General features: G+C 33.6%; 38 protein-coding genes (1 of these 38 running past the window's edge). 25 read left to right on the forward strand and 13 right to left on the reverse strand.

Annotation, left to right across the window (positions count from 1 at the left end; genetic code table 11):
- The 3 genes from QWY92_RS00005 to QWY92_RS00015 all read left to right on the forward strand — a co-directional run.
- Positions 1-713 (forward strand): DUF2911 domain-containing protein (locus tag QWY92_RS00005; protein ID WP_290267557.1); only part of this gene is annotated, 713 nt, incomplete at its 5' end.
- Between the two features lie 251 nt (positions 714-964).
- The gene (locus QWY92_RS00010) at positions 965-1,348 is read left to right on the forward strand and encodes a hypothetical protein (protein WP_290267559.1); all 384 of its coding nucleotides are present in this window, start codon (positions 965-967) and stop codon (positions 1,346-1,348) included.
- Between the two features lie 74 nt (positions 1,349-1,422).
- Complete coding sequence (locus QWY92_RS00015; RefSeq protein ID WP_290267561.1) at positions 1,423-2,304, forward strand: diacylglycerol/lipid kinase family protein; 882 nt, start codon at positions 1,423-1,425, stop codon at positions 2,302-2,304.
- A 78-nt stretch (positions 2,305-2,382) separates the two neighbouring features.
- Here the strand turns inward: QWY92_RS00015 and QWY92_RS00020 are convergent, their stop codons facing one another.
- Positions 2,383-3,477 (reverse strand): sulfatase/phosphatase domain-containing protein, encoded by a 1,095-nt coding sequence (locus QWY92_RS00020; RefSeq protein WP_290267563.1) that lies wholly within the window; start codon positions 3,475-3,477, stop codon positions 2,383-2,385.
- A 1,003-nt stretch (positions 3,478-4,480) separates the two neighbouring features.
- Here QWY92_RS00020 and QWY92_RS00025 point away from each other — a divergent pair.
- Both QWY92_RS00025 and QWY92_RS00030 read left to right on the forward strand, forming a co-directional pair.
- Positions 4,481-7,537 (forward strand): SusC/RagA family TonB-linked outer membrane protein, encoded by a 3,057-nt coding sequence (locus tag QWY92_RS00025; RefSeq protein WP_290267565.1) that lies wholly within the window; start codon positions 4,481-4,483, stop codon positions 7,535-7,537.
- 14 nt (positions 7,538-7,551) lie between these two features.
- On the forward strand, positions 7,552-9,120 hold the full coding sequence (locus QWY92_RS00030) for a RagB/SusD family nutrient uptake outer membrane protein (protein WP_290267567.1): 1,569 nt from the start codon (positions 7,552-7,554) through the stop codon (positions 9,118-9,120).
- 149 nt (positions 9,121-9,269) lie between these two features.
- Here the strand turns inward: QWY92_RS00030 and QWY92_RS00035 are convergent, their stop codons facing one another.
- The 9 genes from QWY92_RS00035 to QWY92_RS00075 all read right to left on the reverse strand — a co-directional run bounded on the left by QWY92_RS00035 (position 9,270) and on the right by QWY92_RS00075 (position 22,048).
- Entirely contained in the window at positions 9,270-9,680 is a 411-nt protein-coding gene (locus QWY92_RS00035; RefSeq protein ID WP_290267569.1) for a heavy-metal-associated domain-containing protein, read from the reverse strand.
- A gap of 32 nt (positions 9,681-9,712) precedes the next feature.
- Positions 9,713-11,464 carry an efflux RND transporter periplasmic adaptor subunit gene (locus QWY92_RS00040; protein WP_290267571.1) on the reverse strand — a complete coding sequence of 584 codons (1,752 nt, stop codon included), beginning with the start codon at positions 11,462-11,464 and terminating at the stop codon, positions 9,713-9,715.
- 3 nt (positions 11,465-11,467) lie between these two features.
- Positions 11,468-13,966 (reverse strand): heavy metal translocating P-type ATPase, encoded by a 2,499-nt coding sequence (locus tag QWY92_RS00045; protein WP_290267573.1) that lies wholly within the window; start codon positions 13,964-13,966, stop codon positions 11,468-11,470.
- A gap of 76 nt (positions 13,967-14,042) precedes the next feature.
- Positions 14,043-14,600 (reverse strand): helix-turn-helix transcriptional regulator, encoded by a 558-nt coding sequence (locus tag QWY92_RS00050; protein ID WP_290267575.1) that lies wholly within the window; start codon positions 14,598-14,600, stop codon positions 14,043-14,045.
- A gap of 1 nt (position 14,601) precedes the next feature.
- Positions 14,602-15,843, reverse strand: coding sequence for a TolC family protein (locus tag QWY92_RS00055; RefSeq protein ID WP_290267577.1), 1,242 nt, complete (start codon positions 15,841-15,843; stop codon positions 14,602-14,604).
- A gap of 12 nt (positions 15,844-15,855) precedes the next feature.
- Positions 15,856-19,599, reverse strand: coding sequence for an efflux RND transporter permease subunit (locus tag QWY92_RS00060; protein ID WP_290267579.1), 3,744 nt, complete (start codon positions 19,597-19,599; stop codon positions 15,856-15,858).
- 106 nt (positions 19,600-19,705) lie between these two features.
- Complete coding sequence (locus QWY92_RS00065; protein ID WP_290267581.1) at positions 19,706-20,119, reverse strand: HYC_CC_PP family protein; 414 nt, start codon at positions 20,117-20,119, stop codon at positions 19,706-19,708.
- A 122-nt stretch (positions 20,120-20,241) separates the two neighbouring features.
- A complete protein-coding gene (locus QWY92_RS00070; protein ID WP_290267582.1) occupies positions 20,242-21,306 on the reverse strand; it encodes a ligand-gated ion channel in 1,065 nt (354 codons plus the stop codon).
- Positions 21,307-21,439: 133 nt separating this feature from the next.
- On the reverse strand, positions 21,440-22,048 hold the full coding sequence (locus tag QWY92_RS00075) for an eCIS core domain-containing protein (RefSeq protein WP_290267584.1): 609 nt from the start codon (positions 22,046-22,048) through the stop codon (positions 21,440-21,442).
- A gap of 300 nt (positions 22,049-22,348) precedes the next feature.
- On the opposite strand from QWY92_RS00075, the gene QWY92_RS00080 reads away from it, so the two are divergent.
- From QWY92_RS00080 to QWY92_RS00160, 17 genes are all read left to right on the forward strand, one after another.
- Positions 22,349-23,698, forward strand: a complete 1,350-nt coding sequence (locus QWY92_RS00080) for an ATP-binding protein (RefSeq protein WP_290267587.1) — start codon at positions 22,349-22,351, stop codon at positions 23,696-23,698.
- A 268-nt stretch (positions 23,699-23,966) separates the two neighbouring features.
- On the forward strand, positions 23,967-24,536 hold the full coding sequence (locus tag QWY92_RS00085; RefSeq protein WP_290267589.1) for a Pvc16 family protein: 570 nt from the start codon (positions 23,967-23,969) through the stop codon (positions 24,534-24,536).
- 8 nt (positions 24,537-24,544) lie between these two features.
- Positions 24,545-25,576 (forward strand): hypothetical protein, encoded by a 1,032-nt coding sequence (locus QWY92_RS00090; RefSeq protein WP_290267590.1) that lies wholly within the window; start codon positions 24,545-24,547, stop codon positions 25,574-25,576.
- A gap of 30 nt (positions 25,577-25,606) precedes the next feature.
- Complete coding sequence (locus QWY92_RS00095; RefSeq protein WP_290267592.1) at positions 25,607-27,175, forward strand: phage tail sheath family protein; 1,569 nt, start codon at positions 25,607-25,609, stop codon at positions 27,173-27,175.
- Positions 27,176-27,207: 32 nt separating this feature from the next.
- The gene (locus tag QWY92_RS00100; RefSeq protein WP_290267594.1) at positions 27,208-27,660 is read left to right on the forward strand and encodes a phage tail protein; all 453 of its coding nucleotides are present in this window, start codon (positions 27,208-27,210) and stop codon (positions 27,658-27,660) included.
- A gap of 5 nt (positions 27,661-27,665) precedes the next feature.
- Entirely contained in the window at positions 27,666-28,127 is a 462-nt protein-coding gene (locus QWY92_RS00105; RefSeq protein WP_290267596.1) for a phage tail protein, read from the forward strand.
- On the forward strand, positions 28,127-28,309 hold the full coding sequence (locus QWY92_RS00110; RefSeq protein ID WP_290267598.1) for a DUF5908 family protein: 183 nt from the start codon (positions 28,127-28,129) through the stop codon (positions 28,307-28,309). The genes QWY92_RS00105 and QWY92_RS00110 overlap by 1 nt, the downstream gene beginning before the upstream one ends.
- Positions 28,310-28,342: 33 nt before the next feature.
- Positions 28,343-28,981, forward strand: coding sequence for a CIS tube protein (locus QWY92_RS00115; RefSeq protein ID WP_290267600.1), 639 nt, complete (start codon positions 28,343-28,345; stop codon positions 28,979-28,981).
- 7 nt (positions 28,982-28,988) lie between these two features.
- Positions 28,989-30,782 carry a type VI secretion system tip protein VgrG gene (vgrG, locus tag QWY92_RS00120; RefSeq protein ID WP_290267602.1) on the forward strand — a complete coding sequence of 598 codons (1,794 nt, stop codon included), beginning with the start codon at positions 28,989-28,991 and terminating at the stop codon, positions 30,780-30,782.
- A gap of 20 nt (positions 30,783-30,802) precedes the next feature.
- Entirely contained in the window at positions 30,803-31,102 is a 300-nt protein-coding gene (locus QWY92_RS00125; protein WP_290267604.1) for a PAAR domain-containing protein, read from the forward strand.
- On the forward strand, positions 31,102-31,512 hold the full coding sequence (locus tag QWY92_RS00130; RefSeq protein ID WP_290267607.1) for a GPW/gp25 family protein: 411 nt from the start codon (positions 31,102-31,104) through the stop codon (positions 31,510-31,512). The genes QWY92_RS00125 and QWY92_RS00130 overlap by 1 nt, the downstream gene beginning before the upstream one ends.
- Before the next feature lie 23 nt (positions 31,513-31,535).
- Positions 31,536-35,285, forward strand: coding sequence for a baseplate J/gp47 family protein (locus tag QWY92_RS00135; protein WP_290267609.1), 3,750 nt, complete (start codon positions 31,536-31,538; stop codon positions 35,283-35,285).
- 1 nt (position 35,286) lies between these two features.
- Positions 35,287-36,177, forward strand: a complete 891-nt coding sequence (locus QWY92_RS00140; RefSeq protein WP_290267611.1) for a hypothetical protein — start codon at positions 35,287-35,289, stop codon at positions 36,175-36,177.
- Positions 36,178-36,270: 93 nt separating this feature from the next.
- Positions 36,271-39,285 carry a hypothetical protein gene (locus tag QWY92_RS00145; RefSeq protein WP_290267612.1) on the forward strand — a complete coding sequence of 1,005 codons (3,015 nt, stop codon included), beginning with the start codon at positions 36,271-36,273 and terminating at the stop codon, positions 39,283-39,285.
- Positions 39,275-43,432 carry a contractile injection system tape measure protein gene (locus QWY92_RS00150; RefSeq protein ID WP_290267615.1) on the forward strand — a complete coding sequence of 1,386 codons (4,158 nt, stop codon included), beginning with the start codon at positions 39,275-39,277 and terminating at the stop codon, positions 43,430-43,432. Before QWY92_RS00145 ends, QWY92_RS00150 begins: the two co-directional genes overlap by 11 nt.
- A gap of 23 nt (positions 43,433-43,455) precedes the next feature.
- Positions 43,456-45,933: a glycosyl hydrolase family 18 protein gene (locus QWY92_RS00155; protein WP_290267617.1), complete on the forward strand. Its 2,478-nt coding sequence runs from the start codon at positions 43,456-43,458 to the stop codon at positions 45,931-45,933.
- Between the two features lie 169 nt (positions 45,934-46,102).
- Positions 46,103-47,410, forward strand: a complete 1,308-nt coding sequence (locus QWY92_RS00160) for a family 43 glycosylhydrolase (RefSeq protein WP_290267619.1) — start codon at positions 46,103-46,105, stop codon at positions 47,408-47,410.
- A gap of 13 nt (positions 47,411-47,423) precedes the next feature.
- Here QWY92_RS00160 and QWY92_RS00165 read toward each other — a convergent pair whose 3' ends face one another.
- The 3 genes from QWY92_RS00165 to QWY92_RS00175 form a co-directional block, all read right to left on the reverse strand.
- A complete protein-coding gene (locus QWY92_RS00165) occupies positions 47,424-49,154 on the reverse strand; it encodes a glycoside hydrolase family 26 protein (protein ID WP_290267621.1) in 1,731 nt (576 codons plus the stop codon).
- A 15-nt stretch (positions 49,155-49,169) separates the two neighbouring features.
- Positions 49,170-51,674 carry an LTA synthase family protein gene (locus QWY92_RS00170; RefSeq protein WP_290267624.1) on the reverse strand — a complete coding sequence of 835 codons (2,505 nt, stop codon included), beginning with the start codon at positions 51,672-51,674 and terminating at the stop codon, positions 49,170-49,172.
- Positions 51,675-51,753: 79 nt separating this feature from the next.
- The gene (locus QWY92_RS00175) at positions 51,754-52,794 is read right to left on the reverse strand and encodes a GntR family transcriptional regulator (RefSeq protein WP_290267626.1); all 1,041 of its coding nucleotides are present in this window, start codon (positions 52,792-52,794) and stop codon (positions 51,754-51,756) included.
- Between the two features lie 309 nt (positions 52,795-53,103).
- Between QWY92_RS00175 and QWY92_RS00180 the strand changes: the two genes are divergently transcribed.
- The 3 genes from QWY92_RS00180 to QWY92_RS00190 all read left to right on the forward strand — a co-directional run.
- Entirely contained in the window at positions 53,104-55,209 is a 2,106-nt protein-coding gene (locus QWY92_RS00180; protein ID WP_290267628.1) for a bifunctional aldolase/short-chain dehydrogenase, read from the forward strand.
- Between the two features lie 102 nt (positions 55,210-55,311).
- Positions 55,312-56,592 (forward strand): sugar isomerase, encoded by a 1,281-nt coding sequence (locus QWY92_RS00185; RefSeq protein WP_290267630.1) that lies wholly within the window; start codon positions 55,312-55,314, stop codon positions 56,590-56,592.
- Positions 56,593-56,602: 10 nt separating this feature from the next.
- A protein-coding gene (locus QWY92_RS00190) for an FGGY-family carbohydrate kinase (RefSeq protein ID WP_290267632.1) crosses the window boundary here: on the forward strand, positions 56,603-57,671 show its 5' portion. The gene runs 308 nt beyond the window's last position; 1,069 of the gene's 1,377 nt are visible here — the first part of the coding sequence; it begins with the start codon at positions 56,603-56,605; its stop codon lies beyond the right edge, outside the window.

Genomic DNA, 57,671 nt, shown 5'->3' on the forward strand with positions numbered 1-57,671 from the left:
GACCAAGCGTTAGAGGACGTGAAATTTTTGGCGGATTAGAAAGTTACGGAACCACTTGGAGAACTGGTGCTAATGAAAATACAATTATTACATTTAGTGATAATGTAGAAGTTGCAGGACAAGCCCTTAAAGCAGGATCGTATGCGTTATTCACAAAGTTAATTTCTGCAACCGAGTGGGAATTTATTTTTTATAGCGATACTTCAAACTGGGGAACACCAAAGCAATGGGACGATTCAAAAGTGGTTGCAACGGCAAAATTAGCTGTTGAAGAAATTCCTTTTAATGTAGAAACACTAACTATTGATATTAATAATATAACTAATAATGGCGCTACGTTAGAGTTAATTTGGGAAAACTCTTATGTAGCAGTACCTTTTACTGTACCTACAGAAACAGCGGTTTTGAAGGCTATTGATAAAGTCATGAATGGACCTGGTGAAGCCGATTATTATGCAGCAGCAGCGTATTATCTTGCAGAAGGTAAAGACATGAAAAAAGCAACAGAATGGATTGATAAAGCGGTTGAAATGACTAAAGATAATCCTCGTTTTTATTACTTACGTCGTCAAGCATTAATTCATGCTGCAAATGGTGATAAAGCCGGAGCTATTAAAGCAGCGAAAGAATCTTTAAAACTTTCTAAAGCAGCAGGAAATGATGGTTATATTAAAATGAATACAGCATCTCTAAAAGAATGGGGCGCTCTATAATTATTTAAACAGCGTAACATACATTTACTTTTTAAAAAGTAAAAATAATTTATAAACAGCTCAACAATAAATATATTGTTGAGCTGTTTTGTTTTAAAGAATTTAGTAATTTTTATTTCGGCTTACGCTATTAAAGATACACGAGGTTATTTATATGAAACTATTCTACATAACTTTTTAAATTATTTTTTACGCCAAGTTGTATTTATAAGTATATTAGCTCGGTTATTGTGTCATCTTTCACGATTATTATGAGAAAATTAGAGTTTTTAAAAACAATAATTAATTTTCACCTCATAGGGGTATTAATTACAACACTTAGTCGGTTTATTTTATTTCTAGCCTTTTTACCTCGAATAACAGACACCGAAAGTTATGGCTTATTATTCCCAATTGGACTGCGTATTGATATTGTTTTATTATCCTACATGGCTGCTTTATCTGCCGTATTAATTCTATTACAAGCGGGAAAAGAAGCCGTACAATTTAATGTTGTAGAGAAAGATACTTTAACAGCTGAAACCAACGTTAATCAAGAACTTGTAAAAGATGCTATTAGCCATATTTTAACAGCTTCAAAAGCGTATAATGGAATAGAATATAGGTTGCCAGAGGTAAACTTGGAAAGTGAATAATGAAAGGCAAATGAATTTCAAGTTGGGATAATTATTGCTTCCAAAGGAAGATTTTTAAAAATTAAGAAAAGACATTGACACAGATACATTTTATTGTTAATCCCATTTCGGGCAACGGAAAACACAGACTTTCCGAAGCATTCCTTGAAGATTTTTTTGATGTAAACCATTACACATTAAAGGTGAAGTTTTCTAATCATCGTGGGCATGCCATCACGTTAACAAAAGCATCTATTGCAGATGGAGCAAATATTATTGTGGCCTGTGGTGGCGATGGTACCATAAATGAAGTGGCTTCAACCTTGGTAGGTAAAAATATTCCGTTAGGCATTATTCCTGTAGGTTCTGGTAATGGTTTAGCGTCTAATCTTAATATTCCTCAAGATATCAATAAAGCCATTAATATTATTTTAAAAAATGCGCAAACATGGATTGATGTGGGCTGTTTAAATAATCAGTATTTTTTCAGTAATATGGGGTTTGGTTTTGATGGTAATGTGATTAAAAATTATGAAGCTTCGGAACACAGAACGCTTTATTGCTATTTAAAAGCATCCATCAAATCGTTTCGTAATTATAACAAAAAGGAAACAATATCTGTTAAAATTAATGATAAAGACGTTTTAATAAATCCATTTTTAATTTTTATTTCAAACTCTAACGAAATGGGGTATAACGTGAGTTTAACCCCAAAAGCGTCATTGCAAGATGGCTTGCTAGATGTTGTTATTGTACCACAAATAAGCAAAGCAAAAATGTTGCTTTTTTGCTTATCTATGCTGTTTAGAAAGCCTGATTTTTTTAAGGAATCCTCATGTTTTCAAACTAAATCGTTTAAAATAAAAAGAATAGAAGGCGATTGTTTTGAAACTCAGATAGATGGTGAATTTTTAAAAATAGAAACGGTTTCTGTTGCTATTTCAGTAAAATCTAAAGCCCTTGTTGTTATCGCTTAACGGTTCAAAAATGAAGTAAAATTTATACTTCTAGTAGTACTATATTTTTTATATGGAGAGTAAAATCATGATTTTTGATTATTTCCACAAATCATCATAAGTTAAATAACCCGTATTTATTAATGTTGATTTCAAATAAAACTGATTTAATTTTTTGTTTTTTGTCAATTGAATAATATCCTTTTCAATAGGTTTAGTAAGATTTCCTAGATTTTGAAGTGTGGCATAGGCAATGAAATAATCATTTGTTACTTCATCTAAAATATATTTTAATGCTTCTGGGTTTGAATTTTGTTTTATAAGAATTTCGGCACTCATTAAACGTACTTCGGTATTCTCGTTTTGGTTTCTGAAGTTTTTGGTAACCGCCTCAGGAACTTTGGATATTAAATGTCTTTCTAATAATTGAAGCACGCCAATACTGCCCCAATAACGAATAGCTGGATTGTCTGAATTTAAAAAAGTAACAAGTTTGTTTAAGTCCGATGGTTGTGCCGTACTAGCATAAGCTGCGGCATCGATAATAGCATCAATAGGTTGTTTCGTGTTTCTAACGTAGTTGTAAAAAGGCGTTTTTTCATCTTTTCTACGCATAGACCACGGGTATAATCCAAGGTCTTTATTGGTTTTCATAAAATCTAATAACTTATGTTTTAGCTCTGCAATTTTTTCTTGATGTTGAGAGGAGTTAATTAAATTATTGACCTCATACGGATCGGTTTCTGTATCGAAAAACTCTAAAGCATCGGCTGGTTTCCAAAATAGTTGTTGAAGTGTATTCACTTCACCTTTAATATTTGCAACATCCCAAGCTTGGTATGATGGCATTTGCCATTGGTATGATTGACGAGTGCCATTAGGGTAAGCCGAGTTAAAATTCCAAATTAATTTATAACGACCATCGGTAAGCGCACGCGCCGGAATGTAATTTTGTTCTTGGTTGGCTTTATATAAAAACAATTCAGATTTTGGTTCGGGTAGGTTCTGTCCTAAAAATGGTTTTCCCATCATAAAATCTGGAGTTTCAATGTCTAGTAAATTGAAAACGGTAGGTGCAAAATCTACAAAACCTACAAGCTTGGTGTTTATAGATGGAATTTCAGCACCAGCTAAATGTTTATATTTTTCAGGAAAATGTACTATTAACGGTACACGCGTTCCTGTATCGTACAAAAAAGCTTTTCTAATAGAGCAAGTGCTGCAAAGAAGATTAAAGTATTGGTTTTAGAAAAGACGATTCCATTTAAAAATGATGTGGCGTTTCTTTTTAATAGTTAAGCACTTTTTTTAAAAAGTCTAAATAACGCTCATAAAAATCGACAATGCAATATCTTCTTTTTTTTTGGTATGAAGTTGTTTTTAGCTGTAATGGATGTCTTAAATAACATGTGTTAATGTTGCGGATGTTCTAAACAGAAGTCTATAGGTTGGTTTCCAACATTTTTTGCGCAGTAAAAGAGATTTTTTGTACATGGCATTGGTTAACTCTAAAAGAGGTGCAGACAATGTTTGTAGAGTACGATCCAATTAATAAAAGGATATAGCTAGGAGTCTTGTTTTTTGTAAATGACCGATTAAAATTATTAAACCAGAATTTATTATGATGTTTCAACACGATTATAAATGATGCATTTTGTCCGTTTAATATACCAGAAGTTTTAGTGGGTGAAAACAAATAAAATAGGAGTAAGGTTTTAAAAATGGGGTTTTCTCAAATTATACACAATAATATGTTAACTGTAATTTGATATTAAAACCGCTATATTATTATCATTAACGTAAAATCTGAATACGATTATTGCTGTTTTATTAAAAAAAGGTTTTGTTTAACAAATAAATAACATATATTTGGAAAACCAATCTGGAAAACCAATTTGGTTTACCAGGAATTAAAACAAAACTAAAACGAAACATTAACTTAAAAAGCATGATGAAAAAAGACTTGAAAACTAAATAAAAACGAAAGATACACACGCTACTCTTTTAATTAATTATTCCCTTTTAAAAAGAGTGTATGACTAAAATCAACAAAAATTATAATCCATTCAGCCGAAAAAATAGAAATTCTGTTGTTTTAGCTGAAATTTTTTTTGTTAATCAGGGATAAAGCACTTGTAGCTTTTGAATAAATATAAAAGCCAACCTAAAAAACATTATTAACATAACACAAACACAAATGAATTTAAAAACTAAACTAATTTTAGCAGGTATATTGATATTCAATATGTCGTTGTTTGCTCAAGATGGTTACGTCTTGTCAGGTACCGTACTAAATGAATCAAAGGTGCCAATTCCTGGAGTAAACGTAATTGTAGCCAATACGTCTAGAGGAAGTGCTACCGATTTTGATGGAAATTTCCAACTTGAAGTTTCTAAAGGAGATAAACTTAATTTTTCTTTCGTTGGGTATGTTACTCAAACAGTAAGTATTAATGGACAGAAAACGCTAAGTATTGTAATGGCTGAAGATGCTAGTAAGCTAGACGAAGTTGTAGTTGTAGGTTATGGTGCTCGTAAAAAGAGTGACATTACAGGCGCTGTATCTTCCGTTAAGGCTGATGAGTTAACTGCGTTTCCCGTATTAGATGCAGCTCAAGCACTTCAAGGTCGTGCAGCAGGTGTTGTTGTTCAATCTAATAATGGTGGAGAGCCAGGCGCACCTATCAGTATAAAAATTAGAGGAAATACGTCTATTAGTGCTAATAGTTCTCCACTTATTGTTGTCGATGGTTTTGTTGGAGCATCAATGCCTCAACCTAATGATATTAAGTCTTTAGAAGTATTGAAAGATGCCTCAGCAACGGCAATATATGGTTCTAGAGGATCTAATGGTGTAGTTTTAGTCACCACTAAAAAAGGTAGAAGTGGAAAATTAACTGTTGAGTTGAATTCAACTTATGCTGTTCAAAACATTGCAAATCAATTAGACTTGCTTAATGCCGATGAATTTGCAGATTATCAACAACAAGTAAATAATAATACAGCTATAACAACTGGACAAGCTCCTGCTACTTATTCTCAAGGAACTGGAGATACAGATTGGCAAGATTTAATTTATAGATCTGGTAGTACTGCTAACCATCAACTTGCTTTTTCAGGAGGAACAGATAAAATAAATTTTTATGCTTCTGGAAACTACTTTAAACAAGAAGGTATTATTGTTAATTCGGATTTTGAAAGAGCAACATTTTTATCAAATATAGATGCTCAGGTAACCGATAAACTTAAATTTGGGATGAACCTTTTTGGTTCTAGAGGTATTAAAAATGGTGTTGCTACGCAATCTACAGGTTCAAACGGAGTAGGTGCCGGTGGAGATGATGTTATTTCTTTAGCGATGCGTTATGCACCAGACCAACCATTAAGAAATGCAGATCTTAGCTATAATTCAGGTAATACTGTAGGTGATTTAGTTGATAATCCATATGCTGTTGCTACAGAACGAGTTGATGAAACAACATCAGATAATTTTAGAGCTAACTTTTATGGAAATTATGATATTTTAGAAAATCTTACTTTTAAAACAACGTTTGGTTTAAGTTCTGAGAGTGAAACACAAGGTACATATAACCCCTCAACATTGGCTGTTACAGCTGGTGCAGAAGGCGGTAGAGCTAGTGTTACCAACGCTAAAAGAACAAATATATTAAGTGAAAACTATTTAACATATACAAAAGAAATAGGTAAAGGAGATTTAACTTTACTAGCAGGTGTATCTTACCAAAAAACTAAAACGGAAGCATTTTCAGCAGCAGGAACAGGTTTTATTTCAGATGCGTTCTCTTTTTATGCACTAGACAAAGCAACAGGATTATTACAACCTGATTCATCTTTATCTGAAACAGAAATTCAATCTCAGTTCGGAAGGGTAAATTATGATTATGATGATAAGTACTTATTAACAGCTACAGTGCGTCGCGATGGAGCTTCAAACTTTGCAGCAAATCAAAAATATGCGATTTTCCCGTCAGGAGCTTTAGGTTGGAAAATATCGAATGAAGACTTTTTAAAAGATAGCGAAACCATTTCTAACTTAAAATTAAGAGTAAGTTACGGTGTTACAGGTAACCCATCAATTAGCCCTTACCAATCTTTAGCTAGGTTTGCAAGTATTTATGCAGCTTCTAATGGACAAACGGTAAATGCCATTACTCCAGAACAACCTGCTAACCCAGATTTAAAATGGGAATCGTCGTACCAAACAAATATTGGTGTAGATTTAGGTTTATTCAATAGTAAAGTAACACTTTCGTTAGATTACTATAATATTGATACTAAAGACTTAATTCTTGGAAATAATGGAATTCCTGAGTATTTCGGTTTTGCCAACGATGAAATTTTAACTAACCTTGGTGAGATTAACAATAAAGGATTCGAAATTTCTTTAAACACAAGAAACATTACAAACGATAATTTTAGTTGGACTACGGATTTTAACTTATCTGTTAATAAAAATGAAGTAGTAGCTTTAATTAATGATGCTGATTTATTTGGTGATGCTACACCAAGTTATTTTAGTCATGATAGAAGTTATGTGTTAAGAGTAGGAGAATCAGTAGGTCAATTTTGGGGCTATGAATATGCAGGTGTATACCAAGGTGGAGCAGTGCCAGAAGGTACTCAAACACAACCAGGCGGTGTTGCTGGAGACCCATTATTTAGAGATATAGATAATAGTGGAGATATCACTGAAGATGATAGAACAACTATAGGTGATCCTAATGCAGATTATACTTTCGGTTTTACTAATAGCTTTTCTTATAAAGATTTTGATTTAAATATCTTTTTTCAAGGGTCTCAAGGTGGTGATATTTTTAACTTAACAAATGTACAGTTGAATAATGGTGATGCTAATACTACTAGAGATTATTATAACAACGCGTGGACACCAACAAACACTAATACTAACGAACCTCGTGTAGGAAACAATAGTAATAGAGAAATTTCTTCTCGTTTTGTTGAAGATGGTAGCTTTATCAGATTAAAAAACATCGCTCTTGGGTATAACTTACCAGGTGATATTACTGAAAGATTAGGTTTAGAGCGTGTTAGATTTTCTGTAAGTGCTCAAAATTTATTAACGTTCACTAACTATTCTGGATTAGATCCTGAAGTAAGCTACTTTGGTGGTAGTGGTGTTGATAACGTAAAGAGTAATACGGTACAAGGGTTTGACTTTGGAAATTATCCAACAGTAAGATCGGTTAACTTTAGTCTTAATGTGAAATTTTAATAAAAGAAAAAAATATGAAAACATATAAATATTTATCCCTACTAATGGTAAGTTTATCCATTGTTGGATGCTCAGATTTAGAAGAAGAACCTATAGGATTGTTAGCGCCAGAAGGCTTCTTTCAAACTACAAAAGATATACAAACATCAGTTAATGGCGCATTAACGCATGCTATTAATGAACAGTTTTGGGGACGTAAATTATCTATTGGATTAATGTTACGTTCTGATATGGTAGATCTTGCATCAGACGAAACAAGAAGAGTTGAAATGAATGAATTTACTACTTTAGGTAGTAACGGTATGATTACCGAATTTTGGCCAAGAACATATCAAGGTATTGCGGCAGCTAATCAAGCTATCGAGGGCGCTGAAAATGTAGATGTAGATGAGTCTATTAAAAACCCAGTTACAGCACAAGCTTATTTTGCAAGAGCATTTTACTATTTTCATTTAGTACGTCAATTTGGAGATGTACCATATATTGATGTTACCATTAGTGCTTCAAATGCAGACGAATTAGCTTCTTTAAGCAAAACCCCGGCTGCAGATGTATATGCAAAAATTATTGCCGATTTAGAATTTGCTAAAACTTGGTTGCCAAACACGCAAGCCTCAAGGTCTATACCGTCTAAAGCAGCTGCAAGCTCTTATTTAGCTTTGGTGTACTTAACCATGGCAGGAACAAACGATAATGCGATGTTTAAAAAAGCTTTTGATGAAGCCCAAGAAGTTATAGATAATAGAGGGGTATATGAGTTAGCATTAGAAGCTGATTTTCAAACCTTATTTGATGCTGATAAAATAGACGAATCAAAAGAACCAATATTTGCTTTAGATTATAATAATTTTGAAGCACCAGATAATGCTTATGATCAAATAGCGCCAATGACAGGTATTCGTGGAGATGAGAAAAATGGTGGCAGCTGGTCTGTTGCAGTACCAGCTTTAGCTGTTTATGAAACTTGGGATTCAGCAGATTACAGAAGAGCGGTTAGCATGGATGATTCAGCATTTTTTGACGATGATGATGATGACACTACACCAGCGGTAGAATATCCTTATACTCAATTTGGTATTGTAACAGGATCGTTGCATAAATTTGCTAAACAAAGACCATATATTGCTAAGTACACACGTTTTCCTGGACCTTTTGCTCGTGGAAACGGAAGAGCAACTAGTCATAATTACTCAATGATTCGTTATGCTGAAGTATTGTTAATAGCTGCTGAAGCTGCTGTAGAACTTGGTGACAATGAATCTGCTGTAAAGTATATAAATGAAGTAAGAGAAAGAGCTAGGGCTGGAGGATCATGGAAAAGTACAGGGTTAAGTACTGTTCCTGCTGATATTTCTGGAACAGTTACTGCTAATGACGTACTTGAAGAACGTAGATTAGAGTTAGCTTTTGAAGGAAAAAGATGGTATGATATTGCTAGAAGAAGAATAGGAACAGAAGTATTTGGTATTTCTGGATTAGAGGGAGAAAAAGCATTCTTTAGTGCTGATGATTATTTAATGCCTTTACCTTCAGATGAATTAGATAGAAACCCTAATTTATTACCTCAAAACCCTGGTTACTAATAAAAAAGTGATTATTTAATCAGAACAAATAATATTTTTACAAAAAAAGGTTTCAAGCAATTGAAACCTTTTTTTAGATTAGGAATCTAATATAGCACAAACAAAAAAGAGCCCTTAATGGGCTCTTTTTTTATGTTTGAATTCAACTTTTAGTTGCTATGCCCAGAGTGATCTTCTTCACCAGATTGATTCATTTCCATAGCATGGTCATATTGGCAACATCCGGGTAAATTATCATAAGCACTTTCAACACCAACAGCACTTTCTGTATCATAACCCGATGCAGCAATAGCTTTATGAATAGTTTCGGTAGTTGTTTTAGTATCGTCAAAGGCGAGTTCAATAGTTTTTTTGTCTACATCCCAATTGGCATAGGTTACACCTTCCACACTCTTGGCCGCTTTTTCAATGGTGGTTTTGCACATACCACAATTACCGCGCACACCAAAAGTAGCATTAATGGCTATGTCATTTGAATTTTCGTTAGTTTTTGCTTCATTTTTACAGCTTGTAAATCCTAATGTTGCCATAGTAATGATACTTAAAATGATTTTTTTCATGATATTTAAATTTAAAGGTTATACTTAATTAGTTATTCTATAATTTGTTTTACTTCTCCACACTTCAACATGGCTTCACCAAAATATGGGTTTAATACATTATCCTCTTTGCTTAGCCAGAAAGCACCATTATTATTGTTTGCCATAGGACAAAAATGACTGTATATTTTCTGGTTAACGCCAAATACTTCAATGGCACTCATTAAGTTTGTAGACACATTTTTAAAATACGTGCGTTGGTCTTTTATAGTTTTTGAATCGGCTAATAATTTCCCATCACGTTTTAACGGATTGATGAATAGTTCTCCTTTTTTACGTGCATCTTCAGTCTTTAAAAGTGCCATGTTTATATTTTCTATTTTCTGAAGCAATAGGTTTCCTTTTTCGGTTGAAAGGTTGAAATCTTCATCAATTAAAGCATCTTTAACGGAAATATAAGCGTCTAAAATAATTTTTAATTCTGCTTGAAATTCTGATGACACCTTTAATCTTACACTTTTTTGATGTTCTGAAGCTGTCATTCCTGTATGGCCTTCATGTCCTGTGGTGGTTTTTCCTCCAGATTTATTCATCATCGATTTTTTTCCTTGCAATTGTGCAGCCGCATCTATGGTAAAAGTGCCATTGGTAACTATTTCATCACCATTATTTAAACCATTTAAGACTTGGTAATAGTCTCCAATTCTAGACCCTAATTCAATGCTTTTCATTTCAAAAACAGGTTCACTCGGGTTTGATTTTATGTAAACTACAGAACGTTTTCCTGTCCATAAAACAGCCGAAGCAGGAACTATAATCTGTGTTTTTTCAGGTTGGCTAGCTGCTATTTTTCCTTCCACAAACATTCCTGGTTTAAACATATTATCTTTGTTTTTTAATACCACTCTAAGCGTAACCGTTCTTGTTTGTGTGTTCAAAATAGGATCGATATAAGATACTTTGGCGTTAAAAACCTGATCAGGATAGGCTTTGGTAACCACCTTAATGTCTTGACCTTTTTTGAAAGATGAAATCTGATTTTCATACACATCAAAATTAGCCCAAACGGTGTTTAAATTAGAGACTTTAAAAATAGGTTTTCCATCCATAATATGGGCACCATCGCTCACCGCAATATCGGTAACCACACCTGAAACATGAGAATATATGGTAAAACTCGTTTTTACTTGCCCAGTTTTTAATACTTCGTCTAATTGTGGTCCGTGTACTTTCCAGTTTTTAAATTTTGTTAAAACAGCTTGGTAGAGTTGAGGTTGCGAGGCTTTTAATTTATAAGCTGTAATTAATTCTTGTTGTGCCGCAATTAATTCAGGAGAATATATTTTGGCTACCGCTTGTCCTTTATTTACTTTTTCACCCAATGAGGTTACGTATAGTTTTTCTATTCTACCATTAAAATGTGCGGGTTGTATGGCGGTTTCATCTGCATTAATCATAACTTTTCCAGACAAGGTTAAACCATTATCATTTACCAAATCACTTGTTCCAACAACGGATGTTTGAATATTAGCCAAAGCCATTGCGTTTTCAGTGAGCTTAAATTGATTGGCTAATAAGCCGCTAGCGCTGGTTTCCGCAGGAATTAAATCCATGCCGCAAATAGGGCAGGCGCCCGCTTCTGGCTGCATAATTTGTGGATGCATAGAACAGGTCCACATTTGACTATCTTCAGTAATAGCATCGTGATTATGACTTGTTTCTGTTTTTGAACCGTCTCCAAAGAGTAACCATCCTAATAGTAGGCCGGCTAATAATATGCCTGTGTAAATTATATATTTTTTCATTTTTTATATTTTAATAGATCTTAATCTCAATGCATTTGCTATAACTGAAACAGAGCTAAAACTCATGGCTAATGCAGCAATCATAGGTGAAAGTAAAATTCCAAAAAACGGGAATAAAATACCTGCAGCAATAGGTACGCCCAGGGTATTGTAGATAAGTGCAAAAAACAGGTTTATCTTAATGTTTTTCATCACCGCATGACTTAAGTTTTTTGCTTTTACAATACCGTGTAAATCACCTTTAACTAAAGTAATCATAGCGCTTTCAATAGCCACAGATGTTCCCGTACCCATAGCAATACCTACGTCACTTTTAGCCAGTGCAGGTGCATCATTAATGCCGTCGCCTGCCATAGCAACAATCTTGCCTTGTTCTTGTAGTTTCTCTACTGCTTTAAGTTTATCTTCAGGCAACATACTAGCTTTAAAATCGGTAAGATTTAATGCCGTTGCTACCGCTTGTGCTGTGTCGTGATTATCACCGGTTAACATAATAACTTCAATACCTTTATCTTGAAGTTCCTTAATAGCTTTTACGCTAGTTGCCTTAATTTTATCAGCTATTACAACATAGCCTGTAACCGTTTTATCGATTGCTAAATATGAAACTGTTTTACCTTGTTTTTGATAAGTTTTAGCCTCTTCTTCCATTTTTGAAGAAATTTTAGCATTGGCATGAGCCATCATTTCCGGATTTCCTAATGCTACTTTTTTACTGTTGATAGTAGCTTCGACACCTTTACCAGTAACAGCACTAAAGGTTTCAGATTTAAATGTTTTAATATCTTGTGCTTTCCCGTATGTAACGGTTGCTTCGGCTAATGGATGTTCACTGTTTTTATTCAACGAAACAATATATTTCAGGATATCATTTTTGCTAAAATCAGTATCAAAAGAGCCTACAGTTTCAACGGTTGGTTTTCCTTCGGTAATGGTTCCTGTTTTATCTACAATTAATGTAGTAACCTGGTCCATTTTCTCAAGTGCTTCTGCATTTTTAATCAGAACACCGTTTTGGGCGCCTTTACCAACACCAACCATTACAGACATAGGTGTTGCAAGACCTAAAGCACAAGGGCAAGCGATGATTAAAACAGCTATAGCATTCACGAAGGCATAAACGTAGACCGGTTCTGGACCCCAAATAACCCAAGTAGCGAAGGTTAGTAAAGAAATAATAACTACAACAGGTACAAAATAACCGGATACTTTGTCGGCTAAATTCTGAATGGGTGCACGACTTCGACTTGCATTATTAACCATATGGATAATTTGAGATAGCAACGTATCGCTACCCACTTTTTCGGCTTTCATTAAAAACGTTTGATTCCCATTAATGGTACCGCTGCTTACTTTATCGTTTACCGTTTTATTTACAGGAAGTGGTTCTCCAGTAATCATCGACTCATCAATAGTTGTGTCCCCTTCTGTTATTGCACCATCTACAGGAATTTTATCGCCTGGTTTTACTTTTAGAATATCATGTAATTCAATAGCATCGATGCTTACTTCAATATCTTCACCCTCTACTACTTTTATGGCTTTATTGGGAGCTAATTTCAACAATTCTTTTACTGCAGAATTGGTTTTGCTATGTGCTCGAGCTTCTAATATTTGTCCTAAAAGCACTAATGTTAGAATTACGGTTGCTGCTTCAAAATAAACATGTACTGCTCCAGATTCTGCTTTAAACTGACTAGGGAAAATATCAGGAAAAAACATGCCGAAAACGCTAAATAACCAAGCCACACCAGCACCTATACCAATGAGTGTAAACATATTTAGATTCCATGTTTTTATACTTTTATAGGCACGTTCAAAAAACATCCACGTAGCATAAAACACAACAGGAATAGATAAAGTAAACTGAATCCAATTCCAATATTTTTGCTCCATGACATCATACAATGGGTTATTGGGCAACATTTCGCTCATGGCGATTAAAAAAATGGGTAACGTAAAGGCTACAGCAATTTTAAACTTCTTTAATAATTTATTGTAAGTTTTCGCTTCTGCTGAAATGTCCGCTTCCATGGGGACTAAATCCATTCCGCAAATAGGGCAGTCGCCAGCTTCATTTTTTACAACTTCTGGGTGCATTGGGCAAGTCCATTGCTCGGCCGTGTTAATAGATAAGTTTTGCTCTTCAACTAAATCCATTCCACAAACGGGACAATCGCCTGGTTTGTCGTAGGTTTTATCGCCTTCGCAATGCATAGGGCAATAAAATGTACCTGTACCTTTTCCTTTAGGAAGTTCTTTTTTTACTTCTTTTGTATCTTGATGTTCTCCCGGTTTATGAATGCTATATCGGCCGCCATCATGTTTTAAAGCCTCTTGAAAAGTTTCTAACGGAATATGTGATTCCATTGTTATAGTAGCTTCAGATTTTTCTAAATCGACCGAAGCTTTAGAAACACCTTTTACTTTTGAAAGTGTGTCTTCAACATGACCGCGACAACCGTTGCAAGTCATTCCGTGTATGTGATATGTATGTTTCATTTTTTATGTGCTTTATAATTTAACAACAAATGTATTACTGTTTAAAAGTATAAGTTTTTCTAATTCTGATTATAATTTACACAATTTGGTCTAGTGCTTTCCGATCCCAATCTTGCAGTTTTCGATATTCAGACATCGACATTCCTGTAACTGTTTTAAACTGTTTTGCTAAATGACTACTGTTATTATAATTTAGATTATATGCTATTTCAGAAAAGTTTAATTGATTTAACTGAATGTATTCTTTTACTTTTTCAATTTTTAAATTGATAATATATTTCTCGAGTGTAATGCCTTCAGATTTACTAAAAAGTTTGCTAATAGCCGATTCATTTTTACCAAGTTCTTTTGTTATTTTTGAAAAAATATCATCTACATTATTTTCTGAAATACATTGAATAACAACGACTTTAATTTGTTCAATCAACATTGTAGATTCATCTTCAATAAGTTCAAAACCTAGCTGTTTAAGTTCATTTTTAATAGCGTTATAATTATCTTTTATGTCTTGTTTTACGACAACTTTACCTAATTCAATAGAATCTATTTCGAGAGCATGACGCTCTAATAGTTCTCTAATGGTCGATTTGCACCTTGCACAAACCATGTTTTTTATAAGTAATGTATGTGCCATATTATTGAATTAAATAATTAATCATCGTTGTTTGAATATAGTATGCTTTCACCGATTCAATTTCTTGTATTTGAAACTTTAATTGCAGCTCTTGAATATCTAAAACATCATTAAAATCAATAGTGCCGGTTTCGTAACTTCTTACCAAAATGTCCTCTGCATCTTTTGCTTGTTTTAAGTTTTTCACTTGGGTATTGTAACTTATTCTAGCCGAAATTCTATCGTTTATAGCTTGATCTAAAAGTGTTTTTAAAATGTTTAAACGTTCTTGTTTTTGAAACTCAATTTCTTGTTGTTGCAGTTTATTTTGCTTGGTTTTCGAATTATATTTTTTATTAAAAATAGGAATAGAAAGCGAGACGGTAGGCATTAAAATATCTTGTCCGTTTTTAGCATATGTAATATCTGGAGCCGCCTGGATATTAATATAATCAATACCAAACCCGAACGAAGGATTACTTTCCTTCTGATTCAATAATTCTGATTTTTCTACGGAATAAAACAGTTTGTCATATTTTAATAACTCCGGATGTAAAGCTAAATTTTCAGTATTAATTTCAAATGCTTCGGAAGGCATAATTAAAGATTCAACAATAGCGATATTAATATTGTTTTCTCTATTAAGAAGGTTGTTGAAAACCGTTTGTTCTGCTAAAAACTGTTGTTCTAAAACTTGTTTTGATTGTTCCAATTCATTTTGACGTATTTGTAATCTAAAGACATCTACCGCTGAAGCTTTTCCTATTTCTACAGAGGTTAATGCAAGTGTTTCGTAAGTTTCTAAAAGTTTAATATTTTCAGTTAAAACGGCTTGTTTGGCTTTATTTACATACAATTTGTAATAAGATTCAGAAACAGAAACGATTAACTTTCGTTTGGCAATTACTATATCTTCATACTTAGTATCGGCCAAAGCACTCGCATAATTTTCGCGAGATGTAATAGTGCCAAACCATGGAAACATTTGTTTTGCCGAAAATTTAAAACGTTGTGCACCTGTTCTAGTTTCTGGCTCTAGCGCAAAATAACCTGCACTAAAATCGGTGTTGGCTAAAGTGTTAGCTTCATTCACTTTTTCAGTTGCAATATTGTACTGTAACTCAAATTTTTGAATTTCAGGGCTGTTTTCTAAAGCGATGTTAATGTATGTTTCTAGTTCTTGAGAATTTCCCTGTAGAACAAATAATAAAGAACCAAGAAGTAAGACTACTTTGTGTGTTATATGATTTTTATAGTTTTTCATTATAATTTTTATCTAAATTCTATTCTCTTTTTTCTCCAATCTTTTTACTTTCATCTCTTCTCTCCAGCTATATAAAACCGGCACAATAAAGTAGGAGGTAATATCGATAACCATACCACCAAATATCGGAATTGCCATCGGAATCATGATATCGCTTCCTTTTCCTGAGGATGTTAATACGGGTAATAAAGCTAAAATAGTGGTAACGGTTGTCATTAAACACGGACGAATACGTTTTTCCGCAGCATGCAAAGCAGCAGTTCTAATGCTTTTTTTATCCGATGGTTTTTCGCGATTAAAAGTTTGTGTTAAGTAGGTGGCCATAACCACACCGTCATCGGTAGCAATTCCGAATAAGGCAATAAACCCAACCCAAACGGCGACACTTAAATTAATGGTTTTCATGTTGAAAAGGTCTCGCATATTCTCGCCAAAGAAGCTAAAATTGAAGAACCAATCTTGACCATAAAGCCAAATCATAATAAAACCACCAGCAAAAGCCACAGTAATTCCTGTAAAAACCATCAACGATGTACTCACCGATTTAAACTGGAAATATAAAATTAAAAATATGATGGCTAATGCTAAAGGAACAACAACAGCCAATGTTTTTTCGGCACGTAATTGGTTTTCATAAGTACCGGTGAATTTGTAGCTAATCCCTTTTGGAACGGTTAATTCTCCTGAATCTATTTTCTGCTGAAATAAAGCTTGAGCATTTTCCACGACATCCACTTCTGCAAAACCATCTAACTTGTCAAACAGCACATAACCCACTAAAAAAGTATCTTCACTTTTTATTACTTGCGGCCCTTGTTCGTATCTAATAGTAGCCAATTCGCTTAGTGGTACAGGGCTTCCTTTTTCAACAGGAATGTAAATATCTTTAATGTCTTCCGGGTTGCTGCGTAGCTCTCTAGGGTAACGCACACGCACGCTATAACGTTCTCTGCCTTCCACGGTTTGAGTCAATGCCATACCACCAATAGCAACTTTTAATGTGCTTTGCACATCTTCAATAGACACACCATAGCGCGCTATTTTTTCTCTGTCAATATCGATAAGTAAATAGGGTTTACCTACAATTCTATCGGCAAAAACTGCTTCTGTTTTAACGCCTTTTGCTTGTTTTAAAAGGCTTTCGAGTTGTAAACCAAAAGCTTCAATTTGTTTTAAGTCTTGTCCTTTTACTTTAATTCCCATGGGTGCGCGCATACCTGTTTGTAGCATCACCAATCGGGTTTCTATAGGTTGTAATTTTGGAGCAGAAGTCACACCTGGTAATTTGGTAACTTTAATAATTTCTTTCCAAATATCATCTGGACTTTTAATTTCTGGTCGCCAATTACGATAAAATTCACCATCACTATCTTCTACGAGTTGATCTGCTTCAATTTTAGTAAGCGTTGCGTTTTCTGAAAGGTTAGGATTTCCAATAAATTGACCGTTTTTCAATACAAATAAACCATCCTGATTGACTTTGTAGCGTTGTCTTTTTCCTTCGGAATTACGCATATATTCAGATTTATACTGAATCATGTTTTCATACATCGATAAAGGCGCAGGATCTAAAGGCGATTCTGTTCTACCAGCTTTTCCAACTACGGTTTCAATTTCAGGAATAGTTGCCACAGCCATATCTAATTGCTGAAGAACACGTTTGTTTTCTTCCACGCCGGCATGTGGTAACGAGGTTGGCATGAGTAAAAAAGAACCTTCATTTAAGGAAGGCATAAATTCTTTTCCGGTGTTATTCATAATCCATCCGCCAGAAAAAAGAACAGTTGCAGGAATTATTAAAAATAAAAGTTTATTTGCTAAAGCCCATTTTAAAATTTGTGAATAGTAGTTTCTGAAAATGGAGAAAACGCCTAAAATTCCGAAGCAAATAATAGCAACAAAAATTAAGTTGATAAAAATACTACGATTAAAACCTAACGGCCTCCAATATTCTGCTAGTAGAAATACAATAGCAATTGATGAAATAATGATATTAACTAAATTGACTTTTTTAGCGTCTAACTTTCCTAAAACACCTAATAAACCAGAAATTCCGAAGGCAATTAAAATAATCCCTAAATAATGGCCACTAATTATAATGGCGATTCCCGCAATAATTAAAGCAGCATTTAAAAGATGTCTAAATGATTTTTTTAATGTTGTTTTTCTGAATAAATAAGCCGCAAAAGGTGGAATTAAAAATAAAGCAATTACCAAGGATGCAGATAGTGCCATGGTTTTTGTGAAAGCTAAAGGACGGAATAATTTTCCTTCGGCACCAACCATGGTAAATACAGGGAGAAAACTGATAATAGTGGTTAAAACCGCTGTTAGAATGGCACCAGAAACTTCGGCAGTAGCATTGTAAACAACTTCGTTTATAGAATACTCCGTACCATCTTCACGAAGGCGTAATTTGTTATCATCAAGATGCCGAATCATATTTTCGGCGAGAATAACTCCAACATCAACCATGGTTCCAATGGCAATGGCAATACCAGAAAGCGCTACAATATTGGCATCGACGTTAAATAATTTCATGGTAACAAAAACCATTAAAACCGCAACAGGCAATAGTCCGGAAATTAAAATAGACGCTCGTAAATTAAAAACCATCACAATAATAACTAAAATGGTAATTAAAATTTCGAGAGTTAAAGCTTCATTAAGGGTGTCTAAAGTTTCAACAATAAGTTCTGTTCTATCATAAAATGGAACAACGGTAAGTTGAGACGTTCTTCCATCGGCCAAAACTTTAGAAGGTAAACCGCCTTTTAATTCTTCAATTTTAGCTTTGACATTAGTAATAACTTCCATAGGGTTTGCGCCATATCTAGCTACTACAACGCCGCCCACAACTTCGGCGCCTTCTTTGTCTAAAATACCGCGTCGGGCTGCAGGACCTAAGGATACTTTAGCAATGTCTTTAATTTTAATAGCGGTATAATCTTGAGAAGTAACTACGGCGTTTTCAATATCTTCAACCGATTTTACATATCCCAAACCTCGAACTAAATATTCCGCTTGATTAATTTCTAAAGTCTGCGCTCCAATATCTTGATTACTGGCTTTAACGGCTTTTACAACTTGATTTAAACCAATATTGTATTGGCGCATTAATTCTGGATCTACATCAACTTGATATTCCTGAACATAACCACCAATAGAAGCCACTTCGGATACGCCGCTTGCAGAGGATAAACCGTATTTTACATAGTAATCTTGTATGCTGCGTAATTCTTGTAAATCCCAACCACCAGTAACGTTTCCGTTTTCGTCGCGACCTTCGAGTGTATACCAAAATATTTGTCCTAATCCCGTAGCATCAGGTCCTAAAGCAGGGTTTATACCTTCTGGTAATAAATTACTAGGGAGTGAGTTTAGTTTTTCTAAAATTCGGCTTCGACTCCAGTAGAATTCAACATCTTCTTCAAAAATAATATAGATGCTAGAGAAGCCAAACATAGACGAACTTCGAATGGTTTTAACCCCTGGAATACCAAGTAATGATGTGGTTAGCGGGTAAGTAATTTGGTCTTCAATATCTTGCGGGGAGCGACCATCCCATTTTGTGAAAACAATTTGTTGGTTTTCGCCAATATCAGGAATGGCATCTACAGCAACAGGATTACTTGGTAAAAAACCAGTATCCCAATTAAACGGTGCATTTATAGTACCCCAACCTATAAAAAGGACGAGTAATAAAACGGCAATAAGTTTATTTTCTATTAAAAATTTAATGCTTTTATTTAGCATGGACTTGATTTTAAAACAATGAAACATAGGTGTAGTGAGAACACCGAATACAAGGACATATCCTAATGACATAAATCACTGGATAATACAGTCTATGGTTTTAAAATCAGATTAAATACGTCTCGTCAAGCTTATAGATTTGCTTGAGAACGCAGGGAGGGTGGTAGGTTTCGAAATTTGAAGCATCAGTACCTAAACCTTCAAAAAGATTAATGTAAGTATATACAAATGAAGCTATAAATTGTTGTTGTTCAAAAGAAATTTTATCAACAGATAGTTGTAATTCATCTTGACCATTAACTACTAATTGTTCGTTGTTACAACAGCTATTTTTTGTAAGAAGACAATCTTCCGAAGCTGGTTTTTGCATATCCATACCACAACCTTCTGTTTTATGGAATACGGCAGTTTCAACTAACTTATCGCCACAAAAGTGCATATCTATAGCAAAGGACAGTGTAGAAAATAAAACTACAAAAGCCATTAACGTGGATATTATTTTATGGAATACTTGCTTCATAATGAAATGCAAAGGTACTAAAATATTGATTATGAATTTTGGTTTAACAGAAGTTTAAATACATTTAGGTTATCGAAAGACAACATTGTAATTCTGAACTTTCTATATTAATTGTTTAAAAGCTAAACAATCAAGTTGGTATAGAGTATGGCCATAATGATGAAATATGCTATAGGAAAGGTATATCTAAAGTACTTAATCAGAGGGATGTTTTGTTTGTTAATATCATTTAATCGATGATTTATTATTACCGCAATAATTCCGAAGAGAATAAAAAGATAGCCGACAATGATAACGTATTCAATAAACGTATTGTAGGATAGTTTTGGAAGTATGGATGCCGAGTAAAAATTAAAAGCGACAACGGTAAGCATGAGTGTGAAACCTATACCTATTTGTGTGCTGAAATCTTCTATCCAAAAAATAGAGAAGGAGGCTAAAATAATTATTAATAAAGGGAAAAGCACTTGCCAGAGGTAATAGCCAGATAAACGTTTTGCTAGTAAGCCAAAATGTACTCTGGAATAGGTGTTTTTTTCGTTATGGGAATATTCATAATTATTTGAAAGCACTTCCGCCTTACTACTTATAAATTCCCAATCTTCTCCTAGATAATCCTTTTTTTCTCCTTCAAAAAAAAGTTTTGGGTTTTTAAAAATGAGTTTTTTACTATCATACGAAAATGTTTCTATTTCAATACAATATTCTTGTTGGTCAAATGGGAATTTTTTATAATTCATATTTGAACTAAAGGTATCGAAAAAACGCTCTTCTAAGTCTATGGTGCCGTCGGCGTGTATTTCTATAGATAAGTTAGGAGTGTCTTTACTTCCTTGTACATTAATGAATTCAAAAACAGGAACCCAAAGGCTTGTGTTTATAAGGGCTTTTGCACTGTCGTTTTCGTAGATTTGAATGTTCGGAATAGAGTCGTTTGGAGTAAATTTTAATCTTTCATCAACCCAAGAATATAGCATGTACCCATCTATTTGATAGGTTTCGTCAACCGAATTGATATTGTAAATTTTGTTTACACGAAGTGAAACGGAAACTTCAATAGGCGCTCCGTTTGTTTGCGGTTTAAGGTTTTGCTGAGCGTAGAGAAAAGAACAGCATAATGGAATGGTAAATAGCGTTAAAAGTAGGAGATAAAAAGATAAGGTTTGGTTGTTTTGGTTGGTTGTCATTGATGGGTAATGGTTGGTTTTTGATTGTTTTTTAAGAAGCTTGCCTATATCTAAATGGTAAATAAAATTATTTCAATATTAGGTATAACATGACTTTTAGTTGGGTTTAATATTGATTTAGAGCTGTGGGAATTTATGTTTTTTGTAAAGCTTTAGCGCCCATAACGTCTGCCTCGGTTTCTAAGGCGCTATCATCATTCACCATTACGTTCCCTTTCATTTGCAGCGTTGGTTTTACACGGCCTTGCTTTTGTTGAACAACATGCCAAGCTTCATGTGGTAAGTGTTTTTCTTGTCCTGGAGCTAAATGTATATTGGTGCCTTGTGCATAAGCGTGGGCTTGAAGCTGCTGAGGTTTGTCAGAGTTTCGGTGTACTTTTACATCGTCCATAGTATGACCCGAGAGATTTTCGATGCCATTTTTTAAATCGTCAGGTAGGCCCGTATTATTTTCTTTTTTCTGTATTGGTTGAAACTTGCCTTGCATGAGTTCTTCGTCCTCTTCCATCTTTTGAATGGTTTGAAATTTACCTTGTAACAACTCTTCCTCTTCCATAGCTTGTTTTTGTATGGGTTGAGATAACTTATTATTGGCCATGTTTTGCAATTTGCGTAGCATTGTCGTTTCAGGACGGTTATCTGCAAACTGAAAGGTTGATTCTGTATTGTCGTGACTTTTCGAAACTACAGCATGTTCTGCAAGGGGTTTGTTTTTTTTAGATTTACTGGTGTGAGCTTTCATACATTTCCTTTTAGTGTTAATACGAGTTAAGCTAGGTTTAATTTTAAGGAGAATTGCTAGCGTTTAGTAATAAAAAACAGGGAATGAGTGTGTTAAGATTTGTTTCAACGCTTCAAATTACAGAAAATTCTTCAATTACGTGTTAGCTATCCTAAATTATTTATTATTTTTAGAGATATCATAATCTGAGATGTTCGGTTAAAAATGACTTTTTCGTAAAATTATAGGATGAATTAATGTTGCATTTTAAATTGAAAAAAAACAGTAAAGTTTCAACTTAAATTGATAAAATAATTGTGTATGATGATGAATCGGACTAATGCTAAAACTATTGAATCTGAGTTGATTTGGTTTCAAAAACTGATATTTTTAAGAGGGAAAATCTCGTTCGAACAATCGTCACCTGAAACCGATTTAGAATCTTTAGAATTACCCGATCTAGAAAAGCAAGCAGGGGCTTATGCCGAACTTATTAAAAAACATCGGTTTAGAATGGAAGAACGTTTGGTTTTAATTCTGGCACTTATTCCACATGTAAAACCTGCGTTATTAGATATGCTACACATGAAAAATACGCTTTACGATATTCCTTTTACAGAATTTGGAGGTGTTAAAAATACAGATAGAAAAGGCTATATGCCAACAGGCGAAACAGCGATGTTTTTATTAGCGGGCGATAATCTTGAAAAAAGGTTTGCCTGTATTCCTTTGTTCGAAAAAGACCATATTTTTTATAAAGAAGGCATCCTTTTAATAGAAAAATTAGATAATAATACACCATTTTTAAAAGGACAGTTATCGGTGTCGCAAGAGTATTTGTCATTGTTTACTACAGGCGAAATTCATAAACCCGATTTTAGTGCAAATTTCCCAGCGAAACGCATTTACACCACACAAGATTGGAGTGATTTAGTATTATCCGATCATTTATTTCAAGGCATAGAAGAAATAAAAAACTACATTCAATTTGGTAAAAAGTTAAAACATAATTTTGAGTTTGGTAAACGTATAAAACCAGGTTTTAAGGTCTTATTTACAGGACCTTCTGGAACAGGAAAAACATTAACGGCAACGTTATTAGGAAAACATTGTAAATTAGATGTTTATCGTGTAGATTTATCACAGGTGGTATCAAAATATATTGGTGAAACGGAGAAGAATTTATCCCGAGTTTTTGATAAAGCCGAATCTAAAAATTGGATTCTCTTTTTTGATGAAGCCGATGCGCTTTTTGGTAAACGGTCTAACGTGTCTAGCTCTAATGATAGGCACGCAAACCAAGAAGTTTCTTTTTTGCTACAGCGTTTAGAAACCTTTGACGGCTTGGTTATTTTATGCTCAAATTTTAAAAAAAATATAGACGAAGCTTTTTTTAGAAGGTTTCAATTGGTTTTAGATTTTGAAATTCCAGATGCGTATCACCGATCTATTTTGTGGCGTAAATCGAAAACCGATGAGTTTGAGTATGCTCAAGATATCGATATTGAAAACCTTTCTGAAACCTACGAATTAACAGCAGCATCCATTGTAAATATTCTTCATTATAGTATTCTTAAATGTTTAAGCCGGAATGATAATACTATTGTTCTAAAAGACATTCAGACCGGTATAAAAATCGAAAAAATTAAAGAGGGGAAAAGTATTGTGTAAGCAAAAACAGGGACAAATTCTAGTGTTTTTTATTCTCGATTTACAGCTTTATTTTTAAGGAAATTAAATACGCGAAATAATTTTTTATACAGTAGTATTTATTTTTATTGTAATATTTTTTTTATAAAAATATTACGTATTTAGAAATAAAGTCTTATATTTCAGTCTCCTAAGAAATTATATTAATCACCTCCCAGTATAAGAACACGATAAAGTAGCGTATAGAAATTAATTTTGTATAACAAGATGTTATGTTAATTTATAAACGATGATTCATGCTACGCTTAATTATGTAAAAGACGTATTAAATGAAAATTTTAGAAATGAATTTTCAATTTCAGAAAACAAAGTCGTGCTTTCTAATATTATTAATCCCGACGGAAGTGCTGTAAATAATACCTATGATAAAATTGTGTTTTTTCTTATTAATATAGAAGAAGAAACCATGTTGAAAAATAACCAAAATCGCTATTCACAAAACGATTCTGGTAGTTTTGCCCAAACTAATCCAACCTTGTTTTTAAACCTTCATCTAGCTTTTTGCGCCAATTTTACTGGTAGTAATTATAGTGAAGGGTTGCGATATCTTTCTGCTTTAATACGTTTTTTTCAGGATAGACCTATTTTGAATCCTAAACTGTCAAACAGTTCGGCGAAGGATGGTAGGTTGGTTTTTGAACTCTGTAAATTAGATTACAGCGAATTGAGCCACGTATGGTCTAGTGTTGGGAGCAAGTTGCTACCCTCGGCCATATATAAAGTTAGAGTATTAAGTATGGAAAAAGGAGCGGTAACTAAAGTGGTACCTGCAATTACAAACCCTAATAAACAATTTTAGGAAAAATAATGAGCGAGCAGTTTACAATTATAGCAAAAATCACTATAAAGCATTCATATTTCAAAAATGGAGTGGATGAATCTGCTGGGTTTTATATAGAGCGAAAAACTTCAAAGTTATTAGAGAATTTAGGTTTGATTGTTAAATTCTTTTCTGGAGGGTTTTACATTTTGGCTTCTAATTTAGAATTACTGGAGTCAGTATCATGGGACCAATCTTTGCAGTTTAATTTTTCCCATCCTGATATGGAGTATATTAACTACACCGAATTAGGCAATTATCAACCTTCAACTCAGTTACTCTATTTTAGTAATTTTGAAACCGAATTTAATTCAGAAAACGAACAGTATATACTTCATAATACCGATTTTGTTGGTACTAAGCAATGTATGAATATATGTTTTGGTACTATAGAAATTCCGAATTTCGATGCCACAAAAAGCTATATTTTTAAAACGGAATATGGCGAAGAAATTCCATGGGAATCAGTAGAACAATCAGCAAGTAAACCTGCAGTGTTTTATGTGGCACTTCAGGAATCATGTGTTATTCACGTTTTTTCTGACAATATAAAAGTACTTCAAGTATATTATTCTACCGAGACTATGTGGCGGAAACCTTTGGGCATAGTTACTCTATTTCCCCGAACTTTGTTGGAACATGTTGCCACCAATGAAATGGTAAATTATACCATCTGTTTTAAAAGCCGTGAAACCTATTGGAAATACTTTTTAGTGAACGAGGCGTATAAAACATTCGAAGGTTTAAGCATTATCAATAAAGATAAAAAATCAATTTTTAAAGTAGCTCAAAGGCAAAACATAATTAACCATTCAGAAGTTATTGTTTTTGAATCTATAAATAAACTCCCTTTATTAGAATATTATAACGACAACCTTCAGCTTGTAAGTGATTATAATCCAGATTCAGGATCTGGAAAAATCGTTATAAAAAAATTACCCTTCGCTTCTCCAGCACAGATATTTATCCAAGAGCCTCATAGTGATGATGAAAATTATTATTCACACATTTATTTTTAGAAAATAGGTTATTAATTAAAACAGAAAATTATGGCAAAAACACTGATGACACCAGGTGTCTACATCGATGAAAAAAATGCTTTTCCTGGCTCCGTGGTGGAGGTGGCAACAGCGGTTCCCGCGTTTATTGGTTATACCGAAAAGGCAACGCGAAGCGGTAAATCACTACTTAAAAAGCCAACTAAAATAAAATCGTTTAAAGATTATATTGAATTGTTTGGAGGTGCTTTTAATCCGCAATTTTCACTTAATCCAAAATCGACTGATGCGGAGAAGCCCGATAAATATTTGTTTACATTAAATGGTACCGAAACGGCTATTGATTACTTAACCAATCATGAGGTTTATATGTTTAATAGTATTCGTTTGTTTTACAGTAATGGAGGTGGAGCGTGTTATATAGTATCGGTTGGTACTTATGCTGATGCACCTGTAGCTATAGATAAGCCGCAAATTTTAGAAGGTCTCGAAACTTTAAAGAAAGAACAGGAGCCAACCATGGTACTTGTTCCAGATGCAGTGAAGTTAGGCGATGGCTGTTATGATATTTATAAGCAAGTTTTGGCACATTGCAATCACATGCAAAGTAGAGTTGGAATTTTTGATATTTATGATGGTATTGAGGAGCGTATTGTGGGGAACTCAGATGTTGATGTGGTTACCAAATTTAGAGAAAAAATAGGTTCGGAATTTCTTAAATATGGCGCTACATACTATCCATGGCTTGAAACTAGCATCGTAAGCAAGCAAGATCTTACTTTCGAAAATTTAGATCCTTCAATAGATTTAAAAACCATATTACTTGAAACGGATGCTCAGGAGATTATTAAAAATTATAATAATCCGGCAGCACAAGGAGCATCAGAAGATGCGACTGCCGATGATGCCGATGTACCTGCTACAGAAGCTGCTGCAACAGGAGAGAAAACCGATACCGAGAAAACAAATTTCCATTTAGGTTTATTAGCTACTAGTCCAACCTATGTTAATCTATTAGAGGAACTACGTCGCATAATCAACCTTATGCCACCATCAGCTGCTATGGCGGGTGTATATACTATGGTTGATAATAATAGAGGTGTTTGGAAATCTCCAGCTAATGTTAGTGTTAACGATGTTATAAAACCTTCGGCAAATATTACACACGATGAGCAAGAAAACTTAAATGTAGACGCCATTTCTGGGAAATCAATAAATGCAATTCGAACGTTTCCAGGAGTTGGAACTTTAGTTTGGGGTGGTAGAACTTTAGATGGTAACAGTTTAGATTGGCGCTATATTAACGTGCGTAGAACCATGATTATGCTAGAGCAATCTATAAAACTGGCCTTACGTTCTTATGTTTTTGAGCCTAATGATGCCAATACTTGGGTTACCGTAAAAAGTATGATTGATAATTATCTAACAGAAAAATGGAAGCAAGGTGCTTTAGCGGGATCCACACCTGAAGATGCTTTTAGTGTTAATATCGGTTTAGGAAACACCATGACGAGTTTGGATATTTTGGAAGGTAAAATGTTAATTTCAGTGAAATTAGCTATCGTTAGACCAGCCGAATTCATTGTAGTATCCTTCGAACAACAAATGCAGAAATCATAAATTAATATAAAATTTTTAAAAAAACACATATTATGGCAGGAGAAGCACAAGACAAGAATTGGCCCTTACCAAAGTTTTACTTTATGGTAGATTGGGGGGCAACCACAAATATTCCTTTTCAAGAAGTTAGTGGTTTAGATATTGAATCGGAACCTATTGAATACCGACACGGTAATAGTCCCGTGTTTTCAAAGATAAGCATGCCTGGCATGATTAAAAACAGCAAAGTCACCATGAAAAAAGGGGTGTTTGCAAAAGATAATGCTTTTTGGGATTGGTTTGTAAAATTAAAAATGAACACCATTGAACGTCAGAATGTAGTGATAAAACTTTTAGATGAAGGTGGAAATCCAACCATGACTTGGACCTTATTAAATGCTTGGCCATCCAAAATAAGTTCAACCGATTTAAAATCGGATGGTAGTGAAGTAGCCGTTGAAAGTATAGAGATTGCACATGAAGGATTAACTATAGCTAACGCATAATTTTTATGAGTGTCACAGGTTTTTTCGATCTTGATTCAGGGCCACCAACTGCTTTTTATTTTTCGGTAACCTTGACCGGTATGGATACAATAGATAGCAGTTTTCAGGAAGTTTCAGGCTTAAAAGCAACATTTGGTATAGAAGAGCGAAAAGAAGGCGGTGAAAATCATTTTGTACATCGCTTTCCAACGCCTCCCAAATTTGATAATTTGGTTTTAAAGCGGTGTTTAACACCTAATTCTAAATTGGATGATTGGTGTAAAGAAGCTATCAATAATTTTAAATTTAGCCCTAGAGATATTTCCATAAAATTGTTAGGTGCTGGCGATACCAAAATATTGGCGGCATGGAGTGTGGTGCATGCGTTTCCTGTAAGTTGGGAACTAACTGCGCTTAATAGCACCAGTAATAATTTGGCTATAGAGACACTCACCCTAAATTATCGTTATTTTAAAAGAGAAGTATAATGGCTTTAATTGTAAAAGAAATAATAATACGAGGTATTGTAACTAAAAATCCGTCGCTTAATTCCGAAGCATCATTTAATAAAGACGATTTGGAAAGCTATTTAGAAGATTTTCAGAAATCAATAAAAAAGGATTGTGTAGATACCGTATTTTCAAAACTGGAATCTCGAAAAATACGTTAGAATTTTATGAAGGCTCAAGGGAACTTAACAAAGATGAAAATTGTAGCATATTCCGATCCTGAATATGCACATACTGTGGGTAATTACGATGTGTTATTTAATCCAGAAAATATAAAGGACAATAAGGAACAACAGTTTTCTACAAGTAATTCCACAAACGGATCCAGTGCTCAAACTGTAGCTTATAAAGGTGTTGGCTCCAGTAATTTTGAAGTTAAGTTGTTTTTTGATGGTACAGGTATTATTAGTGCCGAGCCTGTTGAAGATCAGATAAATAAATTAAAAAAATTAGCATACGATTTTAATGGAGATATCCATGAGCCTAATTATTTACGCATTTATTGGGGCTCACAATCATTGTTTGAAGGTCGATTAAAGTCTTGGAATGTTAACCACACCTTGTTAGATTTAGACGGATCGCCAATGCGATCAGAGCTGTCTTTAAGGCTAGTAGCTTCCGTTAGTGCAAAGAAAAAAGGGCTAGTAGAAAAGAAAAACTCATCCGATCTTACACATTTAAGAACCGTGAAAGATGGAGATACGCTGCCTTTAATGTGTTATCGAATTTATGGCGATAGCAAGTATTATATTAGAGTTGCTCAAGAAAATAACTTAGTCAATTTTAGAGATTTAAAACCGGGAGATCAAATTGCATTTCCGCCTGTAAACTAATAGAATTATGACTGAAAAACTAAAACCAACTGAAGGTATTATTGATTTCGACATTTTCGTTGAAGGTAAAAAAATTAAAGATACTGTTGAGGTTCAGGAAATAACAATAGATATGGAGGTTAACCGAATTACTTCCGCAGAAATTGTTATGCAAGATGGTGGAGCTATAGGTGCTGTAAACGAACCTTTTGTGCATAGTGAGGGTGCCGATTTTGTGCCAGGTATAGCAATCGAAATTTCGCTTGGTTATATCGATAAAACAGAAAAAGTTTTTAAAGGTATCATTGTATCTCAGCAACTAAAAGTAAAAGACGGACATTCTAAACTTATTATTGTTTGTGAAGATAAAGCCATTAGCATGACCAAGGGAAGACACAATGCTATATTTCAAGATAAGTTAGATTCCGACGCCATAAAAAGTATTGTAGGTAATTATGCTTTAGATCTAGAAATGGAGGGCACCACAGTAGATCACCCCATATTGATGCAGTATAATTGCTCCGATTGGGATTATGTTGTTATTAGAGCCGAGGCCAATAATATGATGGTTACCACGTATCAAAATAAATTAAGCGTTAAAAAAATAAATTTTTCCGAAACACCAAAAATAGAATTAGAAGCCTCACAAATTGTAATAGACATTGATTTACGTTTAGAGAGCGAAAACATGTTTGATTCCTATAATATGTCGTCTTGGAATCCGAGTATGCAAGAAATAGAAACGAGCGAAGTAAAAATCAACGATGCTTTAAATCAGGGGAATTTATCTGCAAAAAAATTATCAGAAGTATTGTCGAATGGGTTCGATGCTTATTCTTCAGCCACGTTAAGTAAAGAGGAAATGAAAGCTCAGCTAGAAGGGCAAGCTTTCAAAGCTATATTAGAAAAAATAAAAGGTAAAATTACCGTTCCCGGAACAACCAAAATAGTAGCTGGCAATTTAATTTTACTCTCTGGTTTTAATAGTCGATTTAATGGAAATGCTTTTATATCTAGAGTAGTACATAGTTTGCAGGATGGCGATTGGATAACGGAACTTTACGTTGGTAAATCGGGCAAACCACATGCTGCTTTACCACATGTTGAAGATTTAGGTGCCTCCGGATTATTGCCACCAATAAACGGAATGCAAATAGCAACAGTTGAAAAAATAATAGAAGATCCTGATAATAATTTTAGGGTACTAATTACCTTACCGGCCTTTGTTGGAACAGGGCAAAATGATGGTGTTTGGGCCAGAATGTCATTGCCATATGCTTCGGCCGACGCAGGTTTTTTCTTCTTTCCTGAAGTAGGAGATGAGGTGCTCGTTACTTTCATGAATAACGACCCGAGATATCCTGTGATTACGGGATCGCTTTACAGCTCTATACATAAGCCTAAAGAAATAACAGATAAAAAAAATCAATTCAAATCCATTTATTCTAAATCAGGAATATTTATAAAATTTGATGACGAAGATAAAATTTTAACCATTGAAACACCTTCTAAAAACACCATGGTTTTAGATGATAAAGCAAAAAGTGTTAGTATAAAAGATATGAATGATAATAGTATCATAATGGACGAATCTGGTATAACAATGAAATCGCCTAAAGATATCAATATAAAAGCCGAAGGTGCTATAAACCTAACAGCAGGTTCGAATCTCGTTATGAAAGCTACGGGAGATGCTACATTGGAAGGTATGAGTGTTACGCACAAAGCCCAAACATCCTTTACAGCAAAAGGGAATGCCTCGGCCGAATTGTCTGCCTCAGGGCAAACTACGGTGAAAGGCGCCATGGTGATGATAAATTAATAATTAAAAACAAAGCAATTATGCCTCTAGCAGCACGACTCACAGATATGCACGTATGTCCCATGGTAACCCCCGGATTACCGCCAATACCGCATGTAGGAGGCCCTATTGTTGGGCCTGGCTCACCAACGGTATTAATTGGCAAAATGCCGGCCGCCGTTATGGGCGATAGTTTGGTTTGTGTAGGGCCGCCAGATAGTATTGTGAAAGGTTCTGCTACGGTTATGATTGGTGGAAAACCAGCAGCCCGAATGGGCGATACCACGGCCCATGGTGGAAGTATTGTTTTAGGATGTCCAACAGTAATGATTGGCGGATAATGGAAGATATAAATAAATCGTTTTTAGGTCGAGGTTGGGCGTTTCCACCAGCATTCATCAAGGAAAATAACAGTCTTGAAATGACTGAAAATGAAAAGGATATCACGCAGGCCATTAGAATAATAATAGGCACCATTCCTGGAGAAAGGCTTATGGTTCCCGAATTTGGGTGTAGTATTCATAAATATCTTTTTGAAACTAGAGATCCTACACACATGACGATGTTGCGAGATGCTGTTTACGACGCTTTGTTATACCACGAACCAAGAATAAAAAATATAGAAATAAACATAAAAGAAGGCGATGCAGATGGGGTAATAAACCTCCATATCGATTATACCATTATTATCACCAATTCTAGAAGTAACATGGTATTGCCGTATTATTTGAATGAAGGAACCAATATTTAGAATTTCACTTTTTAGCTATTGAAATGAATACAGGATCAAGTAGAAAATCAAGGAAAAGTAAAGCGCTCTCGCCAGATTATATTCAGCTGGACGAACGCGCTATGCAGGACATGATTATTTCAACTTTAGCTTATGCCAAAAATGTAAATTATTATAACGAAAACGATAGACCAGATGGCGATTGGGAGTCGTTTTTTCTCAATGATCCAATTTTTATTATTGCCTTAATTTCAGAAACCGATATTATTTCTTTTAAAGAAAATAACGATGCTGTAAATTATAAACCACTTCAAAATAATTCAGATCCAGACACTACAATACAGGTAAAGGCTTCTATTAAAATGAAGAATGTGTATCAATTAGTTAATACCGTTCGCCATTGGAATCAATTATTAAAAAAATCAAATTATAAAGGCACTGTAGTCCACGAAATTGACGATTTGGTAAAAGCCATTGGAACGTATATTACCACTATTAACCCGCTTTTTAGTAGGCTTGAAAAAGAGGACAGGTACGTAGATCTACCAAAAGAAATTCGGGATAAAATATTTTTTGATTTCAATTTAGAATTTAACGATACTAAAATATCAGCACTGCCCAATATTGATATGGAAGGTGTTTTTAATATCTTAAATCAAGAGTTTAATAACATTTACACCGATATTATTTACTTTAAGGAATCCGTTTCTAAGAAATTTCAGGAAAACTTAAATTTAGTACATAATCATTTACCACATATTGGTTTGTTATTAGGCTTTTTTAAAGTGTTTAAATACGCGCAAATTGAGCTTAATAATATCACTAAAAAACATCTAGATTACTACTATCGCGATTTACTTCAGCAGAAACAAATTCAAGATTCACAATGGCATAAAACTATGGTGTCTTGCATTTTAAGTAAAGGTGTCGAGAATTTAATTCTCCCTAAAAACACAGCTTTTAATTTTGATATTGGTTTTGAGAACGATGTCTTGTTTACCACAAAAACAGTGACACAACTTAATCGCGCAACCATAAGCGATATAAAAACAATTTATAAAAGTACGCACGAGCCTTTTGTAACAAAACATCAAACAGATGCTTTTCAATATAACATGTTATTTAAAGACGATATTTTAAAGCGTATTCAGGCTAGGAATGCATTTCAAACTAACACGTTTGACGATTATCCTTTAATTTTTGGTGAAGAAAATGATAGTTTGGCAGAGGTTGGATTCCTCATTAGTTCGCCTGCATTAATTTTAGAAAAAGGCAACCAGGTAGTTACTTTAGAGTTAAAATTTATAGACGATTTATTTAATGAGCATACGTCATCCTGTTTTGCTAAATTATTTAATGAAGAATTAGATATATTTTTAAAAAAGAACCCCAAGATAACAGCTTCCGAAAAGGAAATTAAGAAAACGAATTTAAAGGAAAATATTAAAATTAGATTTTTCAATCAGGCATTTAATATTTATATCACGGATGATGAAGGTTGGAAAAAAATTGAATATTCAAAAACCACGGCTAAGGGTAAATTAGTGTCCATCCGGATTCCTTTAAAATCATTAAGCGATCAATTAATTTCTTATAATCCAGACCTTCACGAAGGTGGTTTTGATGCAGTTTGGCCATGTATTAAAATTTTATTAAATAATGACGCCACTTATCATCCGTATGCTTTTTTAAAACCGGGAACCTTAGAGTATATACGCATTATTGCTGATGTTACCGATGTTAGTCGGCTTAATTTATCCAATTCCAATGGGGAAATAGACCATACCATTCCGTTTGCACCTTTTGGTGCTATACCCGAAATCGGGAGCTTTTTACGTATTCAGAACCCTATTATTCTTCAGAAAAATTTATCAGCATTATCGTTTTCTATAAACTGGAACGGGTTACCGCAATTAAAGGACGGATTTAAAACCTATTATGCCGAGTATAATCAAGAGATTACCAACGATTCTTTTAAAGCTTTTATAGCTCAAACCCGAAATTTAGACCGTACGGCTAGTGTTTTTAAGCATATAGAATTTAATTTATTTGAAAGCGATGCCTATCGATATTTAAAAAACTCGAGAGTTATAGATGTTAATTTAGACGATTTTCAATTAAATAATAAAATGGTTCAGGTTACGGCTAAAAGTGGGGAGGATAAAACCTCTATCTACGTTATTTTAAAACGACCAAATATTGGTTTTGGTCATCAGGTGTTTCCTCAAATTTATGCGAAGGCAGCTATGGAAAGTAGCCGTTTGTTTAAACGTAATGTTCCTTTGCCAAACCAACCGTATACCCCAATAATCGACCAATTGAGAGTGGCTTATCGAAACACGGCAAAAGAAAGTGTATTACGGAAACAAGACGCCGAATCTGCCGATGTTACACTAGTTCACATACATCCATTTGGGCATTCTGTGGTGTTTCCAGGATCAATTAAATCGGAATGCTTTCTGCTTCCACAAATTAATAAGAAAGGGAACCTTTATATCGCTTTACAAAATATTATGCCGGGCGATGTAGTAAGTATTGGTTTCGATTTAATACCCGCCGTTTACATTCATTCTGTAATAAAAGTACCCAGAATTTCTTGGAAATATTTATGTAATAATGACTGGGTAGATTATACCGAAATGGTACTCGAAGAAGAAACTAAAGGCTTAATAAAATCGGGTATTATAAAAGTGCAAATACCGTATGCTGTTGAATTTGAAAACACAAGAATGGAATCTGGGAAATTTTGGATTAAAGTTGAGTTTGATGGTGCTGAAGATATTAATTCTAGAGTAAAAAATATTTTTACACAAGCCGTAGATTTAACTTCAAAAGCAAAAATATCTCGTCCAGATTTTGACGAAAAACTTAGAAATAATAAGCTAAAAATATCAGCCATTGGCCATAAGGATATAGATGTTATTACAGGACCGATCCATTTTGAGAGTCATGATAATAAGGAAGATGAAACCATGTATTACACTCGAGTGAGCGAGCAATTACGCCATAAAAAAAGAGGCGTAACTCATTGGGATATTGAGCGTATGGTTTTAGATGAGTTTCAACAAATTGAAAAAGTAAGAGTGTACGGTAGAAACAATTATCCCAATGAATTAGTGCAGGGTAGTAATACGCAAATTGTGTTAATTCCTAAGCACAACACATCTGGGAATACCTTTTATCAAGGGAATAAATTAGATGTTGATACTTTAAATGAAATTAAAAATTACATTAAAAGTTATGTGTCGCCTTACATGAAGATTGAAGTTTGTAATCCTGTTTTTGAAAGTTTAAAAGTACGGTGTAGAGTACAGTTTTTTGAAGTGCAAAAAAGCAGGGATTTAAGAGATAAGTTGAATGAAGAATTAGTGATGTTTTTATCTCCAGATGTTATGGATTTCAACAATGATATTTTATTCGATAGGTCGTTTACAACAACCGAAATTTTGAATTTTATTAATGGCAGACCATATGTTGAAAAAGTAACTCATTTTTCGGTAATTCAATTAGTTGATGTTATTGATAAACACCGGGTTATTGATACAGAAAAAGATAATGGTCGGTTTTCAAGTACAACTTCCGAAGTAAATGATGATTCAAAAAAAATATGGGAGCTAAAAACCATATCGGCTTATGCTATTTTAACATCGGCTAAAAAGCATCATATAGAAGTATTGCTGCCAGAAACAGATATTGAGACCGATTTAGAAAATAAAATTCAAGGTATTGGAGACCTCAGTATTGGCTCTGATTTTGTTGTTATTAATGAAAAAGGAGTTTATATCGACGATTAATATGAACGAAGCAAAAAAAATAATACGAAAAATAGCCAGTAGGAAGGATCTTATCAAATATTTTGAGAAAGGTAACTTGCCTACGGCCGAGCATTTCGAGAAGTTAATAAACTCAAATTTCAATAAAGCAGATGATCGTCTTGATATTGATGACGATAGTGGTTTAATGATTTATCCAACAGTCGATGGTGAATTGGTTAGCTTTTTTGAAAACAGCGACGATGAAAATGCTAAATACCATATTTCAATTTCTTCCCATGGTATTTTTATTAGTGAGTTAAAAGACAGAAATCAAAAAGATAACGGGCAGGAAATACCGCCTGAGTTTTTTATAGAAGCTAGCTCTGGACGTATGGGGGTTGGTACAAATACACCACAACAAAAATTAGATGTTAACGGGCTTATTGCTTCAAAAGGGCACGTAGGCACCTTTAAATCTGGCAATTTTCCAGCCGATGGTCAATGGTACAATGTTTTCGATGAAAATTTAAAAGAGGTCCATGCTTTTCAAATTATGGCTTATGCAAAAGGCAAACGTAATCACGGAAAATACTCTCTGCTACACGCCATAGCGTCGTCGGTTTATGGTCGTTCTAAAATATCAAAAACGGTTTCGCATTATGGGCCTTCTAGTAATCGAATAAATATCCGTTGGGTTTGTAAAGCTTCAAAAATAGAAGCAGGGCAGATGGAAAAAGAAGAAAAAAAATGGCATGAAAAAATATACGATTGGTTTTGTGCTTTGTTTGAGTCCAAAACCTTAGAGTATAATTTACAAATGCGAACCATGAGGCATTACGGCGCTGATGCAAAAGCTAATCCTGAAGACAAAAATATAAAGGTGTATTATAAAATAACGCAGTTATGGAGTCCCAATTTTGTTCCTGATTAACAGTAAAAGTATCAAATGGTAATATTAATAAAGGACATTGCTAATTTCAGAATAAAAAACGAAATAATAAACAGAATTTACACATACCAATAAATGAAAGAACCTGCTAGCTTTTCTTCGGAAGATAAAGAAAAAACAAGTCTGAATTTTTCAGAACTTCGTGAGAAGGGGCTAGCGTATGTGCAAGAACGAAGTGGCAACCTCTGGACAGATTATAATACCCACGACCCTGGAGTTACTATTCTAGAGCAATTATGCTACGCTGTTACCGATGTTTCTTTACGTTCTACTTACCCCATAAAAGATCTTTTAACCGAAATTAATGCCGATAGAGAAGCGCAAATAAATGCCGCAAAAAACAGTTTCCATGCGCCATCTCATATTTATAGAACACACCCAATTACCGTAATCGATGCAAAAAAAGCTATAATCGATGCTTTTGATGTTATCGAAAATGTTTGGATTACACCTATGGATAATAGCGATTATGCCGAAAAAATTGTTATTACTAAAAATATTGAAATTCAACCAAAGTCGATTTTTAATAATAAGCTCATAGGTAAAACGCCAGAAAAAGAGCAATTTTTAAAAGATCTACAGGTTTTTATTAATGCTAATAGGAGCCTGGGCGAAGATATTTTAAACATTTCTTTGCTAGAACCTAAGCCAACAACTATCGATTTTAAAGTGCATATTATGCCTCATAAATCTGTTGAAAAAGCATTGGCAAAAGTACTTATGCAACTTTTTGAGTATGTTTATAATCCGGTTAGTAAACTGGCTTTAGATGATATGCTTACCGATAATACAACGGTGTCTGATGTGTTTTCTGGACCTCGATTAACCAAAGGTTTTATAAAAGATAAAAGCCTAAAGTCGCGGCGTACTTCTTTAACTAAATTAGAACTTCAGCAAGAACTATCAAAAGTAGAAGCTGTGCTTAAAGTTGAGGTGTTAAATATACAGGTTGAATATTTAAAAAGTGGGGCTTCTCATTTTTTTCATCTACTAGACGAAACTGAAGGAAACATTATGAGCCCTTCTAGATTTTCTCGAGTTTTTGAAAATATGGGTGTTGTTATTAACGAAAAAGCCGTAGAACTTTCGGAATGGAGTAAAACTAAAATCCATGAAACCTTTCATGAATTATGGGCAAAAAAATATAGACAATATGCCATTAATTTTAATCAAAATTTTGAATACACCAAAAGCTTAAAAGGTACAAAACGCGACGTAGAAACATATTATTCACTTCAAAATCAATTCCCACTTATTTATGGTATTGGAAACGCTGGTTTGTCCCATTCCAATCAACCTTCACGCCATGCCAAGGCGAAGCAGTTAAAAGGGTATCTGCTGTTTTTTGAGCAATATTTAGCGAACCACTTATCTCAAATTAATAGAATAGCCGATTTTTTTAATAAAGATTTGGTGTTTAATAATAAGGAAAAAACAACATACTACAGTCAGTCTTTATCAAATGTACCAGCTATAGAAGCGCTAAGTCCAAATCCTGTTTTTAAGGTAGATGCGTGTGTGTATTATTCAGAAAAGAATGAGCAGCGTTTATATGTTGAAGCCACCATAGATAGTGAGAATTTATGCGATTTAAGTGAAGTAAAACAGCAAATTCTTTTAGAGCGTATCATAGTTGAACGCCCGTTATTTAAAAAATATTTAGCAAAAGCGAGAGGTGTTAATATGCCTTCCGAATTGGGTTTTGGCAGTACCGAGGTACGCGCTTTTTTAAGTATGCTTTACGGATTAAAGTTTAAGTGGTTTGAAGAAGAGGTCGATACCTTTTTTGGAAAGTCGGTAGTGCTAAGCTTTGCTATGTTAATGAAATACGAACGTAAGCATTTTACACCTATGGTATTTGTAGAAGCGTTTCAAAACCATTTAAAACGTATGCTAGCTGCTATCGAGAGGCAAAGTTTGTTTCCTTTGGTTTTTGAAAAATTGAATGAAATTGACCTGGATAAAGTAGAGAATAAAGTTGTTTTTCAGGGGTTTCTTAAGTTGTATCAGGACGTTATAAATGTGAAACAAGATGCCACTTATTTTGATAGAAAATCTAGGGTTTTTAATCATTTATTAGCTCGGTTTGGCGAAGATTTAAATGCTATTCCATGGAACGTTTCTCGCCGATTAGATATTATTAAAAGTGAAGCAGAACTACAAACCATATTGTTAGAAAAAAAATCGGCTTACCTCAATAATATTGAATCTCTAACGGCAGATACCGCCAAAGGAGAAACCTTTATTAGCGGCCAACCCGAAAGGAATCCATCGGGTTTAGAAAACACCATTATTGCAAAAACAGGCATTTTGCCACGTCTTACTCGAACTATAAAGTCCCAAGGAACTCTAAGTGAAAATGATGAAACTTTTTATGTTGTTGACCATATTTTACTAAGAACTTTTGTTACGCATAGCGAATCGAAATACGGCTTTAAGTTTGTCGATCCTAGTAAAAAGTATATTGGTGGTACTATTTTAAAAGCATCTTGGAGTGATACCGAAACAGACCGAGAGGCTTCTATAGAAAAATTCTTTGAAAATGATAAAAAGGATCCTGAGGAAACGGGGTTAACCTTTCCCGGATTACATAATATTGGAGAGGTAACAGATTTAGTTAAATTATTTCAGAAATCATCCGAAGAAAATAATCGGGTACGGTTACGCGAAGTTGAAAAAATTAGAGCGAAGGGTTTAGCTAAAGTAAAACGGGGTGAATACGGACAACGCAGACTGGTATACCAAAGAAAATTAACCAACCTTTTGCCATCAAATCAAGAGTTGATTGTAGATGAAGATTTTTTCAATCTATCTATATCTGTTGTGTTGCCAAAAACGTCTGAACGATTTAAAGATAATCAGTTTAAATCTTACATCAATGGGTTAATAGTAGAAAGAACGCCATCTCATATTAAAGTAAATGTTTTGTATGTAAATGCGGCAGATATGCATGCTTTTCAAACAGTTTATCATGAGTGGGAAAACCTGAAAACAGAAGAAACGAAATCTGGTGATACATTAAAAATGGCATCGTATAAAGTGTATAAAAAAATAATAGAATTTACTAATAAGCAAAATTGTGAAAAATAGAGATAGTAGAGTAGATCAGTGCATTGTTGCTTTTGAATATAACGAAAAAGCTGTGGCTTTGCGTTGCAATAATGTTATTGAATCACTTTTTGAATCTGCTATATTTTCCGCTATGGAAAGCGCTATTTCTAGTGAAATTCCAAACGAAATGGATATTCATTTAGATTCTTTAGATATCGATATTGGTGCTATTAATGAAAAAGACTTGCCATTTGAATTGGCAGACAGAATTAAAAATGCATTGGAAAAAGCATTGCGTAATACCTTAAATACACAATCAACTGGTATATTTAGTACGCAAGCCAATTCCAATAAAAGGTTTGATAATTATTTAATTTCAGCCTTAGAGTTTTATCTCATTAAAGGTTATTTCCCGAAATGGATGAGCCGCGAAGTTACTTTCGATCAAATAATTATAAATTTAATGCAAAGTTCGCCACAACATATTATTACTGTACTAAAAAAACACAGTAATAATCAATCGGTGATGTTTCGTATGTCGGCAGGTTTAAAACCCAAACTATTTCAAGATTTAGTTTATAAAATTAACCCTGTAAATTACGATTGGATTCTTAGTTTTCGAAATAAACTGAGTGCTATTGAAGATAAGTTGGTACTATCTAAATATGGTAGAAATGGCTTTTTACAATTAATAAATGCTTTTATTCTCGGTGCTTTATTGGAGCGTTCGGCAAATGCGTTAAATAAAATTAATTTTATCGAAAGTGTATTGTCTGCTTATATTTCCAAATTTTCTATTGAAAGTAAAACGTTGCTGTTAAAACTTAAAAATACTGATGATACTCCAGAGATTACCCGATTAATAGAAACTGTACTCCAAGAAAATCACAATATACATATTCGTGAATTTAATGGCACATCTGGTATAGAAATTAATCAATTTATTGCTGAGATTAATGCCGAAAACAAACCCTTCAAAATTGAAAATAGGCTTAGTGATAAAGCTGAAATTTTGGCGCTAATTAGTAATGAAAACCATAGAACAACTTTTCTAAATACGTTAAATGAGAAAGGTGTTTTTAAAATATTAGAATTGTTTTTTAAGCAGGAAGCAGCACGTGTGCTTCAGTTTATTAAGTCGTATAAAGCCGTATTCGATAAGATAGAAGGAAAAACCACGCACAAACTTTTAAAATCGATTGAAGGTTTGGCCTTATTTTCGGTGTTGTATCGAGAAAATATTTCGTTAGAAGCGCTAAATTATAACCATTTTTTTCTGGCACTTATTGCTATGGCCAATTATTCTGAACATTCAGAAAAGGTTGATAACCTAAAGCGTGAGTTTGCCAAAGGGCAAAGTGTTTTAAATCAAAATCGATTAAAAGTTCTAGCGGATGATAATCATGAAAATACCTTGAGAGATAGCGTTAATAAGGCCATTAAAAAACAACTAACAAGGCAAGAAGAGACACGTGAGATTTTATCTTCGGAAATTAAAAAACTCCTGAATTCGGTTATCATTAATAAGCGAAAAATAATAGATTACTATTTAATTTTTGGCTACTTACCTCAGGGAAACAAGGGGTTGAAGCTTGTGGATGTGAGGCAATTGTTTCATGAATTAATTAAATCGAAAGATCCGTTTTTTGCAAATAAATTACGCGATCATTTTAGTTCAAATTTGCTTTTCGGAAGTTTCGAACGTTTAATTACGAGTAATATTCAGATGGATTTTCAGACTTATTTGGAATATCATTTTCAAGATTCTATTCAGTTTTTAAAAAAAATAATTTCAGAATTAAAAGAGAAATACCTAGATGAAATTGTTGAAAACACACTATGGCAGCCTCAAGAAAATGAAATGATCCTCGAGGTTTTAATGGAAAGTCGAGGCCAGTATAAACCGGCATTATATGTGTTTTTGGTTAACCGAAGTTTTACTAGAATTTTTAGTAATGAAGTCGTACGTTCTAAATATTTAAGTGAAGTTTTACATTTGAAACTTCAAAATAAGCAACATAAAGCTGGTACTATTTCTGAGGTTGATATAGAGCAGATTATTGCACACGATTTGCATAACATTCTTAAAAAACATGCCGCGTTTGAAGGTGAAGCAAAAGTTAGGTTTTCCGAAGGAATTAATCAATTAACATATTATTTATCAGTTTACCCAGAAGTATTATTAAAGGTTGTTAGCCGTGAGGCCGCTGTAGATAAAACATTTATTTTCTGTCGCGCATACATGCCAAATAACGTGTGGGAACAGTTTGTTAGTTTGGTATCTTCCGATGTAAAATTAAAAGAAAAACTTAGTGCGTTTTATAAAATGACTACGCCTGTTTTCTCTATATTTAATAGCCAAACATTCAATATTGTTGATGCATATATTTCATTGAATAATAAGAATAATTTTCAAACTAAAACATTTTTTACTCTTATTTTAAATAATGATACTTATTTTGAAAGTTTGTTTCTGGCTGTTAAAAACAGAAAAATAGAGCTAAAATTAAATGATAAGCATCACATTTTTCAGCAACATTTTACAGCTTTAAAAAGTAGTGTTCCAAAATCTATAATTCAAGATGTTTCAGCAAATTTTTGGGGCAAATTAGTGTTACGGTTTTTCGTTCAACTTAAAATAGAAAATAAGGAAATGCAACTTCCTGAGTTTGCAAAATCATTTTTAAATCATACTAGAAAATCGTTTCATGTTATAAATAAAATGACTCTATATTATAAGATGTTGTTCGAGTTTCAAGCTTCTGATTCAAAAATTTTAACGTCATTATTAGGCATAGATTCAGTAAAATTAGCAAATGGTGCCTATCAAGAACAGGGCGTTAATTTAAGTTTTGAGCCTATTCAAAAGCAAAAAGAAGCTTTTGATATTCTTAAAAATAAGACTTCTAAAAATATTAGTGCTTTGGCATTTTATACGCATCATGATTATTTGCCTTGGTGGAGCGAGGTATCTTCACTTAAAAAATTGCTTGATAATATTTTTAACGAAAGTGAAATGTTAGGAAAAGCGTTCGAAACTATTTTTATAGAAGAGGAAGAAAATGAAGGTTTTGTCGCAGTTTTAGCAAAAAAACTTCCTGTGAATTTAATTGTGGTTTTTAGTTTGATATGCTCAAAGCATCAAAAAATAAATACACTTTGGAATGCTAGTTTAGTTTCAGAAAAACCAAAGTTAAAACGAGCAGCGAAGGACGAGGACGTTATTACTGAAAGAGCTATTTTGAATATTGAAATTGAAGGTAAAGTCCAAACTATAACGCTTAAAGAGGCACTTTATATTATGTCGGACAAGGCTATTTTAGATGTTTGGTTTAAAAACAATACCGCCGTTAAAAAGCAAATATTGTCATATTTAAAATTAGCTCCTTACCTGTATTTCGATCCTATTAACCCGCAGAAATGGCGGGCTTGGGTTTATGAATTTTCATTAACGTTTTATACGTCGGTTACTGAAAAACCGCGAGAAGCATTCCATCAATCTCTTTTTAATTTTCTTGTGAAACAAAATAAGAATATACCATGGGAAGTCGTTTTTAAAAGTATTGAAAGTCAATCGAAACAGGCGGGAAAACAGGAAATAATAACGATTCCGAAAGGTTTAAAACAAATTATAAAAGCAAGTAATAAAGAACTTATGAATACAACAAATACCGATTTAACTGGAGAATTTGTGAAAGTGGAAAATGCGGGCCTCATTTTGTTATGGCCTTTCTTAACGCAATATTTTCAATCATTAAATTTACTTAAAAGCGGTGTATTTTTTAATGAAGAAAGTAAGCATCGTGCATGCTATTTGCTACAATATTTAAGTTATGATAGCATAGATTTTCACGAAAACGAGTTCCTACTCAATAAATTATTGGTTGGGCTCCCTGTAAGCGATTTTTTATGGCCTGCAACTCCCTTAACAGAAACCGAAGTGGAGTGGTCGGAAAGCCTGTTAAATGGCTTTATTCAAAATTGGGAAAAGGTTAATAATTCGTCGGTTGAAGGTGTTCAGGTGAGCTTTATAAGGCGCGTGGGTTTAATTGAATTTCAAACTGAACAAAACATACTTAGAGTTGAAAAAAGAGGGATGGATGTTTTAATGCAGTTTATACCTTGGAATATATCCTTAATTAAGTTGCCTTGGATGGCCAAACCACTGCATGTAAACTGGATTTAAATCAACCGCAACATTTAATAGCTATGAAGCACAATTTACAAATACCGAAAATAGTTTTCAGAAACCGACTTTTAGTCGTGTTGTTTGTGGTGCTTAATTTATGCTCATTATCAGGTTTTGGTCAAGATATTGTAGTGAAACCATTGCCTATAGATTTGGACAGCACGAAGCTATTTCACGAAAAGGAAAAGGGCTTTATCCAACGTTTAAAGCAGACTTTAAAATTTAAACAAAATAAAACCGAAAAAGAAAAAGATAGAATATACCAATTTATGCTTGAGTTGGTTAGAGATAGCCTGATTAGTGTGGATTCGAATATGAACGAAATTGCCAAAGTACTAGATTCTTTAAAAATAGATGATAGTTTAAAAATAGAAGAGCTTCATGATAAATTTAATATTAATAAATTAGCGATAGACTCATTGAAAATAAAGCTTGTAGATTCTCTTGAGGTGGTTTTTAGAAGTAAACTAGATACGATTTTAAGCAATAAACTAAAAAATTATTTTGCGAATCAAAGTGTGTTAGATAGTGTTTCGGAAACCAGTTTAAGCCATTTAAAATCTGCAACATGTACTTGCGAATGGCGCGATGCGCAAACCAAAGCAATAAAAGATAGCATTTCGGAATGCTTGAATCACAAGGTTAAAATTATAGGCTGGCACAACTACTGGAATAATAAAGAAGAGGAATATAAAAACTATAACTACAATTATTTGTCGATTTTAAATTTATACGATTATTATGATTTAAAATTAAATGGTGGTCCAAAATACCCCGAAAAACTACAAGATTTAGGGCTTCAAGGTGGGGTAATTGCTATGGCGAAAAACAAAGGCACTAAAATAAACCTAACTGTGCATAGTAAATATCCAACTGAAATTGAAGGCTTTTTGGCACGTTCAGAATCTCAAAATCGATTGTTTAATGCTTTACAACACTTGGTTGATGAAGATCTAATTCAGGGGGTTAATATCTATTTTGAACACCTGCCTTTATCTAGTGAAAGAGAGTTCTCTCGTTTTATATCGTCCCTAAATGAACGTTTTAAAAATGATAATTTTAGTATTCAAATTACTATACCAGCCATATTTAAAGCGAAAAGTTTAGAGTATGCCCGTGCCTATAATTTTGCAGCATTAGTGCCCCATGTGAATAGTTTTATTGTGAGCACCGACCGAATGACTGATACTTTAGAATATTGGTCGCAAGCTAATAGCCCGTTGCATAGCGCATCCAAGCCTGAGTTTGGAACTATAGCATCTACAGTCGATTTTTATTCTAGCAAAATTCCGTTAACAAAATTAATTGTTTCGGTGTCATATTTAGGGCAGGAATGGCGCGTTGAAAATGAGTTTAACGATGTTGATAAGAGTTATAAAGGTCATATGGGGAGCTCTTATAAGTATACTGAGATTCTTAGGGATATTAAAAATAATAAAAACATAGTAAACGATATTGAGTGTGGCTACGATACCATACAAATGGCGGCCTATATTAATTGGAAGCAAAACAAAAATTGGCAAACGCAGTACAAACAAATTTGGTATGAAGATGAGCAGAGTTTAAAGGAAAAATATCGATGGGTTTTGCAGCGTGGTATTGCAGGTGTTTCAATTCGTGGTTTGGGATACGACGATGGTTATACAGGATTATGGGATGCTATAGGAACACATTTAATTGAAGTGAAATCGGCTAAAATTGATGCTGTTAAAGCTGAAAACTTAACAGAAAAAAGGTTAGTGGAATTTGACGCTTTTACGCGAATTGATTCTTTGTTAAGTGCTGATGGCGACGCGGCATGGGATGAAATTAAAAATCATAAAGATTACGGGATAACAGATGCTGTTGGAGTAAAAGTTTTTAATACGAAAATTTTTGAATATGGCGGATTATTTGAATTTGATAAGTGGTTTAATGTTGATGCTAAAGATGAATCTTCTATTTGGTATAAATATCAACCATATGATTATAGTCAAAATAAAAAAAGTAATGACGAGCGATGGAATTGGATGCAAAAGTACGCGCTTTACAGTGATTACAGTTGGGCCTTAGAAGAACAAACATACTATCTTACAGCTTATGGTAGGTCGTTACAAGAGGAGGTTTCTACGAAATATTTAGCCGACCAAGAAGCTAGTTTTTGCTTGTATCGTAGGCTTATTGTGTTCTCTAAAATTGGTTTTTATGGAGCGGCATTTTTCTCGGTTTTAATTCTTTTGACCATTTTAAGAATAAATTATTTAGATCGGTTTAATAAAGGAGGTACTTATCAGCGAACTATATTACAAATATTGTCTTTAGTTTTCGCCATTATTGCTGCCGTATTACTTTTTTATGGTTTATATATTACCCCTTATTTTAGTGAGTTTGGAGCATCAAATCAAGGCAGAATAAGTATTTATTGGATATTTATTATTCTTGTTTTGGGAGTACTTGTTGGTATTTTTATTCATTACCGCTATTTCAGAGGGAAATACTCTCATAAAAACTTGCCTTAAATTTATAGACATTATTTTTTCAATTTGAAGTCAGAAAGCAATTAGGTTTCCTTATTTTTAAAGTCTCCAAAAATTTCAAAATTTCAAAATCTATAATATGGCTTTGAATTTCAAAAGAGAAGCAATAGTTGCTAGTTTATACTGTCTATTAAAAAAATCAATACTTCGAATGCAAAAAATAAAATCAATCTTTTTTACGCTTTGTTGCGCTATATGCACATGTAATAGTATGGCTCAAAACCCTATTACAAATGCAAAAGGAGTGTCCGATCCACACATTCGGGTATTTAATGATACCATTTATCTATACAGTGGTCACGATTCTAACCCTACCGATAAAATATGGGATATGAAAGATTGGCGTGTGTTTTCAACCACTAATTTGTTAGATTGGACGTTGGAAGAAACCATTTCTCCAAACGATAATTACATGGCAAAAGGTACCAAAGATTGCTGGGCAAGCGATGCCGCCACCAGAAACGGGCAGTACTATTTTTATTTCTCCGATAGAAAACGGGGTATTGGTGTAATGTCTTCTGATAAACCTACTGGGCCTTTCAAAGATGCCTTAGGGAAACCATTGGTATCGCCTTTGCATGATCCTACCATTTTTGTTGATAATGATGAAAATAAAACACCATATTTAGTTTATGGCGATAAATCCGACGCTTATTATATTGCGGAATTAAACGAAAATATGATTTCAACTGCCGAAACTCCAAAAGCTATTACCATAACAGGAGAAGGTTGGGCAAATGCACCGGCATGGATGGATAAAAATTATTTATTTAAAGAAAAAGACACCTATTATTTAAGTTGGGGGCAACATTATGCCACATCCAAAAATATTTATGGGCCATACAAAAGTGCTGGAGTTTTCGGTACTGGCCATCATTTAGATGAATTTGCTCACGGAAGTTTCTTTTGGTGGAAAGGTCAGTTTTATCATGTTTGGTGCTATTATATCAAAAATGGTTTCAAATTTAGAGAAACTATAATGTCTTATTGCCACGTTGCTGACGATGGAACAATAGTGACCGATACCGCGTTTTTAGATGCTCATTTTAAAAATGGAGTGGGGCAATATAATGCCTCTTGGGATAAAATAGAGGCGGAGTGGTTTTACGAAAAATCATTAGAAATTGCTAAAACAGGGACAAAAATGAACGGGTTTGTTTTATCGAATATTAAAAACGACAGTTGGGTGAAGTTTGCAAACGTCAATTTTGAAACTAGCCCATTAAAAATCGAAATTCAATTAAAAAATACTGAAGGTGAAGGCAAAATTGAAATACGAGAAAATAGTATTTCTGGTCGAATATTAGCTGAAGTTTCAGTAAAAATAAATAAGGGAAATCAATCAACCACGTTGCTTGCTTCCATGAAAAAAGTAATCGGTAAAAAAGATATCTACCTTAAATTTACAGGTAATAAAACGTTTAAAACCGAACTGGATTACTTCAAGTTTATAGATTAAGTTTTTTTCTGTTTTAGTCGCTATTGAGAGTGTTATAAAATAGATGTAATGTCTCTTTTGAAATACTCCAATCGGGCGGTTTTATATTGCCCCAAGCCTTTGGTGTGTCAGACATATTAAAATAATTAACACCTATAATTTGTGGGTTCTCTTTTAAAACTTTTGCGGCTGCTTCTAACCATTTAGATTGGTATGCTTCAGGACCTTTAACTCCAAATTCGGTTATAAAAAGAGGTTTATCAATAAAGCGAATACGTCTGTATTTTCGATTAAAAATAGTTTTAAAAGATTCTTGTTTATTGGGGTCTGTAATGTTTTTATCAGGTAAGCCATAAATAGCAATGCTTATCATGTCTACAACATCATTCCCTGGATACCATTCTATGGAGCCTCGATCGCCAGCCGGGCCCCAAACTCTTTTTAATGTGGCAGGTAATTCGGCTTTAAATGTCATAAAGTAACGAAACGATTTTATATAAACAATGGGGTCTTGACTTTGCCAAGGATACCGAGTAATTGGGATTTCCATTTCATGTGCATACCTTAGATATACATTGCGTTTAGTATTTAGAATAATGTTGTAGAAAGAATTAATTTCTTCATCGTATTTCCCCGCAGTTATATGTTGTAAAACTTCCAAATCGGTACCTTTTTCAGGTTGAGGAAATGGTTCAAATGTTACAATAACATCATGATTACGTGCGATAACCATATTAAATTTTTTTTGAAAACTGCCATCGTTTAAATTCGAAAAATCGGCAAAAAGATGTTCAACAGAAATAATTTTTTCATCATTAAGTAAATTTTTTGGGTCGTATAATCCAATTTTTAGTTTTTGCTCTAAGTTATTTTTATTAATAGGATTTGGACGTTTAAAATTATCCGAAGCATAAATAACATGGCGTTCATTTTCAATTGTATTTGATATTTCAGTAACCAATTGGTTATCTAATAAGTTACTCGGGGTTTGTTTAGAGCCAAATACAAAAATAGGTTTGTCTAAAAATCTTAAACGGTGCAAACGGCGTTGTAAATCGTATGTTGTAGAATAATCATTTGGATAAGCATTTAAGTTTATTTCTGAATTACTTTTTAAAACAATCGATGCGACATCCACAACGGCATCGCCTGGGTAATATTCCAATACACCAGGATATCCTGAAGGGCCCCATACTATTTGAGATTGCGGCGCATAGGTTTTGCAAAGTTTAGCGAAATACTCGAATGCCTTTATATATTCATAAACATAACCTTGCCATGGATAGAGTTTATAAGGCACTTCTACTTCTGGATTAAATCTAAAATAAATATGAGGTCTATCTTTAATTAAGTTGTTGCAAAGTTGCTTAATAACATCATCAAAATAACCGTTAACCAAATCAGTCATAGGATTGTTTTTATAGGAAGAAATGGCATTGGTTCCCCAAGTTTCAACCGTTATCATTAACGGTACGGTATCGTTTTTCCATTGGTTAATTTTCGATTGATCAAAAGTGATGCCTTCAGATTTGGAAAGTTTTAAGCGGTAATGATAAAATTTACTAAAAAGTTTGTTCTCGTTTTCTGGATGGAATGAAAACTGTGCAATTACAGGTTCCGAAGTAGCTTCTTCTAAAGTGTTAGAAAGTCGGATGGAAACTAGATTTTTTATAAAAGTATTGTTTTTGATAACAAGAAACGCCACTAAAAAAAGAGATATGCCTGTAGCAATGATTAGTTTTTTGTATTTATTTAATAGCTTCATAATTAAAATATACTTTTAATTTTTAGATTTCATTAAAGTATGGTTTACAAAATCACTTTGGTGTTGTACCCAAGCTGCAATGCGTGTTCTTGCATGTAAAATAGCTTTTGGTGTAGTTGTGTTAATTATATTTGTGGTTTCATTAGGGTCTAAGTTTAAATCGTAAACTTCAATATGCCCCGTGCTTTCGTTAAAAATATATTTCATTTTTCCTTTTCGATAACCGAACAAATAATCGGACCAGGGCGCAAAGAAAAAGGCCTCGTCATGGGTTGTGTTAATGAGGTCTCGACCTTGCCATGTTTTTGGAGTATCTATGTCCAAAATAGAAAGTGTTGTCGTTGATAAATCTTTCAGCGAAGCAATATCATCTGTTCGTTGGCCGCTAAACAATTCTGGATTAATAAATAATAAGGGAACTCTTAGGTTTTCTTCATAAATGTCAGAAGCATGTCCGTATTGTTGATGTTGCCCAAAAGCTTCTCCATGGTCTCCTGTAACCACAACTAAGGTAGATTTGTCTAGCTGTTTTTCTTTTAAAACATTCAAAATACGACCTATCATTTCATCGTTATGTTTAATAATATTCAAGTATCTGTTGAATTCTATATTGTTTACACCAAAATCAATTTCTTCTTTCGAAAAGAAATACGGATAATGTGCTTGAACCGTCCAAAGTACTGAGAAAAAGTTTTTAGAATCTATTTCATCTAACCAAAGCTCAAACTGTTCGGCAAGGCACAAATCATCAATGCCATCTCCTTCCGTATAGGCGTTTTGTTTGAATTGATTGGAACAATTAATAGCTCTGTAATCTTTAACAACATCAAATCCACGATAACTTAAAAACGTATTACTTTTTAAAAAATCGAGGTTTGCTGATGAAAAAAAGGATGTTGCATATCCGTTATTTTTTAAAATAGAAGATAGTGTTGGGTGGTTAAAATCGGGTTTTTCTTGAGTTAAACTCTTATATGATATATTCGGGTAAATTCCTCCTAATATTGATGTTAATGATTTGTTAGTCGCAGGGGCATGCGCATACATATTATTAAAAATTAGGGCTTGATTAGCATATTTGTTAAGGTTAGGATTTATTTGATATGCTCCGCCATATAAGTCAAAATATTTAGAGCCAGTAGATTCTAATATAATATAAATTACATTTTTAATCGGATTTATTTTAGACGAGTCTAGAGCTGTTATTGATTGTTTACCCGCATTAGGAATAAATGTTTTATCGATGTCCGATAGTTCCATTGAAAAGAATGAAGCATCGCTATCATTTTTCGCAAAAGATGATACCATGGCTAAAATGGCATTGTCGGTTTTTCCTTTATCTTTAATTGTTTCAGCTTGTTTTGTTTGATAAAAAAGGAAACCAGCAAGGATACTACTAACAATGATGATTGTGCGTTTTATTTTTTTATCCTTTAAAAGGATAGGATATAGATGTTTAAAAATATTTTGCAATACTATTAATGACAAGCCTAAAGCGAGTAAATTAAAAATGATACTTACCGATAAGTTTTGCTGTAAAGCACTTTTGGCATCTTCGCTGCCTAAAAAATCGGAATAATACAACCATTCATAATTAAAAGGTTGGCCGATATAAATAACAGTAGTGATATTAATAAAGGCAATTAAAACAGATAAGAAAGCTAAACCTATACATATGTTATAAATAGTATTAGTGAGGTTCTTTTTTCTTTTAAAGATAACAAAAAGAGAAAGAAATAAGGTTGTAAATAAAGCGACGTAAAGTAAATCGCTAGTACTTGCCTTAACAAGTTTAAATATGTTGTTTGGGCTCGTGTATAATGTTTTTGGGTGTAAACCAATTATTTCAGCACGTGCCATAACATGCAATAAGCCCATGCTTAAACTTAAAAATAATATTTTAGAAAAAACAGAAACAGGGGGATAGTATTTATGTGTCTTTTTTACAGTAAAATAAACGATAAGCAAAAGTATGGATAAAGTGATTAGTACTATCCAACCATTAGTTATAATAGCCGAATTAAGTTTTTGTTGTGGTAAGTTGTAATTAGCCTCAATAGTTATTGGGGTGTCTTTATCAAAGGTTATGGTTTTATTATATTTCCAATCCCAAAAATCGGTGTATACTCCAGATTTGTTTTTGGTTATCCAAAAGCCAAAATATATTACTTCGTTTTTTTTTAAAGTTATGGAAACTTTAAAAACGCCCTGAGTTAATACCATTGGGGTGTATAACTTACCTTGTAGTAGCTTGGTGTTTTTATTTAAAGAAAGTAATTCTGAATTAGAAAAACCTTCAACCCCCCAAACAAAATTAACATTACCAGACTCAGGGGCGTGATATATTATTTCTTTTGTTATAGTATTTAATAGGGCAGAAGAATCGTTACTTGTGTTGGAATGTGTAACCTCGAAATTAGAAAGTATTTCAGTATTATTAGCCTCATGAGCTCGAGCACACCAATTTATTAGAAGAAAGAGGAGGATGCAGAAATATGAGAGTTTATTTTTATTTTTCATCAAACAGTTGAGATAGTAATTTATGCAACTAAAATATGATAAAAAATGAAAGTAATTTGTTTACAGCAACTTTAATAAACTAAAGCGACTCCCGATCAATAAAATTAAACGGTACTTTTACTTTGCCTTTTTGTTTATTTAAAATCATTTGGGCAGCAGTTTCGCCCATAATTTTAAAATCTGTAGATATTACGGTAATACCTAATAATTCCTTTAGTGGCGTATCATTGTACGATATAATCCCGATGTCTCGGCCTAGTTTATACTCATCTTCTCGTACTTGTTTTACCAAATTTACTAAATCGGCTTCTTCAATAGTAATAAATAAATCTCCTTTTTTCAAAATCATATCTTCATATACTTCGTCTAAAATTTCAAAATCGAGTTGATGTTCTACACAAAATTTTCTAAAACCATGTAAAATACGTCTAGGATAAGGGTAAACAGCCTTGTCCGGATAAATGAGCATGATTTTTTTGTACTTCTCTATTTTCGCTATACCTTCCTTTAATGCGTTATAAATATCGTTTTCGAAATCCTGATAAATTTCAATTAAATCACCTTTAATATCAGGGTTAATATTGTCAAGAATAAGTAATTTATCTTTTGGGATTTTTTTTATAGCTTCAATAACAGGCTCAGTTAAACTAACATGTTTGAGCGCTTCTGTTTTAAAATGAGGCATAATAACAAAATAATCGTAAGCCATTTTGTTTTTATCTAATAAGTTTAAAAACAAACTTTCGTCGCAATGATAAATATGTAAATCGGTGTGCGAATTAGCACCAATAGCATTAACAAAATGGTTGTAAGTCCGCATTTTATATGAGCTTAACTTATTAACCAAGAATAAAATATTCACTTTAGAAATTAAAGATGTGCGAGATATATAGTATCCTTTACCACGAATAGAGGTGATAATATTACGTTCTTTTAAAATATTGTAAGCCTTTTCAACCGTATCCCGAGATAAGTTGAAGGCTTCACTAAACATATTTATTGACGGGATTTTTTCATCCATAGATAAATTTCCCAAAGAAATATTAGTTATTATAGAATCTATAATTTGCTGATATTTGGGGATTCTAGTATTGTTGTCAATTTTTATATGTTCAAACATGTTTATGCAAATCACTTTTAATTTGTTCTTCCAAAGTAATGATATAGCACAAGTATACGAAATTTCGACTTAATTAAAATTTAGTGTCTTAAAACAGTCTAAATACAATATTGAATTTATTTTGAAACCTACTGAAAGAAAATGAAGCATCTGTTAAGTGTCTTTATTATAGTTGTTTAGAGGGGTGTGTTTCTAGAGGAATAATTGTATTTATAGAAAAAAAACATCAGTTGCAGTACAGTACAGGATACAATAGTCTATCTTGAAGTCTATTTTTGATATCATAAAAAATTATCTTAAACATTAATCATGAAAGAAATTACGAAGAGTTTTAAATACGTCGATTATTTATGGGACGATCAAAAGGCATTATCATTTGGCGATAACCAAGTAGATTTATTTTTATACCGATCTAATATTTTAGGGGCAGATTTACGAATTACGAATTACGGTGGTGGTAACACAAGCTGTAGAACTATAGAAAAAGACCCACTAACGGATGAAGATGTTGAGGTGATGTGGATTAAAGGTTCTGGTGGCGATATAGGCACTTTAAACAGAAGTGGTATTGCAGGAATTTATACCAAAAGATTACGCGATTTAAAAAATGTTTACGGTGGTTTAGAAGATGAAGATAGAATGGTTGGCCTTTTTAACCATTGCATTTACGATTTAGATAGTAAAGCACCTTCAATTGATACGCCTTTGCACGGTTTGTTGCCTTTCGCACATATCGATCACTTGCATCCCGATGCGCTTATAGCCGTTGCTGCTGCCGAAAATAGCGAGCAAGTAACCAAAGAGATTTGGGGCGATACTATGGGCTGGGTACCATGGCAACGTCCGGGTTTCGATTTAGGACTTCAAATTGAAAAATGTTTAGCCGATAATCCAGGAATTCGCGGTATTGTTTTAGGGAGTCACGGTTTATTTACTTGGGGTGATACCTCTTACGAATGCTACATGAATAGTTTAGAAGTTATTGAAATGGCTTCGGAATTTATCGAAAAGAAGATAAAAGAAAAAGGTAGTGTTTTCGGCGGTCAGAAAATAGAAAGTTTACCGAAAGCAGAGCGTTTAGAAAAAGCAGCACAAATGATGCCTTTATTAAGAGGTTTGTGTTCTTCGGAAAACAGAATGATTGGACACTTTTCGGATACCGATGTGGTTATGGAATACATCAACAGTAATGATTTAGAACGTTTGGCACCTATGGGAACCTCTTGTCCAGATCACTTCTTACGTACAAAAATTCAACCTTTAGTATTAACATTAGATAAAAACGAAGATGTATCAGATGCTGATGCTATTTTAAAGAAATTAGAACCTGCTTTTGCAGCTTACAGACAGGAATATGCAGATTACTACAATACTTGTAAAAAGGATAATAGTCCTGCCATGCGAGATGCCAACCCGGTAATCATTATTTATCCAGGAGTTGGTATGTTCAGTTTTGCCAAAAACAAGCAAACTACGCGTGTAGCCAATGAGTTTTACATTAACGCAATTAACGTAATGCGCGGTGCTGAAGCCATTACAGCATATACCTCTTTACCAAGACAAGAAGCTTTTGATATTGAATATTGGTTGTTAGAAGAAGCCAAATTATCGCGTATGCCAAAGGAGCAACCACTATCTCGAAAGGTAGCGTTTGTAACTGGAGCAGGTGGTGGTATTGGTAAAGCCATTGCCGATAAATTAGCTGCGGAAGGGGCCAATGTGGTACTAACTGATATTAATGAAGATAGTTTAAAAGAAGCGCATGCTACATACAAACGCGATGTTTCTACTTATGCTATTTGCGATGTAACCAACACCGATTCTATTGCATCGGCTTACAAAAAAGCATGTATTGAATTTGGCGGAGTCGATATTATTGTGCACAGTGCAGGTTTAGCCATTTCAAAACCATTAGAAGAGACTACGGATAACGACTGGAATATTCTACAAAATATATTAGTAAAAGGACAGTTCGATTTAGCAAAACAATCGGCAGCCATTATGCGCAAACAAGGTTTAGGTGGAAATTATATTGCTATTGCTAGTAAAAACGGATTAGTAGCAGGGCCAAACAATGTGGCTTATGGTACAGCAAAAGCAGCACAACAACACATGGTTCGTTTATTGGCTGCAGAATTAGCAAAAGACAAAATTAGAGTAAACACCGTAAACCCAGATGGCGTTATCGTTGGAAGTAAAATTTGGGAAGGTGCTTGGGCCGAAGGTCGTGCAAAAGCCAACGGTATTACTGTTGAAGAATTACCTGCGTTTTATGCAAAAAGAAATCTTTTAAATGAAATTATTACTCCAGATGATATTGCTAATGGCGTATTTTCTTTAGTTGGAATTTTAGATAAATCGACAGGAAATATTATAAATATTGATGGTGGCATGGCGAATGCCTTTGTTCGTTAACAACACAAAAATTAGTTTAGTTATAGTTTGTTTAGTGAAAAACTTCCATAAGTTCTAGTTGAAGTTTATGGGAGTTTTTACTTTTAAAAAGATATTAAAATTATGAAAATACAAAAAGAGCAAATCTCTGATTATAATAAAAATGGATTAGAAAGTCATAACGAAAGCTTTGATTTTTTAGCCAACAAATTAACAAAAAAAGGACATGATGTTACTAGCATTGTATCTAAATTAGCCGATTTCCAAGTGGCTATACCAAGTTGGGCATTAGGTGCTGGTGGGACCCGTTTTGGACGTTTTTCATTTTATGGAGAACCTTCTAGTTTAGAACAAAAAATTGAAGATGTTGGTGTTTTACACGCTTTAACACAAACGGCAGGTGCAGTATCGCTTCACATTCCGTGGGATGTGCCATCAGATTATAATGCGATTAAAGAATTGGCTAACGGATTAGATATTAAGTTTGATGCCGTAAATTCAAATACTTTTCAAGATCAAAAAAACGCAAAAGAAAGTTATAAATACGGTTCGTTAAGTAACACCAGCGAAGCCGTTCGTCAACAAGCTATTGAACATAATTTAGATGTTATCAATATCGGAAACAAACTAGGCTCTAAAGCCTTAACGGTTTGGTTGTCTGATGGGTCTTGTTTTCCAGGACAAAATAATTTTCAAACGGCATTTCAAAATACACAAGATAGTTTAAAGGATATTTACAAAGGTGTGCCAGACGATTGGAAATTACTTATTGAATACAAACCTTACGAACCCAATTTTTACAGTACCGTTATTCAAGATTGGGGAGCTTCATTGATGTTAGCTAACGAATGTGGTGAAAAAGCATTCACTTTAGTCGATCTTGGACATCATCTTCCAAATTCTAACATCGAACAAATTGTGTCTATCCTTCAACTAAAAGGAAAATTAGGCGGTTTTCATTTTAATGATAGTAAATATGGTGACGATGATTTAACCGTTGGTAGCATTAAACCTTACGCCTTGTTCTTAATTTTTAACGAATTGGTTTACGGCATGGAAAATAATCCTCAAAATCCAGATTTAGCATGGATGATTGATGCGAGCCATAATGTAAAAGATCCTTTAGAAGATTTAATTCAATCTTTAGAAGCCATTCAGGAAGCTTATGCCAAAGCATTACTTATCGATCAAGCCGCTTTAAAAGCAGCACAAATGGATAATGATGTGGTGAAATGTCAAGAAATTTTACAGGGTGCTTACCGTACCGATGTAAGGCCATTATTAGAAAAAGCACGCTTAAATAGAGGCGGCGTTTTAAGTCCAATTAATGCATATAGAGCATTGGATGTTCGTGGTGGACTTATAAAAGAAAGAGGGAAAAACACAATAGCTACAGGACTTTAATCTTTGTAGAATGAAAAAAAAGGTTACCGCAGTTTTTGATATTGGTAAAACCAATAAGAAATTTTTTCTATTCGATAAGAATTTTAAAGAAGTCCATAAAGAATACATTTCTTTTGAAGAAATAGAGGATGAAGATGGGCATCCCACCGAAAATCTTCCTGCATTACATAAATGGTTAAAAGATGTTTTTAATCGTATTATTAATGCGAAAAAATTTGATATAAAAGCCATAAATTTTTCAACTTATGGTGCCAGTTTGGTGCATATTGATGAAAATGGAAAACCTTTAACACCGCTCTATAATTACACCAAACCGTTGCCAAAAGAGATTGTGTCGTCCTTTTTTGAAACTTATGGTCCAAAGGAAGCTTTTCTAAAAACCACGGGTTGTGCCGATTTAAGCATGCTGAACTCAGGTTTACAATTGTATTGGCTAAAAAAAATGCAACCTGAAATTTTTAGTAAAATAAAATACACCTTGCATTTACCGCAATATTTGAGTTTTGTTTTTACGGGAATTCCAATAAGCGAGTACACCAGTATTGGATGCCATACAGCCCTTTGGGATTATGAGAAAAAAGATTACCACAGTTGGGTATATAAGGAAGCAATTAATAAAATTTTACCACCCATAGTGTCAACCGAAACGAGCATTAATATGAATTATAACGGCAGTCGAATAAAAATTGGCGTTGGCATTCATGATAGTTCTGCAGCACTTTTACCTTATGTGAGAAGTATTAAGAAAAAGTTTGTTTTAGTCTCAACAGGTACCTGGAGTATTGTTTTTAATCCCTTTACGGAAAAGCCAAATTCAGAAACACTTTTTAATAAAGATACTCTTAATTATATGCGTATTAATGGTAAAGCTGTTAAAGCAACGCGTATATTTTTAGGGAATGAATATAAGTTGCAAGTAGCTAAACTAGATGAGTATTTTGGGGCTAAAGAAGATTTTCATCGTTCTGTAAAGTTTGATTTTAATATTTATTCTGAAATTATGCTAGATTTTAAACATTGTTACAAATGGGAAAGTTTTTCAGATGAAAATATGCCTGATGAAACGCAAATTAGGTATC

The sequence above is a fragment of the Algibacter miyuki genome, assembly GCF_030409805.1.
GTDB classification, from domain to species: domain Bacteria; phylum Bacteroidota; class Bacteroidia; order Flavobacteriales; family Flavobacteriaceae; genus Algibacter; species Algibacter miyuki.

Coding starts and splice junctions, on each gene's coding strand:
- QWY92_RS00130 (WP_290267607.1), top strand. CDS start 31,102: ATGGAAGATATAAATAAATCGTTTTTAGGTCGAGGTTGGGCGTTTCCA.
- QWY92_RS00145 (WP_290267612.1), top strand. CDS start 36,271: ATGAAAGAACCTGCTAGCTTTTCTTCGGAAGATAAAGAAAAAACAAGT.
- QWY92_RS00060 (WP_290267579.1), bottom strand. CDS start 19,599: ATGCTAAATAAAAGCATTAAATTTTTAATAGAAAATAAACTTATTGCC.
- QWY92_RS00065 (WP_290267581.1), bottom strand. CDS start 20,119: ATGAAGCAAGTATTCCATAAAATAATATCCACGTTAATGGCTTTTGTA.
- QWY92_RS00095 (WP_290267592.1), top strand. CDS start 25,607: ATGGCAAAAACACTGATGACACCAGGTGTCTACATCGATGAAAAAAAT.
- QWY92_RS00075 (WP_290267584.1), bottom strand. CDS start 22,048: ATGAAAGCTCACACCAGTAAATCTAAAAAAAACAAACCCCTTGCAGAA.
- vgrG (WP_290267602.1), top strand. CDS start 28,989: ATGACTGAAAAACTAAAACCAACTGAAGGTATTATTGATTTCGACATT.
- QWY92_RS00050 (WP_290267575.1), bottom strand. CDS start 14,600: ATGGCACATACATTACTTATAAAAAACATGGTTTGTGCAAGGTGCAAA.
- QWY92_RS00090 (WP_290267590.1), top strand. CDS start 24,545: ATGAGCGAGCAGTTTACAATTATAGCAAAAATCACTATAAAGCATTCA.
- QWY92_RS00185 (WP_290267630.1), top strand. CDS start 55,312: ATGAAAATACAAAAAGAGCAAATCTCTGATTATAATAAAAATGGATTA.
- QWY92_RS00155 (WP_290267617.1), top strand. CDS start 43,456: ATGAAGCACAATTTACAAATACCGAAAATAGTTTTCAGAAACCGACTT.
- QWY92_RS00165 (WP_290267621.1), bottom strand. CDS start 49,154: ATGAAGCTATTAAATAAATACAAAAAACTAATCATTGCTACAGGCATA.
- QWY92_RS00035 (WP_290267569.1), bottom strand. CDS start 9,680: ATGAAAAAAATCATTTTAAGTATCATTACTATGGCAACATTAGGATTT.
- QWY92_RS00125 (WP_290267604.1), top strand. CDS start 30,803: ATGCCTCTAGCAGCACGACTCACAGATATGCACGTATGTCCCATGGTA.
- QWY92_RS00025 (WP_290267565.1), top strand. CDS start 4,481: ATGAATTTAAAAACTAAACTAATTTTAGCAGGTATATTGATATTCAAT.
- QWY92_RS00040 (WP_290267571.1), bottom strand. CDS start 11,464: ATGAAAAAATATATAATTTACACAGGCATATTATTAGCCGGCCTACTA.
- QWY92_RS00030 (WP_290267567.1), top strand. CDS start 7,552: ATGAAAACATATAAATATTTATCCCTACTAATGGTAAGTTTATCCATT.
- QWY92_RS00105 (WP_290267596.1), top strand. CDS start 27,666: ATGAGTGTCACAGGTTTTTTCGATCTTGATTCAGGGCCACCAACTGCT.
- QWY92_RS00085 (WP_290267589.1), top strand. CDS start 23,967: ATGATTCATGCTACGCTTAATTATGTAAAAGACGTATTAAATGAAAAT.
- QWY92_RS00135 (WP_290267609.1), top strand. CDS start 31,536: ATGAATACAGGATCAAGTAGAAAATCAAGGAAAAGTAAAGCGCTCTCG.
- QWY92_RS00110 (WP_290267598.1), top strand. CDS start 28,127: ATGGCTTTAATTGTAAAAGAAATAATAATACGAGGTATTGTAACTAAA.
- QWY92_RS00100 (WP_290267594.1), top strand. CDS start 27,208: ATGGCAGGAGAAGCACAAGACAAGAATTGGCCCTTACCAAAGTTTTAC.
- QWY92_RS00175 (WP_290267626.1), bottom strand. CDS start 52,794: ATGTTTGAACATATAAAAATTGACAACAATACTAGAATCCCCAAATAT.
- QWY92_RS00070 (WP_290267582.1), bottom strand. CDS start 21,306: ATGACAACCAACCAAAACAACCAAACCTTATCTTTTTATCTCCTACTT.
- QWY92_RS00080 (WP_290267587.1), top strand. CDS start 22,349: ATGATGATGAATCGGACTAATGCTAAAACTATTGAATCTGAGTTGATT.
- QWY92_RS00140 (WP_290267611.1), top strand. CDS start 35,287: ATGAACGAAGCAAAAAAAATAATACGAAAAATAGCCAGTAGGAAGGAT.
- QWY92_RS00115 (WP_290267600.1), top strand. CDS start 28,343: ATGAAAATTGTAGCATATTCCGATCCTGAATATGCACATACTGTGGGT.
- QWY92_RS00180 (WP_290267628.1), top strand. CDS start 53,104: ATGAAAGAAATTACGAAGAGTTTTAAATACGTCGATTATTTATGGGAC.
- QWY92_RS00170 (WP_290267624.1), bottom strand. CDS start 51,674: ATGAAAAATAAAAATAAACTCTCATATTTCTGCATCCTCCTCTTTCTT.
- QWY92_RS00010 (WP_290267559.1), top strand. CDS start 965: ATGAGAAAATTAGAGTTTTTAAAAACAATAATTAATTTTCACCTCATA.
- QWY92_RS00045 (WP_290267573.1), bottom strand. CDS start 13,966: ATGAAACATACATATCACATACACGGAATGACTTGCAACGGTTGTCGC.
- QWY92_RS00160 (WP_290267619.1), top strand. CDS start 46,103: ATGCAAAAAATAAAATCAATCTTTTTTACGCTTTGTTGCGCTATATGC.
- QWY92_RS00055 (WP_290267577.1), bottom strand. CDS start 15,843: ATGAAAAACTATAAAAATCATATAACACACAAAGTAGTCTTACTTCTT.